The organism is Mycoplasma sp. 2261, assembly GCF_053851575.1.
In genome coordinates, this window is record NZ_JBSQAX010000007.1 from 1 (window position 1) to 52618 (window position 52618).

Annotated in this window: 46 protein-coding genes and 3 tRNA genes; 22 read left to right on the top strand and 27 right to left on the bottom strand. The window is 26.6% G+C overall.

Annotated elements, in window-relative coordinates; genetic code table 4:
• The 3 genes from ACWXVM_RS01950 to ACWXVM_RS01960 all read left to right on the top strand — a co-directional run.
• Positions 1-580 (top strand): hypothetical protein (locus ACWXVM_RS01950; RefSeq protein ID WP_455994064.1); only part of this gene is annotated, 580 nt, incomplete at its 5' end.
• A gap of 1252 nt (positions 581-1832) precedes the next feature.
• Entirely contained in the window at positions 1833-3158 is a 1326-nt protein-coding gene (gene ffh / locus ACWXVM_RS01955; protein WP_455994066.1) for a signal recognition particle protein, read from the top strand.
• 468 nt (positions 3159-3626) lie between these two features.
• Entirely contained in the window at positions 3627-3833 is a 207-nt protein-coding gene (locus ACWXVM_RS01960; protein WP_455994068.1) for a hypothetical protein, read from the top strand.
• Between the two features lie 126 nt (positions 3834-3959).
• Here the strand turns inward: ACWXVM_RS01960 and ACWXVM_RS01965 are convergent, their stop codons facing one another.
• The 9 genes from ACWXVM_RS01965 to ACWXVM_RS02005 all read right to left on the bottom strand — a co-directional run bounded on the left by ACWXVM_RS01965 (position 3960) and on the right by ACWXVM_RS02005 (position 10456).
• Positions 3960-6104: an SGNH/GDSL hydrolase family protein gene (locus ACWXVM_RS01965; RefSeq protein ID WP_455994070.1), complete on the bottom strand. Its 2145-nt coding sequence runs from the start codon at positions 6102-6104 to the stop codon at positions 3960-3962.
• Position 6105: 1 nt separating this feature from the next.
• Positions 6106-6948, bottom strand: coding sequence for a ribosome biogenesis GTPase YlqF (ylqF, locus tag ACWXVM_RS01970; RefSeq protein WP_444705141.1), 843 nt, complete (start codon positions 6946-6948; stop codon positions 6106-6108).
• A 12-nt stretch (positions 6949-6960) separates the two neighbouring features.
• The gene (locus ACWXVM_RS01975; protein ID WP_455994072.1) at positions 6961-7488 is read right to left on the bottom strand and encodes a tRNA (cytidine(34)-2'-O)-methyltransferase; all 528 of its coding nucleotides are present in this window, start codon (positions 7486-7488) and stop codon (positions 6961-6963) included.
• A gap of 161 nt (positions 7489-7649) precedes the next feature.
• A complete protein-coding gene (gene msrB / locus ACWXVM_RS01980; RefSeq protein WP_438340850.1) occupies positions 7650-8087 on the bottom strand; it encodes a peptide-methionine (R)-S-oxide reductase MsrB in 438 nt (145 codons plus the stop codon).
• Between the two features lie 238 nt (positions 8088-8325).
• Entirely contained in the window at positions 8326-8592 is a 267-nt protein-coding gene (rpsO, locus tag ACWXVM_RS01985) for a 30S ribosomal protein S15 (protein WP_438340849.1), read from the bottom strand.
• Positions 8593-8732: 140 nt separating this feature from the next.
• A tRNA-Ile gene (locus ACWXVM_RS01990) sits at positions 8733-8809 on the bottom strand.
• 43 nt (positions 8810-8852) lie between these two features.
• On the bottom strand, positions 8853-9251 hold the full coding sequence (gene rpsI, locus ACWXVM_RS01995; protein WP_455994074.1) for a 30S ribosomal protein S9: 399 nt from the start codon (positions 9249-9251) through the stop codon (positions 8853-8855).
• Positions 9251-9685 (bottom strand): 50S ribosomal protein L13, encoded by a 435-nt coding sequence (rplM, locus tag ACWXVM_RS02000; protein ID WP_438340847.1) that lies wholly within the window; start codon positions 9683-9685, stop codon positions 9251-9253. Before rplM ends, rpsI begins: the two co-directional genes overlap by 1 nt.
• 108 nt (positions 9686-9793) lie before the next feature.
• Complete coding sequence (locus tag ACWXVM_RS02005; protein WP_455994076.1) at positions 9794-10456, bottom strand: 16S rRNA (uracil(1498)-N(3))-methyltransferase; 663 nt, start codon at positions 10454-10456, stop codon at positions 9794-9796.
• 367 nt (positions 10457-10823) lie between these two features.
• Between ACWXVM_RS02005 and ACWXVM_RS02010 the strand changes: the two genes are divergently transcribed.
• The 6 genes from ACWXVM_RS02010 (at position 10824) to ACWXVM_RS02035 (ending at position 19890) form a co-directional block, all read left to right on the top strand.
• On the top strand, positions 10824-11402 hold the full coding sequence (locus tag ACWXVM_RS02010) for a hypothetical protein (protein ID WP_455994078.1): 579 nt from the start codon (positions 10824-10826) through the stop codon (positions 11400-11402).
• 673 nt (positions 11403-12075) lie between these two features.
• On the top strand, positions 12076-13449 hold the full coding sequence (locus ACWXVM_RS02015; protein ID WP_455994080.1) for a glycine--tRNA ligase: 1374 nt from the start codon (positions 12076-12078) through the stop codon (positions 13447-13449).
• A 15-nt stretch (positions 13450-13464) separates the two neighbouring features.
• Positions 13465-15399 (top strand): DNA primase, encoded by a 1935-nt coding sequence (gene dnaG, locus ACWXVM_RS02020; RefSeq protein ID WP_455994081.1) that lies wholly within the window; start codon positions 13465-13467, stop codon positions 15397-15399.
• On the top strand, positions 15389-16930 hold the full coding sequence (locus ACWXVM_RS02025; protein WP_438340842.1) for an RNA polymerase sigma factor: 1542 nt from the start codon (positions 15389-15391) through the stop codon (positions 16928-16930). The genes dnaG and ACWXVM_RS02025 overlap by 11 nt, the downstream gene beginning before the upstream one ends.
• 13 nt (positions 16931-16943) lie before the next feature.
• Positions 16944-17789, top strand: a complete 846-nt coding sequence (locus ACWXVM_RS02030; protein ID WP_455994083.1) for a deoxyribonuclease IV — start codon at positions 16944-16946, stop codon at positions 17787-17789.
• A 1315-nt stretch (positions 17790-19104) separates the two neighbouring features.
• The gene (locus tag ACWXVM_RS02035; protein WP_455994085.1) at positions 19105-19890 is read left to right on the top strand and encodes a hypothetical protein; all 786 of its coding nucleotides are present in this window, start codon (positions 19105-19107) and stop codon (positions 19888-19890) included.
• A gap of 73 nt (positions 19891-19963) precedes the next feature.
• Here the strand turns inward: ACWXVM_RS02035 and ACWXVM_RS02040 are convergent, their stop codons facing one another.
• From ACWXVM_RS02040 to holA, 6 genes are all read right to left on the bottom strand, one after another.
• The gene (locus tag ACWXVM_RS02040) at positions 19964-21016 is read right to left on the bottom strand and encodes a M24 family metallopeptidase (protein WP_438340839.1); all 1053 of its coding nucleotides are present in this window, start codon (positions 21014-21016) and stop codon (positions 19964-19966) included.
• Positions 21017-21035: 19 nt separating this feature from the next.
• Positions 21036-21188, bottom strand: a complete 153-nt coding sequence (gene rpmG, locus ACWXVM_RS02045) for a 50S ribosomal protein L33 (RefSeq protein ID WP_438340838.1) — start codon at positions 21186-21188, stop codon at positions 21036-21038.
• A gap of 208 nt (positions 21189-21396) precedes the next feature.
• Positions 21397-22260: a CDP-diacylglycerol--glycerol-3-phosphate 3-phosphatidyltransferase gene (gene pgsA / locus ACWXVM_RS02050; protein ID WP_455994087.1), complete on the bottom strand. Its 864-nt coding sequence runs from the start codon at positions 22258-22260 to the stop codon at positions 21397-21399.
• Positions 22247-22768, bottom strand: coding sequence for an MHJ_0274 family protein (locus ACWXVM_RS02055; protein ID WP_455994089.1), 522 nt, complete (start codon positions 22766-22768; stop codon positions 22247-22249). Before ACWXVM_RS02055 ends, pgsA begins: the two co-directional genes overlap by 14 nt.
• Before the next feature lie 63 nt (positions 22769-22831).
• Positions 22832-24340, bottom strand: a complete 1509-nt coding sequence (locus tag ACWXVM_RS02060; RefSeq protein WP_455994091.1) for an alpha-amylase family glycosyl hydrolase — start codon at positions 24338-24340, stop codon at positions 22832-22834.
• The gene (gene holA, locus ACWXVM_RS02065; RefSeq protein WP_455994093.1) at positions 24340-25323 is read right to left on the bottom strand and encodes a DNA polymerase III subunit delta; all 984 of its coding nucleotides are present in this window, start codon (positions 25321-25323) and stop codon (positions 24340-24342) included. The genes ACWXVM_RS02060 and holA overlap by 1 nt, the downstream gene beginning before the upstream one ends.
• A 92-nt stretch (positions 25324-25415) precedes the next feature.
• On the opposite strand from holA, the gene ACWXVM_RS02070 reads away from it, so the two are divergent.
• The 3 genes from ACWXVM_RS02070 (at position 25416) to ACWXVM_RS02080 (ending at position 28479) form a co-directional block, all read left to right on the top strand.
• Positions 25416-26150 carry a YebC/PmpR family DNA-binding transcriptional regulator gene (locus ACWXVM_RS02070; RefSeq protein WP_455994095.1) on the top strand — a complete coding sequence of 245 codons (735 nt, stop codon included), beginning with the start codon at positions 25416-25418 and terminating at the stop codon, positions 26148-26150.
• Positions 26151-26683: 533 nt separating this feature from the next.
• Positions 26684-27199, top strand: coding sequence for an MAG0490 family ComEA-like DNA-binding protein (locus ACWXVM_RS02075; RefSeq protein WP_444705131.1), 516 nt, complete (start codon positions 26684-26686; stop codon positions 27197-27199).
• Positions 27124-28479 carry an MAG0480 family ComEC-like protein gene (locus ACWXVM_RS02080; RefSeq protein WP_455994097.1) on the top strand — a complete coding sequence of 452 codons (1356 nt, stop codon included), beginning with the start codon at positions 27124-27126 and terminating at the stop codon, positions 28477-28479. Before ACWXVM_RS02075 ends, ACWXVM_RS02080 begins: the two co-directional genes overlap by 76 nt.
• Here ACWXVM_RS02080 and ligA read toward each other — a convergent pair.
• Genes ligA through ACWXVM_RS02100 form a run of 4 tightly spaced genes read right to left on the bottom strand, consistent with a single transcriptional unit; the run spans position 28465 to position 33243 of the window.
• Positions 28465-30471 (bottom strand): NAD-dependent DNA ligase LigA, encoded by a 2007-nt coding sequence (gene ligA, locus ACWXVM_RS02085; RefSeq protein WP_455994099.1) that lies wholly within the window; start codon positions 30469-30471, stop codon positions 28465-28467. The genes ACWXVM_RS02080 and ligA overlap by 15 nt on opposite strands.
• Before the next feature lies 1 nt (position 30472).
• Entirely contained in the window at positions 30473-31423 is a 951-nt protein-coding gene (locus tag ACWXVM_RS02090; RefSeq protein WP_438340829.1) for a CbiQ family ECF transporter T component, read from the bottom strand.
• 15 nt (positions 31424-31438) lie between these two features.
• Positions 31439-32455 carry an ATP-binding cassette domain-containing protein gene (locus ACWXVM_RS02095; protein WP_438340828.1) on the bottom strand — a complete coding sequence of 339 codons (1017 nt, stop codon included), beginning with the start codon at positions 32453-32455 and terminating at the stop codon, positions 31439-31441.
• A complete protein-coding gene (locus tag ACWXVM_RS02100; protein ID WP_438340827.1) occupies positions 32440-33243 on the bottom strand; it encodes an energy-coupling factor transporter ATPase in 804 nt (267 codons plus the stop codon). Before ACWXVM_RS02100 ends, ACWXVM_RS02095 begins: the two co-directional genes overlap by 16 nt.
• A 283-nt stretch (positions 33244-33526) precedes the next feature.
• On the opposite strand from ACWXVM_RS02100, the gene ACWXVM_RS02105 reads away from it, so the two are divergent.
• The 3 genes from ACWXVM_RS02105 to ACWXVM_RS02115 all read left to right on the top strand — a co-directional run bounded on the left by ACWXVM_RS02105 (position 33527) and on the right by ACWXVM_RS02115 (position 34384).
• A tRNA-Gly gene (locus ACWXVM_RS02105) sits at positions 33527-33600 on the top strand.
• A gap of 3 nt (positions 33601-33603) precedes the next feature.
• Positions 33604-33677: transfer RNA gene (locus ACWXVM_RS02110), tRNA-Gly, on the top strand.
• A gap of 107 nt (positions 33678-33784) precedes the next feature.
• Positions 33785-34384: an FMN-dependent NADH-azoreductase gene (locus ACWXVM_RS02115; RefSeq protein ID WP_455994101.1), complete on the top strand. Its 600-nt coding sequence runs from the start codon at positions 33785-33787 to the stop codon at positions 34382-34384.
• Positions 34385-34634: 250 nt separating this feature from the next.
• On the opposite strand, the gene ACWXVM_RS02120 is transcribed toward ACWXVM_RS02115, so the two are convergent.
• The 3 genes from ACWXVM_RS02120 to ACWXVM_RS02130 are packed head-to-tail and all read right to left on the bottom strand — an operon-like array spanning position 34635 to position 38555.
• Entirely contained in the window at positions 34635-36962 is a 2328-nt protein-coding gene (locus ACWXVM_RS02120) for a DEAD/DEAH box helicase family protein (protein ID WP_455994103.1), read from the bottom strand.
• Positions 36949-38283, bottom strand: coding sequence for a site-specific DNA-methyltransferase (locus tag ACWXVM_RS02125; protein ID WP_455994121.1), 1335 nt, complete (start codon positions 38281-38283; stop codon positions 36949-36951). Before ACWXVM_RS02125 ends, ACWXVM_RS02120 begins: the two co-directional genes overlap by 14 nt.
• Positions 38184-38555 (bottom strand): hypothetical protein, encoded by a 372-nt coding sequence (locus ACWXVM_RS02130; RefSeq protein ID WP_455994105.1) that lies wholly within the window; start codon positions 38553-38555, stop codon positions 38184-38186. The genes ACWXVM_RS02125 and ACWXVM_RS02130 overlap by 100 nt, the downstream gene beginning before the upstream one ends.
• Positions 38556-39128: 573 nt before the next feature.
• On the opposite strand from ACWXVM_RS02130, the gene ACWXVM_RS02135 reads away from it, so the two are divergent.
• The 5 genes from ACWXVM_RS02135 (at position 39129) to rplA (ending at position 45562) form a co-directional block, all read left to right on the top strand.
• Positions 39129-42098 carry a DEAD/DEAH box helicase gene (locus ACWXVM_RS02135; protein ID WP_455994107.1) on the top strand — a complete coding sequence of 990 codons (2970 nt, stop codon included), beginning with the start codon at positions 39129-39131 and terminating at the stop codon, positions 42096-42098.
• A 761-nt stretch (positions 42099-42859) separates the two neighbouring features.
• Positions 42860-43786, top strand: coding sequence for a hypothetical protein (locus tag ACWXVM_RS02140; protein WP_455994109.1), 927 nt, complete (start codon positions 42860-42862; stop codon positions 43784-43786).
• 36 nt (positions 43787-43822) lie between these two features.
• A complete protein-coding gene (locus ACWXVM_RS02145; RefSeq protein WP_455994111.1) occupies positions 43823-44131 on the top strand; it encodes a hypothetical protein in 309 nt (102 codons plus the stop codon).
• A gap of 295 nt (positions 44132-44426) precedes the next feature.
• On the top strand, positions 44427-44870 hold the full coding sequence (rplK, locus tag ACWXVM_RS02150; RefSeq protein WP_438340820.1) for a 50S ribosomal protein L11: 444 nt from the start codon (positions 44427-44429) through the stop codon (positions 44868-44870).
• Positions 44870-45562, top strand: a complete 693-nt coding sequence (gene rplA / locus ACWXVM_RS02155; RefSeq protein ID WP_438340819.1) for a 50S ribosomal protein L1 — start codon at positions 44870-44872, stop codon at positions 45560-45562. The genes rplK and rplA overlap by 1 nt, the downstream gene beginning before the upstream one ends.
• Before the next feature lie 110 nt (positions 45563-45672).
• Here the strand turns inward: rplA and eno are convergent, their stop codons facing one another.
• Positions 45673-47049 carry a phosphopyruvate hydratase gene (gene eno, locus ACWXVM_RS02160; RefSeq protein ID WP_455994113.1) on the bottom strand — a complete coding sequence of 459 codons (1377 nt, stop codon included), beginning with the start codon at positions 47047-47049 and terminating at the stop codon, positions 45673-45675.
• Positions 47050-47199: 150 nt separating this feature from the next.
• Between eno and ACWXVM_RS02165 the strand changes: the two genes are divergently transcribed.
• A complete protein-coding gene (locus tag ACWXVM_RS02165; RefSeq protein WP_444705117.1) occupies positions 47200-47901 on the top strand; it encodes a hypothetical protein in 702 nt (233 codons plus the stop codon).
• Positions 47902-47949: 48 nt separating this feature from the next.
• Positions 47950-49383, top strand: coding sequence for a trigger factor (gene tig, locus ACWXVM_RS02170; protein WP_444705116.1), 1434 nt, complete (start codon positions 47950-47952; stop codon positions 49381-49383).
• Positions 49384-49798: 415 nt separating this feature from the next.
• On the opposite strand, the gene hpt is transcribed toward tig, so the two are convergent.
• The 4 genes from hpt to ACWXVM_RS02190 all read right to left on the bottom strand — a co-directional run bounded on the left by hpt (position 49799) and on the right by ACWXVM_RS02190 (position 52204).
• Positions 49799-50353: a hypoxanthine phosphoribosyltransferase gene (gene hpt, locus ACWXVM_RS02175; protein ID WP_455994115.1), complete on the bottom strand. Its 555-nt coding sequence runs from the start codon at positions 50351-50353 to the stop codon at positions 49799-49801.
• Entirely contained in the window at positions 50323-50994 is a 672-nt protein-coding gene (locus ACWXVM_RS02180; RefSeq protein WP_455994117.1) for a deoxynucleoside kinase, read from the bottom strand. The genes hpt and ACWXVM_RS02180 overlap by 31 nt, the downstream gene beginning before the upstream one ends.
• 158 nt (positions 50995-51152) lie before the next feature.
• A complete protein-coding gene (locus ACWXVM_RS02185; RefSeq protein ID WP_455994119.1) occupies positions 51153-52025 on the bottom strand; it encodes a tetrahydrofolate dehydrogenase/cyclohydrolase catalytic domain-containing protein in 873 nt (290 codons plus the stop codon).
• A 2-nt stretch (positions 52026-52027) separates the two neighbouring features.
• The gene (locus ACWXVM_RS02190; RefSeq protein ID WP_438340812.1) at positions 52028-52204 is read right to left on the bottom strand and encodes a DUF2188 domain-containing protein; all 177 of its coding nucleotides are present in this window, start codon (positions 52202-52204) and stop codon (positions 52028-52030) included.
• Positions 52205-52618: the final 414 nt, after the last annotated feature.

The following is a 52618-nucleotide window of genomic DNA, read 5'->3' on the forward strand; positions in this document are numbered from 1 at the left end:
ACCAGAAGATCCTAAAAAGAAAGAAGAAGGCAAAGAACAAGAAAAGAAACCAGAAGATCCTAAAAAGAAAGAAGAAGGCAAAGAACAAGAAAAGAAACCAGAAGATCCTAAAAAGAAAGAAGAAGGCAAAGAACAAGAAAAGAAACCAGAAATTAAACATTTAGGAAAAACTCTTCCAGAAGGTAGAGTAGAAGATGAAGACACTAAAGACACTTTAGTATCACCATCTCTTCCAGAAGCTACACCTGACCCTAAAGAAGATGAGTTGTTAAGTAACTTAACAGATGAAGAAATAGAAGAAATGTTTAAATTAGAATCATTAAAAAAGAGCTTAGTAAAGATTAATGAAATTAAAGAACAAGATTTAAATGATGTGCTAAAATCTCTTAAAGCTCTTATAGATAAACAAAATACTCCTGATTCTAAGGAACAAAATACTCCTGAAGTAGATAAACAAAAGAGTCCTGAAGAAAAACAACAAAAGAGTCCTGATGTAGATAGTAAAAAGACTCCTGAAGGAAATCAACAAAAGACTCCTGAATCTAAGGAACAAAAGAGTCCTGAAGACCTTCAAAAGTAAGTTTTTAAAAGAAAATTTAGAAAATTAATTACTAATCTTCCAGATCAAATTAAACAAAACATTCCTAAATTTGATGACAAAATTAAATTAGGCGAATTAAAATTAGCTCCCGAAAGTAAAGAATCTAAGGAAAAAAATAGTTAAGAAGGAATAATAGCTATTTTTACCAAAAACTAGATGACTTAAAAGTACCAAAACTTTAAGTTTGCATTCTATTTAAGCTACCCATATCACGATGGTAACTATCAACTTTAAAAAAATAAGAATATGGCTTGTTTTAAGGAAACTTCTAAAGAGAAATTAGAAATATTTAATTCTTTTAACTTTGCAAGGAATATTTTAAAACAATTAAATTTATATCGGTTTTATTTAAATTTGCCGGCGGTTCTTAAATTTTTATAATAACGAGTTTGCGTTTGTAAAAAAATATATAAAAATCTAGATGCATTTGTGTCTAGATTTTTTGCTCTTAAGGAGATAAAATAAAGAAATTAGGAAGAGAGAAATAGTTAAATATTTACGTTTCAGACCATAAAAAATGTGCAAAATAGATAAAACCCATTAGGAATTTCTTTTTAAATTGCAAAGAAAATAACGAGCGGTCTAATTATTGAAAAATCATAGAAGACATTTTAACAAAGCACAATTCAGTAGTAATAAAAAGCGTGCTACTAAAGAAAAGCATCTTTAAGATGCTATTATGAAAATGAAAGATAGATACTTCAATAACTTCGTTTGATATAATGAGAAAATGGTTTAATAAAAGCAAAAAATAAAACCATAAAATGGTTATTCAATAAAAAATTAAAATTTGAATATCTTAATTTTTACTAAGCATTATTTTAATAAAATCGCTTATTATGAATTTGCTACACTTATGAAATACGAAATAATTAATTGGTGCGCTTTTTGCTTGTATGAGAGCAACGTGTGATTAATTATTATTTGGCACAAACTAGGTGGATTACCAATGAAGTTATTGGGCAATGATAGATTGTGGCAAAATACAAATTTGAATAGTTACATTCAATTGACCATTCAGTTTTTTGTGGCACAGTTTAAATTTTTAAAAACTTTTGATTTTATAAGGATATATAACAGCTGAAATGTTTTTTGTTATTTTCAAAATTAAATTTAGATGTAATAGATAAAAAATAAAATATTATTGTAATTTAACTCGATAGTATAAGTAAAAATCTCGTATTAGTATTTTTATTTTGTCTATATCAACTTATTATAATATAATAAATACATGCTAGATTTTATACAAAAAAGAATACAAAAATCAATTGATAAAATTAATAAAAAATTGTCAATTAATGAAGAAGATATTTTAGAAATTTTAAGAGAAGTTAAGTTAGCTTTATTAGAAGCTGATGTTAATTTAGAAGTTGTTAAATCATTTATAAAACAAGTAAAAGAGAAGGCATTAAATAGCCAAATTATAGGTAAATTAAATCAGCAGCAAACTGTCTTAAAGATTTTTAAGGATGAATTAACCAAAATACTAGGTAGTAATTCTATTGAAATTAAACCAAAGGCAATACCAACAAAAATTATGATGGTAGGACTACAAGGTTCGGGTAAAACTACAACATCCGCTAAATTATCATTTTATCTTCGAAAAAAAGGGATATTCAAAAAACCACTATTAGTTGGTGATGATATATATCGCCCCGCTGCTAGAGACCAACTAGAACAGCTTGCAAAGCAAACTCAAACCGACTTTTTCACAAAGAAGGAAAATGATGCCTTATTAATTGTAAAGCAAGCAATTGAAGTAGCTGAACAATATAAAAATGACCTAGTTATTGTTGATACTGCAGGGCGTTTGGCAATTGATGAAGAGTTAATGAATGAATTAGAACAAATTAAAAAAAATATTAAACCAGATTACATATTTTTAGTTATTGATTCAATGAGCGGTCAAGATGTTATTAATACAGCGAAGGCTTTTCATGAAAAATTAAATTTAAATGGAACCATCATAACTAAATTAGATTCAGATGCAAGAGGTGGTGCAGCACTATCAATAACGCATCTTCTTCAAATTCCTATTGCCTTTATTGGGATTAGCGAAAAGATAGCTGGCCTAGAATTATTTTATCCAGATAGAATGGCAGATAGAATTTTGGGAATGGGTGATGTTCTTTCGCTTATTGAGAAAGCATCAGAAGAAGTTGATGAAAAAATGATGAAAAAAATAGGTTATAAAATGATCAGCGGAAAGTTTGATCTTAATGATCTAATGAATTCTCTTGCGCAAATTAAAAAACTCGGTAAGATGAAGGCAATTCTTAAATTAATTCCCGGAATGGCTGATAGAGTAAGCGATGAAAAAATAGAGGAAGCTGAAAACAAGTTTAAAATTTATACATATCTAATTAATTCAATGACTGAACAAGAAAAAAAGATGCCTAAATTATTAAAGAATTCGTCTCGAAAAGAAAGGATTCTTAAAGGCTCGGGTAGAAGTGCTCGTGAGTATAACATGTTATTAAATGATTTTGAGAGAATGTCTAAACAAATGAAGGAATTGGGTAATAATCCACAGATCAAAAATGGTATTTTAGGATAAAAAAGATGGGCATATTAAAACATGGACAAAAATCCAGATACAAATGTGCTCAGATTTTTTTGTATATGTTTATAAATGCATAAATTATTAGTAAACAATTTAGTTACGAATGCTTAACCTACTGCATTGGCAAAATTTAAAAAACTAAAAATAAAATGTAAAAGCCGGTTAGGCTTTTAATCCTGCCAAAAACGATGGCAAAATATTACCTTTTTTTAAAAGATTTTAATATTAATAAATGCTTTGAAGCAGGTGTTAATTTGGCTACTGTGAGTTCTTATTTAGTTAAGATTTTTTAAAAGAAACAGTTGATATGTTACTAAATTAATTGATGAATGGAGCAATTAAATAAAAAATAACAAAAGAGAAGAAGAAAGAAAAAAACTTTATAGTGCAATTTGAAGAGTTGCTGAAGATTTAAGAGGAAGCGTTGATGCTTGAGACTTCAAGCAATACATTTTAGTTACATTGTTTTATAGATACACGCCTGAGAACATTACCAAATATTTTAATGATGCAGAAAATGCTGCTAATCCAGACTCTTTATTTAATTATGCTGATATTTTTGATGATCAAATTGATGATGAAATTAAAGAACAATTAAAAGATGAAAAAGGTTTCTTTATCAAACCTTTTTCATCTTTTTATAAATATCTTAAGAAGCAGCAAAGATAATGAAAATCTTAATGAAATATTAACTACAGTTTTTGATGAAATAAAAGCTTCGACAATTGGTCATGACCCCGAGGAAGACTTTAAAGATTTACTTAAAATTATCTATGTTTCCTCATACCCCTTATCTTATATTTTATTTTTATTAACAATTTTCTTTATTATAAATAGATTTCTTAATAGTTTAATTGAGCTTACTAAGAAGATGTTTAAAGAAAATAAATTAGACAGTTTAAAAGTTTTTTTGCTATTAGTTTTTGAGTGTAGAATAAGTTTATATAAGGAAAGATTTCTAATATTATCAAGAAATTTCAAGAACACATTGTTTAAATATTTAGGACTATTTTTACATATATTTAAAATATTGTTAATTGCATTTTTTAACACTTTGTAATCTTTTGCATCAAGCTCTACGCGAAGTGAGCTTTTAATTGCATCAATAAAAAAGTTAGCAGTATGGTCTATATTCTCTTCATTTGTAATTTCTACTAACATTTTGTCGAATATAAACAATAAATTATATTTATTTTTTATAATAAAATGTTTTCATAATTCATCAAAATTTCTTAATTTAACATAAACATCAGAATAATTAATAAGAGATTCAACGAAAAAATCAGTAAATTCTGAAAACGAATTTAGGCTAGATAAATATTCTTTTACCTTATTAAATTTTTGATTATTTTTGATGTTAAATAAATATGTTAAAAAGCTAGTATTTAAGGAATCTTTTATTAAGGAATGGATTATATCTTTGAATTCCTTTTTTGAATCATTTATTAAACCAGAATTAAAAAGATATTTTAAAACATCATAAACCATATTTTGCTCATTTTTGAAAAAGTTGTTTAATTCTTGTTTTATTAGTTTGTAGTTAATAATTTTTTTTGATAATGCCTTTTTTTGCAAAATACATTCAATAATATAAACTATGTCATCAACCTTATGATCCTTTAATAGTATTAGAATAGCTTCTTTTGATCTTCGTTCATTTGTTAAAAAAATAAGAATTTTAGCAATGCTCTCATATTGTTCTGGAGCATAAATAAATTTCTGACTAATAATTTTTTTGATCATTTCGCTTATTGGCAACTTGCTATATCTTATGAATATTGAACAAAAATCAGTTATACGATTTCTATTGTGTAAAAGATTATTAAAATATCTTTGTGATTTATTTTGTCTGAAGAGAATTTCATTTTTATTTTTTCCATAAATCATTTTAAATAAACTTAAATTTTCACTACATTGTGATATTGGATTATATGAATAGATGTTGTCTTCTCAATATTTGGTGTCGGAAATATATTCATTAGTAAAACTATGATTATTAAGATCATTTTTAAGCATTTTGAAATTTAGAAAAAGCTTAACATAAATATCCATTGCTATTTTTTTATAGCCACGTTCAGTTGGATAAATTGAAAAAATATTTTCAAATAAATATTTTTTATTTTCTTCCCAATATTTTGTGTCGTTTATATTAATAAAATCAATTCGGCATTTTTTAGCAGATTCCGCAATTGTTTTATTTAGATTAATTTGTAGGTAATCAAAAATTTCAAATTGGTCGCTTAATTGAGTGTTTAAAAAAGATGAAATAGTATTTCTTAAATTCAATAATAATGGTGAGTAGCTAGTAATTATTATTTTTGCTTTGTTATTAATTTTCCTGATGGTTGAAATTAGACTTATTATTTTATTTTCGATAACAATGCTTAAATTTTCAATATCTTTTTTGATTACGGAAATTTGTCTATCTCTAGCTCCACCATTTAATTTAGTCAAAAGAAGTATTTTTTGAAATGGTAAATTGGAAAAAAAATCATTAAAGCCAATAGTTAAAGTAATTAAATTGGCTTCCGCAATTTTTTCATTGATACATTGGAAATCATTATTTCTAATATTTCAATCCTTCAAAAATGGTGAAAAAAAGTTATTAAATGGATTATTTGAGGATCAATCTATTGACTGAATTAAGTCTAATTTGCTCCCCATTTTTTTAAGGACCTTTTTATTGTTGCTATAAAATGCTTCCAAAAATTCACATGAGGCATTACATATAGCAAAATTATAAAAACTTTCAACTTGTAAATTAGACGTATCATTTAGAAAATTTGCTAACATCGATGGGAAGCATAAACCTTTGATTTCACCATTTTTATCCATATAACCATTAGTCGGAAAACCAATCTTTGAATTATAACCTGCTGAAAATGCGTCGCCTAGGGCAACATATTTTATGATAATGGGTTTTTTTGTATTCTCATCCATTCTATTTTCCGCCTTCATATGCATCAAAAATAACATTATTTAAATTTTTGAAATGATTAATTAACATATTGATGCCTTTTTTAATGTCATAAACACCGTTTTTTAGTAATAAATTGTTTTGCATTGCATATTTGGAAATATTTGCAAAAATATCCTCTAAATCAAAAGTAGGATTTAAATTAATTTCTTTTAGTTTCTCAGGATAATATTTAGACATTAATTGATAAAGAGAAACAATTAATTCGTTTTGATCAATGGCCTCTTGTCTAATTGATCCAACAATGGCTAATTTTGCTCCAATTTCATTATTTTCGATTTTAGGCATCAATAAACCAGGAGTATCTAACAAAAGATAATTTTTGCAATTAATTCATTGTTCCGATCTCGTAATACCAGGTATCGACCCGACCTTAGTTGCTCTCGATTTTGACATCATATTAATAAATGTTGATTTACCGACATTTGGCACACCTAAAACAACACATTTAAGGCTTGGAGTAAGTTTTTGCTTTTGATCATTTTTGGCCTTAAATTTTAGGAACTCTTTATTTAGAGCAATATTAATTTTTGCATATGTGTTTTGTGCTTTTAGGTTGGTAACAACTACTTGACCACGTTTTTTATAATCTTCAAGAAAAGGTTTGAGTTTTTCGAGATTAGTTTTATCCGCCTTATTAAAAACAAATAAAACTGGTTTGTTATTAATTATTTTGAAAATTTCATCATTAAAAGAACTTCGAGGTAATCTAGCATCCATTACAATAATAAATAAATCAAATAATTTTTGTTTTTCTTGCAATAGTCTAAATTGTTTGGCCATATGGCCAGGAAATCAATGGATCATATTATTTCCTTTCTATTCTTTTTTTAATATAAAATCCTTGCCTTTTTGGACTTCATAAATTGACAGATCATTAAAGTTTGTTTGTCGTAAAATTTCATATAAAACAATAGCTACTGAATTAGCTAAATTTAAACTGCGACAATTAGGATTCATAGGAATTCTTAAACAATTATCGATGTTAGTTTGCATAATTGTCTTTGGTATCCCTGTGCTCTCTGTGCCAAACATAACTCATATTTCACCTTCTTTTTGTGCCAGTTCATCATATTTAATATCGATATAATTTTTTAAACCATAACGTGTTATGTAAAAAATATTTTTGCTAGGATATTTTTTAATAAAATCATCATATGATTGATGAACCTCATGTTGAATTTCACTAAGAAAGTGCCCGGCCGCTTTTCTTTTTAATCAATGAGGGTGTAAGTCAAAAGCTATTGGTTTTATAATATGAAGCTTGGCTTTAGCAGCGAAACATGTACGGATTATGTTTGCTGTATTAGCATTTATTTCAGGTTGATATAGAATAATATTAATCATAGTAAAAATTTTACTATATATAGCAAAAATTAGCAAATATAAAACTCACTAAACAAATATTTAATCCAATCTTTATGATATGTTGGTAAATAAAAAAAGTTTGGTTTAGAAATAAACAAACTTTTTATAAATCTATAAATATAAACTACGATATTAAAAAACTATTTAAATAATTTTTTATATTGACCATATCCTTTTTCATCAAGTTCTTCATAAGGGATAAAACTAAGAGATGCGGAATTAATGCAGTATCTTAATCCGCCTTTATCTCTTGGACCATCACTGAAGACATGACCTAGATGTGAATCGGCGTTTTTTGATTTTACTTCTGTTCTAATCATTCCATGCGAAGTATCTGTCAATTCAACCAATAGACTATTATCTATCGGCTTAGAAAATGCTGGTCAACCGCAACCAGAATTAAATTTATCATCTGATATAAATAATGCTGTACCATCAACAATATCAACATAGATGCCTTTTTCATAATGGTTATTATATTTATTCATATAAGGTCTCTCAGTAAATGCTTTTTGCGTTACATTATACTCAAGTTCACTTAGTTGTGCTAAACGTTTTTCTTTTTCTTGGGGATTCATAAACCCTCCTTATATTTTATAATTTTATATTGAGTAAGTATATAAAGATTTTATATGATTTTATGCATAATTTAAATTATTTTAGAATTTGTGAATTAGGAATTTTCTAACTTAATAAGAGTTTGATGAACCTAATATTAAATATGCTCATATTAATATTTCAAAAAAACACCACAAATACATAGATCTGTGGTGTTTTAGCACTATTTTTTTACTTAAAAAGTAACATAGAAAAAATTTATTTTCTAATATTTAGTGATTTAATGGTTGATTGGTATAATGTATAATCTTCGTTTTTTAAGTGATTTAGCAATGCTTTACGGTGATTAACTTTTCTCATAAATCCACGCATTGAGTGCAAATCTTTTTTATTAATAGCAAAGTGTTTTTTTAATGATTCAATATCTTCAGTTAATATTGCTATTTGTACAGGCAAGTAACCTGTGTCTTTTTCATTTCTTCCAAATTGCTTTACCAATTCGCTTTTTCTAATTTTAGAAACCATCTTTTTCCTTTCATAACCTAGCAATAATCTTAATTACTACCAAGGAATAAATAACGAATACCTCAATATAGGGCATTCGCTTTTATTATATCATAAAAAAATAAAAACACGACTAGCGTGTTATGGTCAATTTCTTGAAATGGTGCGAACAAATGGACTTGAACCATCGACCTCACGATTATCAGTCGTGTGCTCTAACCAACTGAGCTATGCTCGCATAAAAACATGGGATAAACCCATATAAGTATATCACAAAAAAATTAACGTTTTGAAAATTGTCTTGCTCTTCTTGCTTTTCTCAATCCAAATTTCTTACGTTCCTTAACACGAGCGTCTCTTGTTAAGAATCCAGCATCTTTTAATTTGTTATGATATTCATTATTTGATGCTTCTAATAATGCTCTTGCAATACCTAATCTAATGGCTCCTGCTTGACCGGTTAAACCACCACCATTTACATTGGCAAAAACATCAAATTGATTTGTTGTTTCGGTAACACCAAATGGACTTAAGGCATCCATTAATAAAATTTCTGAATTTAAATATTGTTTCGCTTCTTTTCCATTAATTACAAAATTGCCTTTTCCAGGAATTAAGTAAACTCTAGCAATGGAAGATTTACGACGTCCTAGGCCATAGTATCTAATTTTATCTGCCATTATTTAACCTCTATTTGTGTTGGTTGTTGTGATACTTGCTTATGTTCTGCATTTGCATAAACATAAAGATTTTTAAATTGTTTGCGGCCTAATTTTGTATGAGGCAACATACCTCTAACTGCTTTTTCAACTAGAGCAATTGGTTTTTTAGCTCTTAAATCTGCAGCAGTAATTTGTTTTAAACCACCAGGATATCCAGTGTGGTGATAGTAAATTTTCTTTTCATCTTTTTTAGCTGTTAAAAGAACATCTTTTGCATTAATAACAACTACATTGTCGCCCATGTCAACATTTGGAGTAAATGTTGGTTTATTTTTTCCACGAAGGATTGAAGCAACAAGAGTTGAAAGTCTACCTAAAGGTACGTTGGCTGCATCGATGATGTATCATTTTTTATCAACTATTTCTTTTCTAATAATTGTTGTTTGACGCATACTTTCTCTTTCATGTTTTAAATATATTTAAAAATTAATGATCATTATTTATATACATAACTTAATATAAATAAATTTCACTAAACTATTATAGCAAAAAAAATTTCATTAGTTCATTTTTGCAATCATATATATTAATGCTGTTTCTGCTCGCAAAATTGTCTTGGTTAATGAAACGATTTCGATATTTTCTTTTTTTGCCAATTCTATTTCATTTAATGAAAATCCACCTTCTGGCCCGACAATTAGAAGAGTATCTCCTTTTCGTTTGGTTATCTTTTTATCTTTTTCATTTTCATAAGCTAAAATTTTGTTTTTAACATCTAGTTTAATAATCTCATCATAGGTCATAACTCTTTCGAATATTGGCATTGTATTTCGAAAAGATTGTTGTGATGCTTCAAGGATTATTTTTTTAAATCTCTTTATTTTGTTTTCTATTTGCATATTAGTTTTATCTGTGTATTCTGAAATAAAAGGAATAATTTTTGTTACTCCTAATTCAACGCTTTTTTGTAAAGCAATTTCAAAATTATTTTGTTTTATAAGCGGGATTGCTACAATTAAATCATCTTCTAATTCATTATCTATATTTAACTTTTTCTTAATTATGGCCTTATTAGGAAACTCAAAATAACATAAGTAAAACTCATTATTAAAGTTTATTAAAAAATCTTGATTTTTAATCCGGATTACTTTTAAATGTTTTTGTGTATCTTCATCTAAATAGAAATAATTTTCACTTTTAGAACTGCTAAAAAATTTATACATAATTATTAAATTATAAAATTTTTTATAAATATCTAATGCTTTATCCTTAAATCATAAATAAAAGTTTTAGAGATAGAAAGATAATAAGTTTTATTTTTTTAATAAACACTTAATAAACAACAATAATATAAGCACTTATTTTCTAAAAAAACATGTAATTAAATAATTAATCCAATTGCGGCCTTTTATATGATCCAAATTATAAATGCAACATTAAAAATAAAAAAATATAACGGAAATTCGGAATATTTAACATAAATTAAATAACTGTATTTATATTTTTATTGTTATTTTTGTAAAAAAAATGAAAAAATCTAACTTTTTTATATTAAACTAATAGCAAATAAAAAACAATAAAGGAGAATATATGATTAAAAATAAATTCCTAAAAGCATCACTATTTTTGTTGCCGATATTACCCACTGCAACATTAGTTGCATGTGCACCAACAAATAACAGCGAACATACAGTTCCAGACGCCGGGCCCAAAATTAATGAAAATAAAAAAACAAATCAAACATTAGATTTTACTAATTTTGGTGTTAAAAAATTTAATGGTCAAGTAAAAACCAGAACATTATTATTTGCGGCGGCAACAAGTGAAAATTTTCTAGATAAGGATGGTGTATTTTCATTCAGATTACACCACCGGCCAGTGGAAGGGGTTAAAGGCGAATGATTAGCCTTTGCCACAGAAGTTAAAGGAAGAAATGATAATACATTAGTAGATCCTTTGAATATAAAAATTGCATCGACACAAGCCGATGAAGGAGCTGGTGTTGAATATCCTTTAATATTTAAATTTGATAAGCCAGAAAACAAGTTAGGTACAGGAAAGTATTACACATTTGTTTTTTGAAAAAAAGATGGAACTGAAAGAATTGTTTTCAATCAAACACATATTGATAATAACAACGACATTTTTCCATCATTTCTACCAAACTAATAAATTAAGAAAAAAATTATATAGAGCAATCAACATTATGGATTAGGATTACTTAAAAAATAGGAATATTTTTTGTTCTTACTTGCGCCATTATGTTGTGCTCATTTTATTATTGTTACTTTTGATAAAAAACTTAAAATAAAAAGCCGAATGCTTTACATTTATGGATAAAAAATATGCCCATTTGCACACGGTGGCTAAGCAAAAAAATCCCTTTATATCTTTTATTGCTTTTTATTGCTTGCGGGGTCTTTTTTTTGATTTTTTGATTATTATGTTACGATGCTGGAAATTAAATTAATAATAATTTTGCAATATTTACATATTTTTTTTCTTATAAAGAACATGTCTATATGTTTTTGCTTTTATACAAATTTTATTTAGGAATCAAAGCATTTTATAAATTTGGTATAACAAGTTTTATAAGCATTCTAGGAAATATTTTTTTAAAAAATCAGTCTACAATAAAAGAAAAGTTAATAATATTGTCATTTATAAAAATATAAGTTATATCAATAGCGAAATATTAGAATGAATAAAAGAAGAAATAAGCAAATCCAAAAAATAGCTGTGTCCAAAATTTAAATGCCAACTTAACTTAATTTATTATGTTTTATGATACAATTTTTATATTAATTTTATATAAATATATAAAAAATGTAATGAGGTTACAATGCCAAATAATACTAAAAAAAATATTCATGATGTTATCGCTCATTTAAAAAATATGGGTTTTGTTTATCAAAATTCAGAAATATACGGTGGTGTTGTGAATACATGAGATTATGGTCCATTAGCAACTGCTATGATGACTCAAATCAAAAATATATGAATTAATGAATTTATAAGAAAAGAAAAAAATTATCAAATCGATTCTAAAATTATTATGAATAAGAATGTTTGAAAAGCTAGTGGTCATATTGATAATTTTTCTGATTTTCTAATTGAAAATAAAGTTAATAATAAAAGATACCGTGCCGACCATATTATTAAAGATCTATTTCCTGAAATTAATGTCGAAAAATGTACATTTGACGAATTAGAGAAAATCATTAAAAAAAATGTTAAAAAATATGATGGTGTAAGTGCAGAATGAGGAGAAATTAGACCATTTAATTTGATGTTTAAGACGCAAATGGGAGCAATTGATAACAGTTCTTCTGAAACCTTTTTAAGACCTGAAACCGCACAAGGTATATTTGTGAATTTTAAGAACTTGACTAGAACATCAAGAGCTAAATTGCCTTTTGGAATTGGCCAGATAGGTAAAAGTTTTCGCAATGAAATAACCCCCCGTGACTTTATTTTTAGAACAAGAGAATTTGAGCAAATGGAATTAGAATTTTTTTGCGAAGAAAAAGATAGCAATAATTTTTATCAGTATTGAATTGAAAAATGTAAAAAACTCGTTTTATTATTAGGTCTTAAGGAAGAAAATATACGTATAAGACCACATGAAGCAGAAGAATTAAGTCACTATTCAAAAGGAACAAGCGATATTGAATACTTATTTCCTTTTGGATGAGGTGAGTTATTAGGAATTGCTAATCGCGGCAATTATGATTTAAGTCAACATATGAAATTTTCTGGTGAATCTCTTGAATACTTAAAAGACGATGGGACCAAAATAATTCCGTATGTTATTGAACCTTCAATTGGATTGGACAGATTGCTTTTTGCATTGATTATCGATGCTTATACAGTCGAAAAAAATGATGATAAAGAAGAAAGAGTGATTTTAAAATTAAGTAAAAAAATTTCACCCTATCAAGTTGCTATATTACCTTTAATGAAAAAGCAGTCATTGGAAGCCAAGGAAATTTATAACAATTTATTGGAAAATACTAATATTAGAATAGCATATGATGAAGCTGGTTCTATTGGTAGAAGATACCGTAGACAAGACGCAATTGGAACACCATTTTGTATAACTGTTGATTTTGATACAACCAAAAATAATACTGTAACTATTAGAAATAGAGACACAATGAAGCAAGATGTAATACCAATTAGTGAAATTGCAAGTTATTTATTAGAAAACAGATAATAAAAGGAATTAATTTTGCAGGAAAGTGTTTGAGAATATGTAATTTCTAAAAGTGATATTGTTAATATTATTGGGCAATATCTGACTTTAATGAAGCAAGGGAAGAATTATAAGGCTTGTTGTCCTTTTCATGGCGAAAAAACGCCATCTTTTGTTGTTAGCCCAGAGCAAGGAATATTTAAATGTTTTGGATGCGGAAAAGGCGGAGATGTAATTAAATTTATTCAATACAAGGAAAATTTAACATCCTTTGAGGCACTAAAATTTTTAGTCAATAAACAAAACCTAGATATTTCCAAATTCGGCAATTTTATGAATAATTCCGCTATCACAACTGAACATTCTAAAATTCTTGAAGTCAATAAGGTAGCACTTAATTTTTTTAGATATCAAATTACTTTTGAAAAAAGCGCCGAATTAATAAAGTATCTGCACAAAAGAAACCTAAATGATAATTTAATTAAAGAATTTCAAATTGGTTTTTCATCAAAAAACAAGTCAATTTATGAAACTCTTATCGAACATAAATTTGATTCGTTTGAAATATCCAATTCATCATTATTATCTTCTATTGAAAATAAAAATTTTTTTAACGATCGTCTAATGTTTCCAATATGCGATGAATTAGGCAATATTATTGCTTTTTCAGGTAGAGACATTACTGAATTACAAAACCCTAAATATTTAAATAGTTCTGAGACTATTGTTTTTCGAAAAAATGAAGTAATTTTTAATTATTTTCATGCAAAAGATGAAATAAATAATAAAAGAGAAGTTTACTTAGTAGAGGGGCAATTTGATTGCATAGCCATGTTTAAAGCCGGATTCAAAAATGCCGTAGCAATTATGGGTACTTCATTATCACCAGCCCATCTAAAACTATTAAATAATAAAACTATTACATTATTTTTTGATAATGACAGTGCAGGGCAAAATGCAACACTAAAAAATTTAAGGATGATATTGTACTATTCAAAAAAATACAATTTAAATGCTAAATTTGTTATAAATACATTAAATAAAGATGCAGATGAACTTTATAATCTAGATAATGGTTTAACTTTAAAAAAAATGTGTGAAAACAAGGTTGATATTGTCGAATATTTATTAATACTGGCCAAGCAAAATATTTTAAACAATAAACAATCATTTGAGAGAAATGAAATATTTAAGCAGATATTTGAATATGTTTATTATATTGATAATTCATTAGTTTTAATGCTCAAAGAAAGATTTATTAATGAAAACATTTTAACTGCCGATTTATTTGAAAACTACTATAAAAATTCTAATCCTCTTTTCTTATCAGATCCATTATTTAAAAATAAAATTAATGAAAAAAAACATAGCACAAATCACCCAAGTATTTATACAAATGAAAATTATGATAATAACTTTTTTATCAAAAATGATATTGCAAGCCTACAACCAGAAGTTTCGAAGCAAGGAAATTCACCAAGTATTAATAAAAAAAATAAAAAATTCATTAATGCTAGAACAATATTAAAACAAGAAATAAGTAGGCATTATATGCTATTAAAGGAAATTTTGTTGCTAGTATTAAATCAACCTTTTATTGCCAAACAATGAAAAAATGATGGATTTCATGATCTTAATTTAGATGATGATTCACAAAAGATATTAAGAAAATTAATTAGTTATATTATCAAAAAGAACAAGGAAGGTTTAGAACTAAGTCAATCCAATCTTGTTTCGGTAATTGAATCCGACCTTAATAAAGCAAAAATATCAAATAATATTGATTTAATAAATGAATATAAATCATATCTAGAACAAGCAATTCAGATAAAAAATTTAACTCTCACAAGTGATAATTTGAAAAAAGATATCAAAAATCTATATGATCGTGTAGATGAGTTTGTTGAGAATCGAAAGAAACCAAAAAAGCAGATTTTAATGTATACCAAAGGAGCGCAGGATGACAAGTAATAATTTAGAAAAATCAATAGATTATGTTATTTCAGTAATTGAAAATGAGGTAGTTAAAAGGAAAAATAAAGATAAAAAATTTAAAACCCTATCTCAAGAGGAAGTTTTTGATATTCTTTATAAGAAAAAACTTTATGTTGATGATGAAGAAGCAGATTTATTATTGCTTAAATTGTTTGAAAAAAATCTTATTTCTAATAGTGTTGATGAAGGCGATAACGATGATGTTGAAAATTTTGTTCAAGATGCAGAATTTAACGAAAGTATGTTAAAAGATATTGATGACGAGGATGCTGAAAACGAAGATATTGACTATGACTTTGAATATGATGATAGCACCTTGGTACCAAATGATAGCATCAATTCTGCTGTAGAAGAAGATCAAACCTTTAGTGAAGATGATGAATATATTTCAAGCAAAATTAGTGAAACGTATGATGAAGAAGATGAAGAATATGACTATGATCTTAACGAATATGATGATTATAGTGAAGTTAATTGAAAAAGCAGAAGATCTAATGATGAATTTGATGCATCAAAACTATTAAAAAACTATGATAGTGAAGAAATAAAAATTGGTTCAGCTAGAAAAAATTCTGAGAATAGTAATTTGTCAAACAGATTAACTGAAACAAATGATATTGTTAAGTGATATATGAGATGAATAGGCAAGTATGGTAAGCTTTTAACACCAAAGGAAGAATTAGAAACAGCTGAAAAAATGGCTAAGGCTAGAGAGAATGGCGACAAATGAGCATATAAAAAAGCACGCGATTTGTTAATTAAAAGAAATTTAAGACTAGTTATCAATAATGCTAAAAAATATAAGAATAGAGGTTTGAGCTTTATTGATTTAATTTCAGAGGGTAATTCTGGAATCATGAAAGCAGCTGATAAATATTTACATACTAAGGGATATAAATTTTCTACATATGCTACTTGATGAATTAGACAAGCAATTACTAGAGCCGTTGCTGACCAAGCGAGAACTGTAAGGGTCCCTGTGCATATGGTTGAAACAATTAATAAAGTCTTGAAGATTGAGAGAGAATTACAACAAGAACAAGGTTATCCTCCTACAGATGAAGAAATTGCCAAGAAGTTTGGTGAACCCGAATTCACTGCTGATAAGGTAAGATATATAAGAAAAATAAACATTGACCCTATTTCACTTGATAAAAATATTGGAAAGGAAGAAAATTCAAGCTTTTCAGACTTTGTTAAGGATGAAAGTGTAATTAGTCCAACTAATTTTACAAGTCAAGAAGAATTGAGTGTCATTTTGAATGAAATGATTAATTCGTTAACAGATGAATCTGATCGATTATTAATAAGAAAAAGATATGGAATTTCTGACCCAAACGGAGAATCATATCGTCCTCATTCCTTAGATGAACTTGCTAAAGAACTAGGGGTAAGTAAAGAAAAAGTTCGTCAAATTGAAACGAAGGTTTTGCGTAAATTAAGACATCCGCAAAAACGTAAGCAATTAAAAGAGTTCTATGCTAATGAAAGTTATAATTTAGATTAAATCGAGGTGAAAAATGATTAAGTTGGGCAGTCATGTCTCGTTTTCAAAATCGGACTATCTATTAGGCGCTGCACGTGAATCACATCATAATAATGCTAACTGCATGATGATTTATCTCGGGCCAAATCAATCCCCTTATCGCGTTGAAGAAAAATACTACAAGTATGATGAGTACAATAAATTTTATGCAGATAAAATTAAATCCGATGATATTATTGTTCATGCACCCTATATCATTAATCCTTCAAACCCGCTAAAAAATAAGTTTGCGATTGATTTTTTAATCTCTGAAATTAAAAGAATGAATTTTATAGGGGCTAAAATAATTGTTTTGCATCCTGGCGCACATACTACTTTTAGCAAAGAAGAAGCTAAAAGTAGCTTAATTTATTCATTAAAAACAGTTTTAGCAAAAACTAATGATGTAACAATCGCCTTAGAAACTATGGCTGGTAATGGAAGCAATTATTGTAATAATTTTGAAATATTAAAAGAAATAATTGAGAAAATTAAATCTGACAGAGTTGCCATATGCCTTGACACATGTCATATATGGGATTCTGGATATGATATTAGGGATTATGATAATTTTAAAAAATATTTAAAAGACAACGATTTTTTAAAGTATATAAAAATTATTCACTTAAATGATTCAAAAAATCCGCTGGGTTCTAAGAAGGACCGCCATGATAATATTGGAAAGGGGTATATTGGTTTAGAAACTTTAAAAAAATTTGTTTATGATCCCGATTTTGATAATATACCCATTATTTTAGAAACACCATATATTGGCGACTTAGCGCCTTATAAAGAAGAAATTGCTTTATTATTAGATAACACAGAGCCTAGTTTATTTTAAATATCATTAAGATCGCTTTTTGTAATTTGTCTATTATCTTTGACTAAATCTAAAATTTTTTCTATCCTATTTTAAACATCTAGTTTCAAATTTTTTCTTCATAGTTTTTTGCTAAAAAAGGTAATAATTGCACCATTGTTAGAAATATAGTATTTGAGTCGCTTCTTAAAAACAACACATTTTATAACTATGCGCCTAAAACTTGGCGCATAGTTTTTGTTAAACTCAATTTTATTTAAAGTACTGATAATTATCTCATTTCTTTTTTTGTGAGCATACATATTTTAATATTTTCTAATGTAAACCTTCGGACAAACTATTTGAAAGAGAAAATTTAAGATCTATTGTTATAAAATTTAGTTTTCATATCTTCGCTTAATGTACAATATTAATCTCTATGACAATAGCAATTAACAATTGTTTATTTTACCTTTTTAATATATCTAAAAATTTGTCTCAATCAAATCTTACAGAGGAGGAGATATTTTTTTATTAGGAAAACTAGAAAAATGAAGTATCTCATCTAATAACATTAGTATTGAACCTCTAAATTCTTTATTATCAATAAATAAAGTAACGTCTGTTCTTTGAAATGCGACAAATTTATTTATAGCTAGTTTTTAGTTGTTTAACAACAAAGTTGCATTATTATATTTCGTGGTTTTTACTAATAAGGATTAAAATATATTTATCAAATTTACCCCCTTTTTTTATCTAAGGATATTTTCTAAACACTTAAAAGCCGAATATTCTTCTTCAATCATAATAGATTTAAAATCACTTGATCTATGTGCTCTTATTATTTTTTTGAATATCATCAAAACCAACAACTCTCTTTTGTATTGCTTAGTCCAATGAAAACACCTTTAGAATTTAATTTATACTTCGCCATTATAGCAATGTGCCTCGCCTATTTCTTCTAATTTTTATCTTAAAAGAATTTCATTGAGATAAATATTAATTAAATTAGTAACATCAGGGCTAAAACCATTTACATTCTAATTAGTAGATAGTATTTCTGCCTATTCTTATTTCTTAGCATGTATCAATTTCTTGCTAACAAAATCATCATTTACGTGCTGAATGGATTTTTTTACTTTTTGTATTTAAAAAAGAAACTATTTATGTTTTTAATTTATTTTATTGTTCTGTAATACCAATTTTTATTTAATTCTGCTAGCTTCCATATTTACTCATTCATACCCTATGCGTTATTTACAAACACCATTGATCATTAATTGATTTGATGAGAATTATCAAAAAAAAAAAAAAAAATGTAAAATACTTACATCAAAATAGTATTTAAAGGAGAAAAATGAAAAAAAGCAAATTACTTTTTATAGGATTTTTACCTGCTTTGGCAACACCGGTTATAGCTCTATCATGTGCAAATCCTGCTAAACCAGAAAAACCAGAAAAACCAGCTGAACCAAAGAAACCAGAAAACCCAGAAACAAAAACCCCTCAACAAGAAATGCCTGATAAGAGTAAACCCGATAAAACAACTCCCGATACCGGAGGAACTAAAGATGATTCAAATAATGAATCACAAGAAAAACAAGAAAAGAATGAAGAACATAAAAAAAATGAATCTTCAGATGTTCCATCTTCTTTCGAATTGCTAGGATATGATAAAGAAAACATTAAATTAGAGGACTTTAATCGCCAGATTTTCGGACAGGCTGATGTACCAAAAGAATACCAAACACCGCCAACATTTGAATTATTGGGTTTTGGAAGCGCAACTATTGGTGAGGAAGAATTTAGCAGACAAACAAACGGTTTAAAGATAAAAGATACTGATTTCAAGAGTTATGGTGGAAAATTTGAAAATGATAAATTAACTATTGAATTTGAAACAAATAATGATTCATATTTTAATAAAATAGCTACAATAACAATTGTTGTTAACGCCTTCGAAACATCGTCGCAAAAATTTACATCACAGAAATTAACCTTAACTAACAAAAGAATAAATTCATTTAATAATAAATTCACTTTTGATTTTTCTTTAAATAGTGAAATTAAATCAGCTACCCATAAGATTCAATCAATTCGTCTTGTAGAATTAATTATTGATGGTCAAAAGGTTGAACTTTAATATCTTTTAAGAAATCTCAATAAAAAAATTTAAAAGCAAAGGTTTGTTACCTTTGCTTTTAAAATTACTTCAATTATTCTTCGTAATTTTCAGGGCGGCTTAAGATCTTAGAACCATTTTTGGTAACAAGGATTGTATCTTCAATACGAGCCCCGCCCAAATCTTTTACATAAATCCCGGGTTCAACCGTGATAACCATTCCTTCTTCTAATACCACATTGCCTGTTCTTCTGCCAACTCCTGGTAGTTCGTGCACATCGATTCCTACACCATGGCCAGTTGAATGAGTAAAGAATTTACCATATCCTTTTGATTGTATATATTCTCGACAAATTTTATCAATCTCAGATGTTTCAATTCCTGGTTTTACAGCTTCGCGGCCAAGTTTTTGAGCTTCGCTAACAACATCAAGAATCGAAACTAATTCAGCTGACTTGGGTTTTCCAAAGAAAAATGTTCTTGTTATATCGCTAGCTCAACCATTGTATTGCGCTCCGAAATCAATTTTAACAATATCGCCATCAACCAATTTACGATTTGTTGGATGATGATGAGGTTCGGCAGCATTTGTACCAAATGCAACGATTGTTTCAAAGCTTTCTTTTTCAGCACCAAAAAGGCGCATTAAATATCCAAGTTTATTTGATACTTCTAATTCAGTCATGCCTTCAACTAAAATTTTCTTTAATTCCTCTAATGCTTGCAATGAAATTAAACAAGCTTCCTGGATGTAATCGGATTCTTCTTGGTCTTTTATTATTCTAAATTGTTTTCCTTTTACATTATGAAATTTTGCTTTTGGCATCATTTTTTTAAAATATTCAAATGTTTGAACATGTAAATAATCTGATTCAATACCAACATTAGAATATTTTTTCTTGTTTAGAAAATTCGATAGTGTTTCTTCTCCTGACTCCAATAAAATAACTTCAACATTCTTTGCAAATTTAGTTGCATATTCAATATATCTACCATCTACAAATAAAAAGGCTTTTTCTTTCTCAATTACAATAAAACCATCGCTTGTCTGAATACCAGCATATCATAATCTTGTTTGAGGCGCCTCAGAGATAATTGCATCTAGCTTCAATTCTTCGAAAATTTTGGTTATTTGTTGTTTTAGCATTTTAACTCCTAAACTCTATTTATTTTTTTTCTTTATGGTTTGTATGTTCATTACATTTTGGACAATATTTTGTTACTTCCATTTTTTCTGGATGCAACTTTTTATTCTTCTTTGTGATGTAGTTTTCCATTTTGCATGACTCACATCTTAATGTTAAACCTTCTCTTGGCATACTTTCTCCTTCTTTTTTAAAATATTTAATTTTTGAATACTTTAAATAACATTATGTATTTTAAAATAATTATAAATTATATTATAATTTGCTATTAATTTGCTTTTTTTAATATGTTAAGGATAACATAAAAAAATGATTAATTATTTTTTAAAAAATTATTTAATAACATAACTTTTTATTGCTATTGCTAACTATTAACAAGCGATTAATTATGTGATATTTGTTCTGAATTATTTTTTTGCTCTATATCTTTATTTTCTATACTATCACCTTGGATTGGCTCAATAATAATATTATCTTTTGTTATATCAAGATTCTTGATATCGTCATTATTTTTTTTCGAAATGTCTTCAAGATATTGCTTGGTTATTCCCTTCAAATACTTAACTAAATATATAATGCCGCTAATCCATGACAAAATAAGACCAACAATTAAAGGGATATTAACATAAAGAATATATTTATCATTTGAAACATATTTACCTAAATCATTATCAAAATTAGTAAATCATGGTGCACTAAATGCTATTGTAATAATTGCAAGTGAGACAATAATGGTTTTAATCTTACCTCACCAATTTGCTGCTACTTTAATGTCCCTCTTTACGGCATAAACTCTCGCACCATCAACCAAAATATCACGGATGATAAACAAAACAACAATTGGCAAGAACGAGTAGTTCATTATTGATATAAATAACAACATCATTATTGTCGCAATCTTATCTGCAATTGGATCAAAAATCTTACCAAATTGTGAAATAGTTTTTGTTTTTCGGGCTATATGTCCGTCAATAAAGTCAGTCACCATTGCTATAATAAATATTGAGACATTTAATCAATATATGATTGATAAAGTTATAGAGTATTTTTGATTACCAACAATTTTAATTCCATCATATCAAAATGTTCCATTGTGTTTAATAATTAAAAAGAAAGCGGACGACATTAAAAATATAAAAGGAATCATTAATATTATTCTCAACACTGTTAGTCAATTTGCAATACCAAATTTTTTTATGTGTGGGCTATTATTTTTGCTTTTTTTAATATCTTTAATCTTCTTCATAAAATTGACTCTCAATAGCATTAATTGTCTTTTCTTCTAATGCTATATTTTTCTTATCTTCTGGAATGCCAATATACTGAGTTTCAAAAAAATCTAATGTATCATTAATTTTTTTAGTTCACAAATTTGGCTGAGTTATTGTTAATTTTTCAGCGTGTTCTACAAATAGAGTATACTTCTCATCGTTTTGGAAAGAATATGCAAAATCCTCTCTATTAATTAATTTGGTTAGCAATTTTTTTACACCGTTTTTAATTTGTCCCATTTTAAATTGGGATTCATTTGCATCAAATTTCTCTAACTGTTTCATACTAAAATCAATGACATATTTATAAGTCATAATATATTCATAATATAACGCCAATGTTTCAGCATTCTTTTTATATTCTAATTTTGCTGCTTTTCTTTTTGCTCTTTTATTTTTTGTAACTTTTCAAGCGATATAAGCAATTATAAGTACTAAAATAATTGCGAGCAAGACATACACAATAGTTTGTCCATTACCCATATTTTTCTCCTTAATTATATTTTAAAAATTATATATTAATATCATCCAAACTACAAAACAATGTTAATTGTTTTTTGTCTTATATAAAATCAAAGCTTCAAAAGGGTTGAGTTCTTTTGGAATTTCTGAGTAGAATTTATTAGCATATGAACTTGCTAAAATTTTATAACCATAAAGTGGAGTTATCTTCTGATGCTTTGATGTCAAATTTGTAATTAATACCATCCTCTGTTCGTTAAGTTTTTTGCTAAATTTAAATATACCATGACTTTGTTTAATATTTCATACACCCTTTATGAAATAAGAAGAAAATTTGGAATTTAAAGAGAGTTTATTCAAGAAATAAACAAAGTTTATTGTGCTATCTTTATTAATAATTTGTTCCTCTACATTGTTACTTTCTAAATTAATTGGGTAAAAAATATTAGTATTTTCATTACTTTTTATTTTTTGTCCATTTCAAGGCATTTGAATATAAGACGATCATTTATTGAAATAACAATTATATTTATGATATTCATTTAAACTTATATTTTTATATTGGAGAAATCTTTTTTCCTCATTATAATCTTCATTGTTAAATGTGAAACGTTGGTTGAATTTAGCGCGCAAGACACCTATTTCATCGCCATAATAAAAACCTATTGAATGATTGCCACTATATAAAAATACAAAGAAACTTTTTGTTGATTCATTTAGGTAAGCCTTTTCATTAGCTCATTTAGAAAAGAAACGACCTGATAAATCAGAGCCGAATGATAATATCACATTTGAATGATTTTTAAAATTAGCTACAAATCTATATAAGGATTTAAAACTCATTTTATTCTTGAAATGTTTTTTTAATGCATCATTATTGCCAATAACAGACATTCAAGTTAAATACAAATAATCTAGGCATTTATTGTCGACCATTAGCATCTTTTTATATAGTTTGAAGTTATTATTACTGGTTTTAAAAATTACATTAATATTGCTATTTTTACGTTTGATAATCTTATATAAATCATTAATAAATTTTAATTTTTCTTCCTCCTTTAAGCCTTCAAAAGCAAGAAATTCAAAATTATCAAGTATAACAGTTGATACATTAAGTTGCAAGTAGAAACCTAAAACTGATTCAAAATATTTAATAAAATCAGATAACTCATATAATGATGTTTTTTCAAATTCTTTATTAATTAAATATGTATCTAATTTCGTTAAGTATCTATTTGACTCATAATAATTCAAATTATATAAACTCATCATATTATTTCAGTTAACAAAAGCTTGTCTTACTTCTTTTAAATTTATAATTGGAGCTACTTCAATTTGATTATTTTTAAATGTTTCAACAAGCTTTGCAAAATCCTTAATTGAACCATACCTTTTTTTTATTAGTCCAAGATCAAATCTATTTTCATATAGTTTTAGAATATCTTCAAAGCATATAACATTAACACTTAAATTTTTGAAATACTCCAATTTACTCATAACCCCTTTAAAATCACCAAAATTGCTTCCATTGGTATCAACAAAATTTTCAACTTTTAGCTCATATAAGATGATTTTTTTACCTAAATTAACCATTAATAAATCCTTAATCTCAATAATTTTATACTCAATAAATCAATAAGCGTATCTGGTAAAATGTTTCCTTTTTTAAAATCTAGATCAATATTTGCTAAATCAATGATTAACTGATTTAATGTGTTAATGTCAACTCTATTAAAAAAGTCATAGTGAAGTTTGACACGATATATATGAATATTAAGTATTTTTGCTATTTCATCATTAGTTAATTTTATTGATTTTAATATTCCAATTGTTTTTGCATTAAGCAATATTGCTGATATTTGCGATATCACATAATTGTGCTCAATCCCGTAGCTAATCTGTTCGTTTATCTTTTTTATAATAGTTTTTGTGTCTTGACATTTTAACATTGCCTCACTTAGGGCAAAATCGATATTATTAGATACTGCATAATTATTATCATTAATCATTTTTTCGCTTATATCTTTATTTATTAATAGCAATTTATCAATTTCTGATTCTATTATTTCTAGATTATGTGGTAGCATTGATAGCAAATCAATAAGGACCTTATCCTTGATTGTTCCACCTTTTGTTTTAATCATTTTATAAACAAAAGAAAATAATTCCTTATCGCTAATTTTTTCGATATTAATAGTAGTGCTATTATCATTTATAAATGCAAAAGCTCTTGATGCTAAAAAAGATTTATCATACTTATTTATTTCCTGTGTAAAAATAAGAATTAGATTAGCATCACTTAGTGATGCATTAATTATTTTTATAAACTCATCAATACACGAACCATTAACATATTTATTTTTTATATTAAATATAAAGGGATTTTTAAATAAAATGATTTTTTTATTTAAAAAAAGGGAATTGTTATTTAATGCATCTGATAATTCTTCTAATGTAAAAAAATCATAAAATTTAACTATCTCGATATCACCTGCTTCAATAGTTTTTTCTTTGTTTATTATTTCATTAATTTTTTTATTTATCAAAAAATTTTCATTGCCTTTAATTAGGTACATACTAATTTATTATATTATAATAAGGACATTTTTTGGTATAATAAACTAATATTATTTACAATTTATTTATTTAAGATTGGAGCATTAAAGAAATGTCAGGACATTCAAAATGAGCAACTACCAAACATCATAAAGCTGCAATGGATTCAAAGAGAGCACAAATGTTTCAAAAATTTTCTAAAGAAATTATTGTAGCAGCAACAATTGGCGGCCCAGATCCAGATTCAAATCCAGCACTAAAATTAGCAATTGCTAAGGCAAAGGCAAAATCGATGCCCAAAGCAAATATTGAAAAAGCAATCTCGAAAGTTTCAGGTGGTTCAAAGGAAGGCGCTAACTTTCAAGGATATCTATATTCAGGAACAGCCTTTGGTGGTATAAATTTTGTAGTAAGTTGTTTAAGCAACAACTTTAACCGTTTATCATCTAACATTAAACACTATTTTAATAAATATAATGGACAGCTAGGAAAACAAGGTACTGTTCCGTATGTTTTTGACCAAAAAGGATTAATTGAATTTCCAATTTCATTAGCTTCTGAAGAAGAAGTAATGACTACCGTTTTGGAAGCCGGCGCCGAAGATTTTAAGGTTGAAGATGACTTATATGTTATTATTACCCATCCATCAGATTTTCAAAAAGTCAAACAATCTCTTGATGAGATTCTAAAAATTGATAACTATTCAACTGCTGAAGTTACATATATTCCAAATAGCGAGGTTGAAATCGATGAAGAAAAAATGGGGCAACTCGAAAAATTCGTCGACTTACTTGAAGATGATGAAGATGTTCAGGAAGTTTGACATAATGCAACAACTATTGAATAAAAATTAGTTCTACTTAATAATTATTAATATTTAAAACCTTTTTCATACCAAGAGAAAGGTTTTAAAAATGCACAAAATAAACTTGTAAAATTTTTTCAGACAGTTTAGCTCATATTAAGAATTTGACTTGACAAAATCTTAATATGGGCATTTTTTTATAATGCAATTCCTTCGTTATTATATTAATTTACAAACTCCTTGATTTTTCTTGATAATCGTTAAAAAGTCATTTTTCGACATCCTTTGTTGAAACTTAAAAAAAATTTCGGATTTCAATATTGAAAAAAATATCCTATCCCTCTATTATCTAAGCTATTAATTATGTTTCTGTTTATTTCCAAAACTTTATTTTTAGAAAAATAAAAAAGAAATTTAAAGACATGATTTAAAGAGGAAAAAATATTCGAGATGTCAAAATTTATTCTCTTTAAATATTGCTTGTTTATTATGAGATTTGATTTATTTTCTTAATACTTTCTTTATTTTTTCCCATATTAGATAAAAACATTTGTGTATTATTAAAAATTTGATTTATGAAATTAAAAATAAACAAAAAGAAATTTATTCTAACTGCCTCATTTTTTATTATTTCATCAGTTGTACTTATTAGTGGCGTTGTAGTTAAAACAGAAATTATAGATAAATGACATCATAACAAATCTTCTTTTAAAAGTAATTATATAACTGTTTTTATTGAAGGTGCAGTGGAATATCCGGGCGAATATACTTTAAAGGATGGAGCAAATTATTTTGATTTAATAAGAGAAAGTATTTTAAAAAGTGGTGCAGATTTACAAAAGATAAATAAATCACAGTTGTTAAAAAACAACGAAAGAGTTTTTATTCCCTTTACTAAAAATAAAAAATTAAAGATAACAGATATCAATGATTTGCAAATTTTAATAAATTTAGGAATTAAAACAAACATTGCAAAAAAAGTTTTTGAATATATCAAAGAAAGGAATGTTAAGAATTGAGATGATTTATTACAACTACCGGGCATTGGTGAAAAAACTTATCAAATATTAACAGAAAATATAGATATATAGATATTCTATTAATATCGTCCATCAGTTCTTTTTTAATATTTATACTAATATTGAGAATTGAAATTATTTTAATTTCACTAGCTTTAATAATGATTTGCATTTTTAATTTTTTTAACATTAAATTTTGAATTACATTTTTCATTTTTAGCTCAATTATTTTTTTAAGCTATGTAGTTTACCAGTCAATTTTTGCAAAAATTGACGGGATAAAATTAGATAATGATTTAAATATGATTAGAGAATATAAAGCCTATCTAATATTCAAATATAAGGATGCTTATTTTAAAGTTTTTAAGACCAAAAGCATTATAGATATTGCTTTTATGAACAACTATGAGTATACATTTCATATCAAAGGAACACTTATTTTAAATAAGAATTTAAGCTCGTTTGAAGCTGCAAATAGGCTATTTTTTAATCTCACTAATTCAAATATTGAATTTATTAAAAAAAATGAAAAATTATCAATTTTTAACACAAAAAACCGCACAGTTATAGATTATCTTAATATCATCATTTTCAACAATTATAATCAAGCTAATAACATATATAAAAAGCTTAGTGATCTTAATATTATTCACTTTTTCACTATTAGCGGATTTCATTTTAATTTAATTTATCTATTTATATCCAAAATAATTAGAAGAATTAAAAATGGCTATTTTATTGAAGATTTTATCGCTATTCCTCTATTGATTATTTATTTAATATCAATCGAATTTCATGTAAGTGCAACAAGGTCTTTAATCTTTTTAATATTAGCATATCTAAATAAAATTATTTTTAACAAAAAAATAAACAATATTGCGCTATTAGTAATAACGGGTTTAATAATGGTTTTTTACAATCCATTTATAATGTTTTCATACTCTTTCATTTTATCATTTTTGATTACACTATCCATATTTATTACAATTTTTGTTTTGACAAAACAAGGATATTTTGTCAAAACAATTGCGGTATTTTTAATTGCCCATATTTATTCCACTTTAATAATTCACACTTTTAATAAAAACTATAATATTTTTTCTTTTTTTATTCAACTTCTGTTTATTCCAATTATTTCCTTAAACTACATTATTACACTTCTATTTTTTAGGATAAATATCATTATTGAAAATACCATCCTTTGATTTGATGCGTTCATTGACATAATTAGTGAATCAAACATAATCATAAAATTTGATACATCATGATTAATGTGCTTTATATTTAGTATAGCCTTATTAAAGGCTTATAAAATAAAACTCCATAACCAACTAAGGTTAGGAGTTTGATAAATTTAGCATTAATTTTAAATCATCTTCATTAATTATTGTTATACCAAGTTTTTGCGCCTTAGATAGCTTGCTTCCTGCCTTTTCACCAATTAATAGGTAGGCTATATTAGCAGAAATAGACGAAAGTACCTCGCCGCCGTTTTCCACAATAAGTTTTTCAAAATAACTTCTAGGTTTTGTAAGCTTGCCTGTTATAACAAAGGATTTATTATTTAGGATATTGGTTATTACTTTTTGTTCATATGATGGATTTATACCATGTTCAATTAATTTTTTAATTAAACTTATGTTTTCTTCATTGGAGAATCATTCTATTAATTGTTTAGTAATCTTATCACCAAAATCATAAAAATCTCTAAACACTTCAAAATTAAAATTTAAGGCATTTTCTAGTTTTAGAATTTTTGAAGCAATAATATTCGCAGTTCTTTTTCCGACTAATGGGATTGATAAACCAAATATCAAATTTTCAAGTGGTTTAGTTTTAATATCCTCAATTGATTTTAAAATTTTGTTTATTGACAAATATCCAAATCTTTCCAATTTAATTAATTCATCACGATGTTTATAAAGATTAAAGATATCCAATATATTATTTATAAAACCATTTTTGTAAAAATATATGATATTTTTTTCACCAAGTGAATTAATATCAAGCGCCTCTTTTGAAGCAAAATGAATAAGTTTTCTAACTTTTATTTCTTGGCAATCTTGATTCAAACAATATTGTTCCAACCCTGTTTCATTAAATAGCAAAACATTATTACAATATGGGCATACCTTAAATGGCTCTAGCTTCTCTAAATTATGTTTATTAGCCAAACCTATAACGCATGGAATAATCTCACCAGATTTTTTTATGTATATTTCATCACCAATATTTATATCTAGATTTTTAATAAATTCATAATTATTAAGCGTTGCAAAACATACTTTTGTTCCTGACAATTCAACTTCTTGCAATAAAGCGTTATATGTAACTAAGCCAGTCCGACCAACAGTAATAAAAATATCTTTTAATATGGTGGAAACAACATCAGGCTCATATTTAAAAGCAATTGCTGAATGAGGAAATTTTGCTGTTTCACCTAATTTATCATAAAATTTGAGCTCATTAAGTTTTATGACTATGCCATCAGTTTCATAGTTAAATAATAACTTTTTAGTCTTGAATTCCTCAATAAATTGTTCTATTTCTTTAATGGAAGAAACAAGGATTGATTGCTCTGTAACACAAAAACCCAACTTTTTTAAAAATTCAAATGATTCATACATAGTTTGAATATTATGTTTTTCCGGTGCAACAACATAATATAAGAATGATGAAAGATTTCTTTCTTTCACAATTTGTGGGTCCAATTGGCGTAAAGTACCAGCAGCAACATTGCGTGGATTAGCCATAGCCGTTTTATTTTCACTAAGCAATTTTTCGTTTATTTTCTTAAATTCATCAATAGGAAGAAAAATTTCACCTCTAACCTCAAGGGGCTTTTTATAATTAATTATTTTTGGAATATTATCTATTTGCAAAACATTATTGGTAACATCTTCGCCGATTAACCCATTGCCCCTTGTCACTGCTTGCATTAACTTGCCTTGATTATATTTAATAGAAATTGAGAGCCCGTCAATTTTTGGTTCAATAAAAAAAGAAAAATGCGAGGTTACCTTTTTAATATTATCAATAAATTTTTGGATTTCTGCAATGGTATATGCCTTATTTAAAGAAAGCATTGATTTATCATGCTTAACCTTAGCAAAATTTTTAGATACATTAGCATTAATTTTATTGGTTGGCGACTGCTCTAATTCTTCTTTTAAAAAAAGATGTTTATATTGCAATTCCAATCTTTTTAATTGATTAAATTCAATATCATAAATTTCATCGGAAACTAACGGTTTATCAAAATCATAATAATATTTATCTCATTGACTTATTTTTTGTTGTAATTCTAGTATTTTTTTTCTTGTTTCAAAATCTTTTTCATTCATATTAAACCTTTTGAAATGAAGCAATTCACCATGATGGTAAAGCAATATGGTCTATAGCACATATTACAACCAATGCAGTTAGAGTCATTAATATTAGCGTAGCAATCAAATCTCTTCAATTAGGAACTAATTGACGATAATAGGTTCTTTTTGCATATGGTTCATATCCTCTTGAAGTCATAGCATCAGCTAAATCATTGGCCTTATTAAAGGATGAAACAAAAAGTGGGACCATTAGGACAATGAAAGATTTTATTTTATCCTTAAAATTACCATTTTTAAAATCTACTCCTCGGCTTGACTGCGCCTTCATAATTCTTCCTGATTCTTCTAACAAGGTAGGAATAAATCTTAAGGCAATGGATATAATCATCGTAATTATTTCAGTCGGTACTCTAAATATTTTTAACGGATATAGCAGATCATTGATTGCTCTCGTTAATAAAACAGGTTTTGTTGTTACTGTCAAAATTGTTGTTATTAATACAACGCCATAAATTCTCAAAAGTATTGTAAAAGTTCGATGAATTGAGAATAATGATAATTGAAATATCGAATTAACATCGTTGTTAGGAGCAAAATATACTACATTAACTATCAATTTACCGCGATATATCACAAAAGCGTCAGCATTTGTTTCTGTTGAAAGAGGAACATATTTATCAATTTCGTAATACATCACCGCGCCCTTAACAGTTAGCATATTAATGACCAGGAGAAAAATAGCAATATAGATAGGAAACTTAATTTTTTTAAAAATAGAAATTACTGATTTAGTAGAAATACCATATAAAACCATACTAATAATTACTAAAATTGATAATGTAATATAATGTTCAGAAATAAAAAACAAAATTATAAATAGTATGTTAGCTAAAAATTTCAGTCGGGGATCAAGTCTATGAATTGGCGTCTGTATATTGAGATATTTGCCAATAATTGTTTTATCCATATTTATAGCTCCTTTTTATTTTTTTCACTTAATTATGTTATTTATTTTATCTGCCAATTCTTCAATATTTGTTACTTTTCCAATATTAAAACCAGCATTATTTAGCCTTTCTACATATGACAATAATTTTGTGGGAATTAAATTATTATCTAATAATAGTTTATTATCACTTAGAATATCATAGGTATTACCATCTTTAATAATCTTCCCATCCTTAACAAATAAGGTTCTATTTGTTCATTTAAGAGCATTATCTAAATCGTGTGTAACAATAATAATAGTTGTGCCTTGCTTATATAAATTATAAAACAGCTGGAGCATTTCTTCAACACCCTGCGGGTCCAAACCAGCAGTAGGTTCATCTAAAACAAGAAATCTTGGTTCCATAGCAAGAATACCTGCTAAAGCAACTCTTCTTTTTTGCCCTCCTGATAAGTCAAAGGGGCTTCTTTTAAGATAATCAATTGGTAGACCGACCATCTCAATATATTTAGCCGCTAATTCCTTAGCTTTGTCTTTTTTAATACCCATTGAAACGGGCCCAAAAATAATATCTTTTTCAATAGTAGATTCAAATAATTGATATTCAGCAAATTGAAATACAACTCCAACTTGCTTTCTTAATGCTTTAACATTTTTGATCTTTCTTTTACTTTTGGTAATATCAATATCAGTATATACTATTTCAACACGATCACTTTTTTTAGTTTTTTGAAACTTCTCTAAATTCTTTATATATTCATTTAATTTAGCTTGGTATGTTTCATCATTATCATCACTTTGTTTTTTTGGTTTAGATGGCTTTTTGGCCTTCTTAAACAAAGGGACATCACTAAAATGCAGTAAACCTTCATCGGGTAATATTAATGCATTAAGATGCTCTATTAATGTAGTTTTACCAGAGCCAGTTGGCCCAATAATTGAAATTGCTTCTGATTCATTAATTTCCACTGATACACCATCTAGCACCTTAATATATGTAGGAAGCTTTTTGTTATATTCCTTTGAAATATTGTCTACTTTAATTTGCATAATGTCTCCAATAATTTTTTATCGTCATATGTTGGCTCAATTCCGTGAATCATTTCACTAAGTTTGTATATAAAAGGTGAATCTATTTTTGCAATTTCAATTATTTGTTTGTTATTTAAAATTTCAATAGGTTTTCCTTGAGCTATCACATGGCCACCTGAAAAGACAATTAACTTATCAGCTAACAAAGCTTCATCCATATCATGAGTGATCGAAATTAAAGTTTTATTGGTGTTGGAATGCAGATCATGAATTATTTTGTAAATGTCATTGCGGCCTCGAGGGTCTAACATTGAAGTTATTTCATCAAAAATAATAATTTTGGGATCTAATGCAAGAGTAGAAGCAATGGCTACTCTTTGCTTTTGACCTCCCGATAAATTTTGAGGTTCCCTATCTAAAAAATTGCCCATTCCTACTTCATTGGCATATTTTTTTACAATTACGTTCATTTCATCATATGACATTTTTTTATTTTCTAAGCCAAAAGCAATATCGTCTTCAACAGTAGCGCCTATAAATTGATTATCTGGATTTTGATAAACAATACCAATTTTTTTTCTAATTTCCGCCAAATTTTCAGAATTTATTTCTAGACCATCAATAATAATTTTCCCAGATGAAGCTTTGTAAATTGCGGCAAGTAGTTTTGAAAAAGTGCTCTTTCCTGAACCATTATGTCCCAAAATGGCAACATATTGCCCATCTTCAATTGTAAAATTAATATTATCTAAGGCATATTTTTTAGCACCAGGATATTTATAACAAAGTTTTTTAATTTCAATCATAGTGATAATTATAAATATAATATTAATTTTATTTTTCAAAAATGCTTAAATTGACATTTTATTGTATACAATAAAATATATAAAAAAACTATATAAATCAACAACTATAAACATATTATTTAACTTCTTTTAATGCAAAAACCCAAGTGTCGTAGTTTCTTATAACTAATAGTTTTTTATAAATATTCTGCCTTTTTAAAATATAGTTTGGCTGAAAACAAACAAATTAAAAAATATTTTTAGATAAAACAAAAATTATGGTTTATAATATATAACGCTAATTGCGAGTGTAGTTTAATGGTAGAACTTTAGCCTTCCAAGCTAACTACGTGGGTTCGATTCCCATCACTTGCACCAGTTGCGGATGTAGTTCAATGGTAGAACATCAGGTTGCCAATCTGAATACGAGGGTCCGATTCCCTTCATCCGCACCATTTCAAAAAAACTTGGGAAACCAAGTTTTTTTGATTTAACTAAATTTATTCAAAATAAGGCAATTAAAACTTATATAATATTAAAAAATAAATAATAAAGGAGTTTTATGGCTAATGTATTAGTTTTATATTCTTCGCCTATATCAAAAGAGAAGTCTGTTTCAAGTGCTATTACTAAGAACTTCGTTGAGGAATATAAAAAAATTAACAAAAATGATGAAATTGTGGAGTTAGATTTAAACGAACTTGAAATGGCAACGCATCCAATGAACTCAAATAATTTTTCTGATTTTTTTAATGATGAATTATCGGGTAGATATATTGATATTTTAAAAAAAACCAACAAATTAATTATTTCAGCCCCAATGATAAATTTTAATGTCCCGGCAGTGTTAAAAAATTTTATCGACCGAATTTGTGTTGCTAATAAGACATTTTCTTATAAATACGCTAAAAAAGGTAGCTCAATAGGTTTGTTATCTAATTTAAAGGTACAAATAATTGCTTCTCAGGGAGCTCCATGTGATTGATATCCTTGAGCAAGTCACATTTCTTACCTAGAGGGCATCTGAAATTTCTTGGGTGCAGAGGTTAGTGAAACCCTTTTAATTGACGCAACAAAAGTAGAACCATTTAATTCTTATTCAATTGAGGAAATTATTAAAAATAAAATTAACAAAATTAAAGAAAGGGTTATGAACTTTTAATAATTTAAAATTTTAAAAACCAAGCTCTAAAATAATGAGAAAGCTTGGTTTTTTATTTTTATTTTAAGTCCAAATTTTTGGTAAAAAATTAGATCATCATTTTTTGCAAAATTAAGTTATTTTGAACAATAATTCTCCAACACAGCTTATATTTATATTTTATCTAAATTATCAAAAACAAAAAATATTAATAATTTATTGCAAAATAATAACAAATTAGCTAAAGCAAATATTTTTTATGAAACTTTTATTATTCTTTGCCTTCCATTAGCAATTGCAAAAATTGTACGCTTACATCCTTTATGAAAAATTGCCCATTTTCATCTCAATTATTATTTTGTTTTAAAAATAGGTCGTTGAGATTTGTTATTGTACTTGCGCCAGTTGCGTAATAATTATTTCCTTTAATATCTACAAATATGATAGCGAGCGTAAGTTTAAATTCTAAGTTATTATTATTTTCAATATATTTTCTATATTCTTCAATTAGCTTTTTAGTTTTGTCTTTATCTATGTCGTTTTTGTATGTTTTAATTTCTAAATAAATATAATGATTTTTGTGTACGATAACAAAATCTGGATAGCTATTACTCGTGTCTAAATTATTGATATATTCAAAATTAATTCCACTATGGACTGGATTTTTTGTTCAAATTTTTATTTTAGGGAAAATTGGTATATATTTTTCTAATTCGTTTACAAATGCTTCTTCGGCTTTTGATTGTAAATTAATGTTTGCAAAATTTTTATTAATTTCTTGATAAGCAAATTTATCATCTGTTTTTTTAATATAATCACTTTTAACTTCAATTAAATAGTTTGGCAGTGATTTTGAAGTATTTAAGACATATTTTATTTCTTTGTTTTCTAACTGTTTTTCAATATGCATTTTGTAAATATCGTTAAAAATATTAATTTCATGTTTAACTATCAAAAATCAGAAAAATGTTTTGCCCATTATATGTTTAATTTTTGTTTCATAAATTGAGTTTATCTTGTTTATTATATTATCCGTAAATAATGCTTTATTGGCCTTAATTGTTTTTAAATTAAACATTTCCATCTGAATCTTATTTTGTATTTTTGAGGTTATTTCAATCTTATTGCCATATTTTTTTTGATTTGCAATTATGAATTTGTTTTGAGAAAACTCTTCTAGATAGGCAAGGTATTTTGATTCAAAGTTTTCAATGGAATAATTATTTAAATAATTAGCAACTTGTTTTTCATAATCATCTAAATTAAAAACAGAATTAGATTTATTGATATTAACAAGAGATCCGTATATAAATTTTTCTTTTTCAAATTCAGGCTTCAAAATTAATCTTTTTTGGTCATTTACATCTCTATCAACATTGCTATAAATATAATACTTATTTGCAATTGAATTAATTCTAAAATCATAAGAGGGGTTTGGATTTCTCTTTATTCTTCCGATAGTTTGGGCGCTTAATGTTTTTGAAGAAACATTTCTAAGTTGAACTAGCATACATGCTCTCGGTATATTTCAGCCTGTTGCTGGTCCTACTTTAAAAATTATCACATCAGTGTCTGAATTGTATTTAGATATATCTCTAAGTGAGAAATTATCTTTTTGTCTTAGACTTGATTCTTTATCATTTTGATCAAAATACTTTACTCAGGATAAAGAATGTTTCTCTAATTTCTTTATTATTAAATCAATGGTTTCGTTGAATATTTTTTCTTTTTCAGGATCTTTACTAGCGTTATCAACTTGAATTAACATGGCGGCATTAATGCCGACTAAACCAGGTTCATTTTTATTGTCATTATATTGTCTTTTAATATCTTTAAATTTTAAACAGGCTTGTTCGAGAATAATATCGTTATCGATATAAGCAATGTCGTTATTATCTTCAATACCTTCATTAAAAATTTTTTCGCTTTTTAATAATCTGATTTTGTCGCTAAATAGATCTTTTTCGCTAAGCTCAATAAGATCTAAACTTAAATCAGTTGGAGTTGCTGTCATTTTTATAACAAAATCAGCCTCTGATTGCATATTGTGTTCAAATGAGATTTCATCTTTTTTATTTTTAGAAGTATCGGCGCCAATGTGAGCTTCATCACGAATATAAATTAATTTATAGTCATTTAGCTTTATTTCATCTAAAAAAGCCTCAATAGCATGTTGCTCTCTTAAAATTGCATTAGCCTTAAATGATGCTCCGCCCATGATATAAACATTATTTGGTTTAGCAAAAAACTGATAATTTTTTTCTACTTTAGAATTTTTATTAATATTTGAAGGGCTTTCAATTCTTGTAATTTTTAAATCGTTATTTATTAAATATTGTTTATACTCATTGAAGTTTTCTTCCATTTGTTTTGGCAACTCAGCACTCGATAATGTTGCAATAACAAAAACTAAATTTTGATTAAAATTAAACTTATTTCATTCGATTAATTTATCAATATAGTTAATCATCATAAATGTTTTACCAGACCCGGTTGGGGCTTTAAAATAAACAGAATTTTGCTTGTTTTCTTCTAAACTATTTATGGTTTTATTAATTAAAGCATTAATAACCTTTTCTTGAGAATTAGTTAGATTCATTATCTTCTCTTTTCTCTGGTTTTAAAGATGATAAATCATTTAATAGATTAATATATTGTTGTTGATTGTTTTTATCTATTGAAGTTATTCCAAACTCTTTTAAAACATTAATTAATTTATTGGTTAAGTCTTCAATATTAATATCGTTATTTGACGGGCTAACATCATAGTATTTGATGTTAAAAACATTTAAATTTGCTTTATATGGTTCGTTTTTCTTTATTCAATCAAAAGTTTCATTTTTAGTACCAACCCCGTGGTTTATTCTATAAAGTCTTTCATAGTTTACATTTATACCAATGTTATTTTCGTTATTTGTAACAAGAGTGAAGGTTCTATTGCCACCATCTTCGCGATTTAATTCTAAAACGGCATGAGCTGTGGTACCAGATCCGGCAAAGAAGTCAAGGACACGAATATTTTTTTTATCACTATGAAGTCTAATCAAATATTTTATTAATTTTATAGGTTTAGGTGTTTCAAAAGCATTTTTATATAGGATATCTCTTATTTCATTTTTTGAATCCTGTGTATGTCCTACAATTTCATACCCTAAAATTGTCTTAGATATAATATCTCTAACATCAGATAAATATCTTTTTAAACCTGGCCTTTTCGTGACATCATCTGGCAGGTATATCTTATTTTCTCTTATCAATTCATAAATCTTTTTTTCTGAAAATAATCACCCAGAATTTTCCGGGCACTTATAAACTTTTTTATTTCAAAGAATGTCAAATTTATTATTAGAATTTCTTGTTAAATCAGCTATTTTATATCTTCCTTTTTCATCACTAAATTTATACATTTTATTATTTTTTTCATTGCGTTCTAAACGATTAAATTTAGTTACTATTTGCTTATTTTTTAAATAACATAGAATATAATCGTGATTAACAGAAACGTAATGATTATTACTTTTTGGAGAATAATTTTTTTCCCAAATAAAATTACAAACAAAATTCTCTTCGCCAAAAATTTCATCCATCAAAACTTTTAAATAAGCTTGTTCAGCATCATCGATAGAAACAAAAATAACTCCATCATCTTTGAGAAGCTCTTTTGCTAATCGTAATCTTTCATTCATTAAATTAAGTCAACCATTACGAGAATATTTATCACGATAAATGAATTTTTTTGCCTTAACATCTTCATTATTATCTGCAATACTATTACCATCTTTTTTAGTTGATTCAGTATTATAAGGAGGATCAATATAAATTACATCATATTTATCAAGCGAAGGCAGCTCTCTCTCTCTCTCTCTCTCTCAATCACTATCAAATTCTTTAAAGCATCATAGTTTTCGCCGATGATTAATGTGTTATCTTTGCTTTTGTTTTCATCTAAAACAAAGCTAAGGTTTTCATCCTTTTCTAATAGCGCAACTGTTTGTCAATCACTTTCAGGCGCCACATCAAATCTAAACCCCGTTTTAATTCTTTGTGCAACAAATTGGAAAACATATTGTAGTTGTTTTTCGTCTTCTTGAAATTTTTCTAAAATTTTTATTGCCAGTCTTTTTTGGTCTGTGTTCAACTCTTTTGAAGAAATATCATCAATTTTCTGAATGTAATTTTTTAATAAACTCATTAATATCTCCTTATAGCTTATGATATTTAATTAATTTTACTAAATAAGAGAAATCAAAATAGATTAAAAGACAGTTTTTATTGAACAATTTAATCAATAGTTCTTTTTTATACAATCTTGTTTTTATAAATTAATAATATTTCTCTTATTAGATCTAATTTATTATAAAAATACATGCAACAAAAGTTAAATAATGTTTTCTTATATATATTTTTTATTTATATTTATATTTGCAAAATATATATAAAGATTTTAAAATTTCAATATAAAATGTTTTTATGCAAAAACGCACTTTTTCTTATATCATGATTTAATTTAAATTAAGACATTATTCTACAGGTATCTTATTTAATAAATTATAAGAGCTATAAATATCAATACATCAAAAAATCAAAATAACTTGATATCTAATAAATACTGCTTCATAACTACTTTTTTAAATAAAACATTTTTATCAACTATAATGTATTTAATAATATTAAATTATTTAAATAATGAGAAATATTATGATTAGATGAGTCATATTTACAATATTAAAATTAAACTTGTATATGATTACATTGTGGAGATATAATGAACCCTAAAAGCATTAAAGAAAATATTCTTGAGCATTGAATAATGATTGAAAAACTTAGCGAAGGTAATTGAAATAAAAAAGATTATTGCGAGATTAAACTAGATAAACAAAACGATAATTATTATGACTATTTTAATACGATTTTAAAACAAGAAACTAAGCAAAAAAAGGAAAAATATTTAGTTTTTATTTTTAACACATTTAATTCAAAAGAACTAATTGATCTTCTAAACAAGAAACATAATACTAAAATTAATGATGATGAATTAGAATCAATAGGAAATAACAAATTCAGTTTTGCTATACGTTTTAATAATAATCTTGAAATAGAAAAACAATCCACTTTCTATACTTGAAGTGCATATATTAGAGAGACCAAGAGTGATTTAGAATTTAATTCTATGTCTAAATTTAAAGAAAAAGAACATGAACTTTCAGATGATATTGAAAATATATTTAAAAAGAAAGAAACCAAAGATTTAAAAGCATTTTTTAATAAAGCATTTCAAAAATTAATACAAAATTATAATATTGATGTTAATCTTTCCAGATATAAAATAGTAAATGACGATGAAGATGATGCCTTATTGCATTCATTTTTTATTGATGACTTAGTAGAAGCTAAAGGAATATCAACGCAAAATCTAGACAAATATTTATCATCATCAAAAGAAGAAAATAGCAATGAATTAATAAAAATAAATTTAGATAATAAACAAGCTGATGGTATTAAACAAATCAAAGAAATTTTAGATCCTAAGAATTATCCATGTTCAAGATTTCCAAGCAATGTAGAATATGCGCTTTCATTAATGCAACAAATTGCAGTAAATCTATCGACAAGTAAAAACTATGAAAATATTAAAATGAAAAGTGTAAATGGACCTCCAGGAACAGGAAAAACAACCCTACTAAAGGATATATTTGCTGAGCTAATTACTCAACAATCTCTCGAAATATGCAAGCTAGATTCAAAGATAATTAAGGATGTTTTTTATAAAGAAATTAAAATTTTGCCTACACAAATTGCAAATAAGAGCATTTTAATAGCAAGTTCAAATAATGGGGCTGTGCAAAATATAGTAAACGAATTGCTTTTATTGGAAAATGTTGACAAAGATCTAGCAAATGAGATAAAGAATGCTGATTATTTTTACAAAACTGCTAATGCAATAACTGAAGAAAAAGATAATAATGAAGGTATTTCCAATAAGCATAAAATCACAAAAGAAAAATGAGGTCTTTTTTCATTAGAAGGCGGCAAAAAGAAGAATATTATAGAAATAATAAAAGCTGTCGAAAATATCATAAAAGAAATATACCAGCAAGAAAATAACAATTCAAATGTATATCAAGATTTTTTAAATTTATATAATGACATTAAAAAAGCACAAAATGATATACAAATGCACATAAACCTTTTAGCTAAAATAGAATTAGAAATACAAACTTTAATTGACGATTTCATGAAGGATAAACCTGACGATAAATTTGAAAATAGAAATCTTAATATTGAATCAATTAAAAACGCAATTAATGAAAGCCTAAAAGAGATAATAAACTTAATAAATAATAACCATAATGAATTAAAAAATATAAACAAATCTATTGAAAATTTAAAACTGCAAAAACCAAGCTGAATAAGTAAATTATTTAAAACAAAGAAATACAAAGAATTTAATGAAAAATTAAACTCCTATTTAAATCAACGCATTAAAATATGCGACTCACTATTATCTCTCGAATCTAAAAAGAATAACATAAGCAAAAAAATCGATAGTATCAACAGAATGCTAGATCAAAAAAATAAAATCGAAGATTTTTTTATCAATAAGAAAATTAATAAATTCAATGCAATTAATGACAACAATCTATTTCAAAAAAGTAACCCATGATTTAACAAGAATTTTAGAATCAAACAATCAAAATTGTTTATTTTGGCGATAAAAGTCAGAAGACAATTTTTATATGAAAACAGGGAGGCTTTAAAAAGCGCTGTCAAAATATGAAATAATAAAATCAAAGGAAAAACTATTGATAAATGCGAGTGTTTAGTGGAAGCATGAAATTGAATTAATATGGCTGTACCCGCAATTAGTTCAACCTTTGCAAGCATAAGGACAATGTACAAGAATTTTCCAAAAGAATCAATGGGATTTTTGTTTATAGATGAGGCGGGCCAAGCCGTTCCACAAGCAGCGGTAGGTGCAATTTTTAGAACGAAGAATATTATTGCTGTTGGTGATCCATCGCAAATTGAACCAGTTTCAGTATTAGACCAAAATACCTTAAAATGAATAAAAGAAAAATATAAATTGCCTTATGGTCTTAATAGCTCGGTGCAAGAAATTGTTGATAATCATAGCAAATATGGATTTTATAAGAAAAACGGAGATTGGATTGGCATACCTCTTTGAGTACATAGAAGATGTCTAAGTCCAATGTTTGATATTTCAAACGAAATTTCCTATGAAGGAAATATGGTCCAAGGAAAAGAAAACGGTAAACAAAAAAGCCACAATGGATTTTGGCTCCATGTTAAGGGAAAAGCCATAAACAAACATTATGTAAAAGAACAATATCAAGTTTTAAAAAAATATTTAGTTAAAATAAAAAACCGTGATGCAAATTTAAAAGATGTCTTTATTATTTCTCCTTTTAAAGCAATAGTAAAAGAACTCGAGAGAAATCTCAACGATATAATTAATAAAAGGAATATAGGAACAGTACATACTTTCCAAGGAAAAGAAGCTAAAATTGTTTTTTTAGTGCTAGGTTGCGATAAAGATAGTATAAATTCTGCTCAATGAGCTGTTGGCAGCAACAATCCAAATATTATGAACGTAGCAGTAACACGCGCAAAAGAGGAGCTTTATATAATTGGCGACAAGGAAGTATATGAATCACTCAATAGTGATGTAATTAAAGCTTGCTTAAAACACCTAGAAATTGTAAATGAGCAATAAAAAATTATATGAATATTAAGTTTATTTATATATGTTTTAAATGCCAAATCAAGTTATTTAAGAACCGATATTTTTCCTAGGTTTTTAATATAAGGATATTGTAAAAAAGAATCTAGTTATTTTTAATTTTTATAAAGAGCCCAAAAGGAATGATTTACAAATATACAAAAGATAGTCAAACACCTCTAATAAAAGCCCAACTAATCAATTTAGTTTTAGCAATGTTGAAGCACTAATTAAAAAATCTAAATTAAATGTAATAGAAACAACAAAGGGAAAGCTAAAAATTTTTACAAAAAGTAATAACCAAAAAGTAAAAAAAACTTTAGCAGACTCGATAGAAAATAAAAACGATTTGTATACAAGCAAGTGTATGGTGATGAATTAATTGATAATTTGCTTAAAAATTCATATGATGATTTAAAAAAAATGCAATTAAAAAATTAAATAAAAAATTATAAATCTATTTTAATTTAAGGTGGATTTATGATTTTTAAATCTTAAAATTGGGAAAATAAAAATGAATTAAATAATTTTGATTTATATTAGAGACATTTTTGCAATAAATATATTTTTATTAGATCAAGGTAGTAAATTAGAATAATACTAAGTAGTAAAAAGTGCCTTTATAAATGCCTTGGCTTTGTCTAAATTTTGGTCATAATTAGAGCATTAATCGCGAAATTTTGCCAAAACAAAAAAAAAAAAAAAAAATACTATAAAATTTGCTTTATTAAACTTAATTAAATATAAGGAGAAAAATGAAAAAAAGCAAATTACTTTTTCTAGGATTTTTACCTGTTTTGGCAACACCGGTTATAGCTCTATCATGTGCAAATCCTGCTAAACCAGAAAAACCAGAAAAACCAGCTGAACCAAAGAAACCAGAAAACCCAGAAACAAAAACCCCTCAACAAAAAACACCTGATAAAGAAGGTGATACTGATAAAAATCCTAATCCAGATAAACAAGGCGATACTGATCAATCAATGCAAGGCGATTCAGAGAATGATAAGCCAATTAAACCAGAAATTGAAACACCTGAATCAATTCAATTTAACAAAGACAAACAAGCAGTAATGCTTTTTGCTGAAAAAATTTCTAAGGTTGATATTTCAAAAGATAACTTTATTGGTGAACTTAAAAAAGAAGGGGCTGCGGCATTTAAAAAACTTGGTAAAAGTGATTATTATTTCAAAAATGTTTTAACAAAAGCATTTTCATTATTAATTAATCTTGACGATATCCTTAAAAATAAGGATAAAAATCCAAATGTAATTATTCAATTATTAGACGAAATTGAAAACATTTTTACAAAAAGCTTATTCAAAGGGCAAATTGATCCTCAACTTAAAAAAGAATTTAACAAGAATGTTAATTTAGGTGTTGAATTGAATAAACTTAATGTTAATTCAGATAAAAAATCAATAGAAGAATTTCAAAAATTACTTGAAGATGAAAAAAAATTAAATGAACTTCTGAAAAAATTTGATATTCAAGAATTTAATTACGAAGAAGAAACCCTTAATAATTCAATTGATAAGGTTAAAATTCTAACTCAAACTGATGTACAAGCAGTAGTTAAAATTCAATTATTAGGAGAAATTAGTAAGCTATTAACAAAGACAGCAAGTGATCTACTTTTCCCTAAGGGTGAAAATTTAAAATTCGAAGAAAAAACACAATAAGAAAAACAAATCGAAGAAGTTAAAACTATTGTTTCTATGGTTAAAAGCTTAAATATAGAAGCAAATGAATCTAGTTTTTCAGACCTTAAGAAAATGCTTGAAGAATACAAAGAAAATTACAAGAAAGATAATGATAAACTTTCTAAATATGGCCTTGAGGGAAACTCATATAATGAAAAATCAATTGACGAAGCAATAAAAACAACTGATGAACTAATCAAACTTTCAAAAATGAATAATCCAAAAGATGGCAATGATAAAAAATACCCAAATCTAAAAATTCAGTTGTTGGATCATTTAGTTAGATTATTAATGCCAAGTAGTGCTGACTTTTTACAAAACTAAAGCCCTAATAATTTTGTAAAGGTTATTATATAAGGTATCCAAATGTGGATACTTTTTTTATAAATTTAGTTAGAAAAGCATAAAAATTTCTAAAAAATTACTAATATAGAATTCTTATTATGCCTCTATTATGTCGATATTATTTATTTTGATTAAATTTTAAGATAAATATAATGAGTTTATTTTTATAAAATAAGTTATTTGCTATAATTTCTAGGTGCAATGTAAAATTGCCTAAAATGTGGAAGAATTTATTAATTCGTTTGAACCACAATTATCGAAAGGATTTTTAAAAATGGCAAAGGAAATAGTAAAAAAAGCTAAATTACAATTTTTAGCTGGACAAGCCAAACCAGGCCCTGCACTAGCAGGTGTTGGTATTAACATGCCTGAATTTACTAAGGCTTTTAACGACCAAACAAGAGATAGAGGTTCGGAACCGGTTCCTGTATTAATTACAGTTTATAAGGATAAATCATTTATTTTTAAATTATTTACTTCACCAACATCATATAAATTGATTCAAGCTTCAAAAATTAAAAAAGGTAGTGGAGTTCCAAACAAAGAAAAAGTTGGTTCAATTACTTTGGAACAATTAAAAGAAATAGCGGAATATAAAATGCCAGATATGAATGCAATAACTCTAGAAGGCGCTATGCATCAGGTTGCTGGAACTGCTAAAAATATGGGTATTACAGTTGAAGGTTATGAAGAATGACTAAAAGGAAGTGCTAACTAATGGCTAAGAGAGTTACAAAGAACGCTAAAGTTTTAAAAACATTAGTTAACAAAAAAGATATTTACCCTTTAGCAGATGCAATTGAATTAGCTAAGAAAGCTTCATTTGCAAAATTTGACGAATCATTAGATATTGCTATTAAATTAAATTTAGACACAAGAAAATCAGACCAACAACTACGTGGAGCTGTAGTGCTACCAAATGGTACTGGTAAAAGCATTAAAGTTTTAGTGGCTACTGATGAAGTTTCAGCGCAAAAAGCGGCATTAGAGGCTGGGGCAGACTTCGTTTATTCATCTTCAGAACTACCAGAAATTTTAAATCAAGATAAATATGAATTTGATGTGATTGTTGCCGATCCAAAAATGATGCTTGTTTTAGGAAAATATGGTAAAAAGCTTGGTCCAAAAGGTTTAATGCCAAACCCAAAAACAGGAACAGTTACAACAAATCCAGTTAAAGCTGTTGAAGAATTGAAAAAAGGTAAAGCAAATTACCGTGCTGATAAGGGTGGAATTATCCATGCCTCGGTTGGTAAAAAATCAATGCCTACTGAATTGTTGGCTCAAAATGCTGAAACCATAATTCAAACAGTTAAGAGATTAAAACCACAAACTGTTAAGGGAACATATGTTTTAAACATTGTAGTTTCTACTTCAATGGGTGCTGCTGTTAAAGTGAAAATCGATTAATTTGTTTTAAAAAAACTTAGCTTTTTGGCTAAGTTTTTTTAAAACAAAAATAATAAAATTAGACCAAACCCATAACAATCGGGGATTAGGTCTAATTTTATTTTGATATATTATTTTAAATTATAAAATGTCTCTCTTCCTTTAAACTTAGCTCTATTGCCTAACTCATCTTCGATTTTTATTAATCTGTTATACTTAGCAATTCTATCAGTTCTTGACATTGAACCAGTTTTTATTTCTCCGGTGCTAAATGCTACTGATAAATCAGCGATAAATGTATCTTCTGTTTCGCCAGAACGGTGTGAGATAACAGGAACTAAATTAGCTTCTTGAGACATCTTGATTGCTTTGATTGTCTCTGTTAATGAACCAATTTGGTTAATCTTAATTAATGAAGCATTAATTGCTTTTTTAGTAATAGCTTCCTTTATATATTGAGGATTTGTTACAATTAAGTCGTCCCCTACTAACTGAACCTTTTCACCATACTTCTCATTCATTGCAATAAAACCGTCCCAATCATCTTCATGGTGTGAATCTTCAATTGAAATGATAGGGTATTTATTAATCAATTTACCAAAGTAATTCACAAGTTCTTTAGTTGTAAATTCGTATTTATTTTTAGCATATTTTTCAAAACCAGCTCTTTTATCTAATAATGCCTTCTTAAATTTCTTAAATACATACTTCTTCGTCTCTGAATCATATAGTTCCGAACATGCAGCATCCAAGCAAATTGCAATCGAATTTACGCCTTCTGTTGCAGGATTAAAACCAGCATCCTTAATTGCTTTAACAAGAAAATCAAGTGCTTCTTCATGGGTATGTAAATTAGGTGCAAAACCACCTTCATCACCCACTTGTGTTCCGTGTCCTGCCTTCTTAAGTAATTTAGCTAATGTATGAAATACTTTATTTGCCATTTGCAGAGAGTGTTTAAATGATTTAGCCCCTACCGGCATAATCATGAATTCTTGAAAATCAATGGTATTTGAAGCGTGTTCACCACCGTTAATAACATTTAACATCGGCACCGGCAAAGTAAATGAACTTGCACTAATTTGTTTTAAAGAAGCCAGATATTCATATAATGGCTTTTTAGCTTCGATTGCAGCTGCTTTTGCGCATGCTAGAGATACAGCTAAAATTGCATTGGCACCAAATTTTGATTTTGTTGGAGTACCATCAGCATCAATCATAATATTATCAATCAACTCTTGATTTTTTACATCATGCCCAATTAATAAACTAGCTATTTCATTATTTATATGATCGCAAGCACTTTGAACACCCTTTCCACCAAATCAATTATCTTCATATTTTGTTCCTTTATCACGTAGTTCTAAAGCTTCCTTTGATCCAGTTGATGCGCCCGATGGCATTAGAGCTTCAGCGAAAGCTTTTTTAGTGGTTATCTCAACCTTAACTGTTGGATTCCCTCTACTATCTAAAACTTCATATGCATATATTTTCTTAATTTTAGACATTCCTATTCTCCTTAAAAATTCTTTAAAAATAAAATTAATTTTCGTCATCTAATAACGTTAATTTTTTTATATATAAATTATAGAATTATTTATTAATTTAGAAGCAACATTATTTATTTTAATAATGTTAATAGTGTAAAATTTTATATTATGGATTTAATAGAAAAAGAATTTAATGATTTCATTGATAAAATAACAGAAATAAGATATGACGACCCGCTCAAAGCGATTTATCTCTTAGATAACTCGAGAAATAAATTTGTTATTGATGCAATGCAAAAAGAAATTGACGCTTTCAGAAATACTATATTATTTCAGATTAAAAAAAACAATTTAAAAACAAAAACCAATTTAGATACTTTATCACTAATTAATTCATTAAAAAACAAAAAAATGGATTATATTTTTATGCTTAACTATAATGAATTAAAAAATCGAGATATAAATGAATATCTATCTGAATTTCAATTCTTTTTTAATGGAGATGGTTTTGACAATGGAGGATTTCAAACGCTAATATATGATTTATTGCAAACAAAGAATGTTGATTACAATTACAAAGTTAATAATATAATAATTAATCCTAAAATAGATGGTTCATTTTTAAAAAATGAGGCAATTGCTAAACTGGAAAAAGAAATATTAACAATTTACAGCAATGATGTAGCAAAAAGCAAAATCGCCAGACAAGTATTCAGTGCATATTTATTCAAAAATTGAATTAATATTTTAAAAAATAAAACTATTAGCGAATATGAAGAAATAATCAACGTTACTAAGGTTTTATTTGGCGAAAGGGATGAAAATTCACTATCAGATAATGAAAAATCATTATATTCATTATTTAAATAAATAATGTTATAATAATAACAATATTTTTTATTCAAGGAGAACAAAAAAATGTCAAGAAAATTCAATGAGGAAAATACCGAATTAATTATCGATTATACCATTAATGGCGAGGAGTGAACCAAGGCCTATGAAAAAGCTCAAAAATCATTAGCTAATGATGTTACAATTCCTGGATTTCGAAAAGGTAAAGCCCCTTTAAAAGAAGCTCTAAAAAGAGTTGATCCATTTAAAATTTTTAATAAAGTAATTCATGATAAATTTGATGATGTTTATAAAAATCATATAATTACTCAAATTAAAGACGAAGATAAAATTATTAATGATTATCACCCTAGTTTTGATGTTAGTGATTATTCTGACCAAGGTGCCACATATGTATTTAGATTCCCTCTATTTCCTAATGTAAATTTAGGTGAATATAAGAAACTTAATACTAAGTTAAACATTGCAAACATTGATAAAAAGATGATTGAAGGTACCAAAGAAACAATTCTAAAAAATTACGCTGTTTCCATTGAATCTAATGAACCAATAAAAATGGGTGATAGTGTAAATTTTGATTTTACTGGTTACATTAATGGTGAAAAATTTGAAGGCGGAGAAGCTGAAAAATTTGACATAGTAATAGGATCAAATCAATTCATTCCTGGCTTCGAAGAACAAATGGTCAATCTAAATCGTGGTGAATCAAAAGATATAAATCTTAAATTCCCTGAAACATATCATGCAAAAGAATTGGCTGGAAAAGATGTAGTCTTTAAAGTAAAAATTAATTCAGTTAAAACAAATAATTACCCAGAGGTAAATGATCAATTCTTAAAAGAAGCAAAAATAAATCCATTAGTAAACACTATCGAACAATTTAATGAATATGTTGAATTTGAAGCAACAAAAGCAGTTTTACAAGTAGCTTCGCAAACCTACACAGATGAAGCAATCAACGAAATCATCAAAAACTCTTCAATAACAATTTCTAACATAATTATTAATGAAGAAGCTGAAAAATATTATAAAAGTTTTATTCAACAGCTAAAACAAAAGGGGATTAGCGAAAGAGATTATTTTGAATTCACAAAAACCAATAAAGAGGATGTTCTAAAAACATATCAAGATGAAGCCTTTAAAAATCTTTTTAAATCATTTGTTTTAGGAAAAATTGTAGATGAGGAAAATCTACAAATCACTGATGAAGAATATGAAAATAAGGTTAATGAAATAGCTAAATCATATAATTTAAAACCAGAACAAATAAAAACCTTCGTTTCAAAAAAATCATTGGAACAAAATGAACTACCGCATAAAATTTTTACTTTACTAGTTCAATTTAGCGATTCTGAAAATTATGAAAAATATAGAAAATTAGAAGAAAATATAAAACAATATGAAAAGAATGTTGAACAAGCTATTGTTAAAATGGTACAATCAAAACCTAAGGACAATGATAAAGAATCAACAACTAAGGCTGACAAGGCTGAAAAATAGATAAACGCAAAAATAAAAATGCAAGATTAAATTCTTGCATTTTATAATTTCTTTTAATTATTCAGCAATAAGTGTATGCTTTGTGTATCAAGCAACAACCCTTTGTGGCAAGATAAAGAAAGTAAAAAACCAAATGTTACAATACCTAATAGTCATTATTTAATAAATGAACTAAATAATTTGTCCACCTGTTCCATCAAATTTCAATCTTCTAGCGCTTATAATGGTGTGGTTTGCAATAAATTTTTGTCTTGCACAATAAACTCATAGTATAGCAATTCCTAATGTAAAAACAAGTGATAAAATAATTCCTCAACGGAATAAAAAACTGTAAAAAATCAATGTTTTAATGCTGAAACCTCATATATTGAAGAAGGCTCATTTTTGTTTGTTTTTTTCCTTTATTTAATCACAATTAAATAATTCTTTTTTTAATTGTGCCTATATAAGGCAGCTGTCTCATTTTTTCTTCTCAATCAAAACCAAAACCAACAACAAAGTCTTCTTTTTGAATAATAAAACCATAATTATCAGGCTCAAATTCCACAATTCTACCACTAGGTTTATTTAATAAAGTAAGGACCTTAAGACTCTTAGGATTTCTAGATTTCAAAATTGACACAACCTTAGTCATAGTTTTTGCTGTATCGACAATATCTTCAACTATTAACACATCACGACCCTCGATATTATTAACAAGATCAAGAATTATCTTAACATTTCCTGATGGTTTGTCTTTCCCGTCATATGAACTAGTTATCATAAAATCCGTAATAAAATCTATGTTAATTGTTTTTATCAATTGAGCATAAAACGGTAAGCATCCTTTTAATAAACCGACAAGAATTAAGTTATTTGAATTTTTATATGTTTCATTAACTCAATTGCTTAGTTCAATTATTTTTGATTCCAATTGTTCTTGGTTGAAAAGAACTTTTTCTATTCGTGGATCAATTGTCTTAACTGCCATTGTTTTTCCTCTTCATCAATAATTTTTACTACTTGCTTATATACCTCATCCTCAGATAAATTGTTTGTATCGATAATTTTGTAATTAAGTTGAAAATCATCAGCAAGTTCTCTAAAAATTTTATAATAATTTTCATGCAAGTTCTTGAAATAATCGTAATTAAGATCTCAATTATCTATTTCAATAGCTCTCCCTCGCTCAAAAATTCTTTTCTTAAAAGTATCAAAACTTATATCAAGAAATATTACTAAGTCCGGTAATTCGCTTTTTGTAATTAACTTAGAAAATAAGGCTTTGAAGCCATCAAAATATTTAGGTTCCTTTTTGCTAAGAATTAACTTAGCAAAAATATAATGTTCAATAGAAAATCTATCCAAAAACAAATGCCGATCTATATCGGGTTTATCTTGCAATTTATTATAAATTTCAATAAATTTTGCTGAATGGTTTTCAATAATAAAACTTTGAAAACTAATAGTTAAATTTTGTTTCTTCTCATATAATCACTTTAAAAAAGTATTGAATACCTCATCATTTTCTTCAAATTCATTCAGTAGTAAAGAATTTTTATAATGATTAGCTAATTTGGAAGAAAGCGAACTTTTTCCCGCAGCAATCATTCCACTTATTCCTATTATCATAAAGACCCCCTAAATAAGAAAACTAAAAATATTTAAATTATTTTACTAAATGTTGTAATCAAAAAATAGTAAAAAAATAAAAAATAGCAATTTGTGTAATATGCTATTTTTTTATAAAAAAATAGTTAATAATTATATTAAAAAACATATAAAGTTAATTATAAATCTATCAATATTTTTGATAAAAAATTTAAATCGTTTTGTATATCATATGCCTTAACCAAATTAAGCATTAAGGCAATGATAGTCATGGGTCCAACACCGCCAGGTACTGGAGTTAAATATGATATTTTGTTATTTATATTAGAAATATCAATATCACCGACAATTAAACCATTTATTCGATGTATTCCTACATCAATAAGGACAACATTATCCTTTAATTTTATTCCGTCCAGGCAGCCACGGCAGCCAGTTGCTACAACAACTAAATCATTCAATAATAAATCGTCCTTCGGAGTATTAATATCATATCTTCTTACATGAGACCCATTTTGCTCAAAATAATCAGCAAGCGGCTTTCCAACTATCTTGCTTTGACCGACAACGGCAATATTCATATTATTAAAATTAATTTGATATTTTTTTAATAATATAACAACACCAAGAGCTGTAGCAGGGAGAAATGAATTAAAATTAGTTAGAAAATTTGCTTCTTGATTCCATTGTGTCAAACCATCAATGTCCTTAGTTATATTAATGCAATTAAGTAAATCTTGTAGATTTTTGACTTTATCCGTTTGCAAAGGAAGCTGAACTAAAAAACCGGTTGTTTCTTTGTTCAGAATATCAATATTATGCTTTATTTCTTCTTCTGATACGTTTCTATTTAATTTTATTAATTTTGTTTTAAACCCAAGGAAATGAGCAATATTTAATTTATGCTTTATATATATATTAGATTCCTCAAGATCACCAACCTGTAATACACCTAAAATTGGCATTTTATCTTCTGCCATGTTTTCAAATTGCTTTTTTATTTTAGTTTGTATTTCTTCCTTAGTTTTTTTACCATCTAAAATATTGTACATTTTTATACTTTTCTAAATGCACCAGTCTTACTTTGCACATTAATTGACGTTGTATCCTTCAATGATTTTGCATAATCCATAGCTTCTTTTTGCGTTTTAAAAACTCTCAAAGCTCTTTGCCCTTTTGGGTTTTTTACTGCCCATCCATCAGGATGATTTACGACTAATCTCACTGCCATTATTTTTCCCCTTTTATTTTAAGATTTACAATAAAAATACTTTATATATTATAAAATCATACATTATTTTTTAATTAAAAATAAGCTATTTTATTTAAAAAAAATAAAAAAACTTTTTTGTTATTAATATATTTTTTTATCAAAAAACCGGATTAAATTATTTTCTAAACTTTCCATCAAAAAAAGCAATAAAATAGGTTTTTACGATAATTGTAAAATTTAACTTAACAATTCAGCGAGATTACAATTGTTATTTTGAAATAAAGCCACCACAAATTAATAATTTCATAAATTTATTTATTTGCTAAATACCTTAATATTTTAAAATTTGCTATTTCCCAAAATTTTAAAAGGCCATTTCTTTCGATATCTTTTGAGTTTTTTGTAAATTGAAAAAAATAAATTTTAAGGAGT